This window comes from Lysobacter sp. Soil_C_15 (assembly GCF_057657315.1).
Genome location: NZ_JBDGIR010000002.1, coordinates 201,558 through 259,228 on the forward strand (window position 1 = coordinate 201,558; position 57,671 = coordinate 259,228).

The window sequence follows — 57,671 nt, forward strand, 5'->3', positions numbered from 1 at the left end:
CGCAAGCCCCGCCCTTTCGAGCCCCTCTCCTGCGTGCGGGAGAGGGGTTTAGGAGCGGCGTAAGCCGCAACATCCGCAGCGGTGCGCGAAAGCGGGCTCTCCGAAGCCCGGTCGATCAGCGGGGCCGCATCAACATCGCGATATTTTATCGCTGTCGCCCGTGTCGAACCCGGGCTGCGGCAACGACGCTTGCGTCCGTCGCTGCGGCTGTCGCGGCTTACGCCGCTCCTACAAGGCGATTCGTGGGCCGCTCGATACGGCGCGGTCGCGGCTTGCGCCGCTCCCACCCCTTCGAATCGCCGGCTTTTGCTAGGAGCGGCGTAAGCCGCGACTTCCGCAGCGGTGCGCGAAAGCGGGCTGTCCGAAGCCCGGTCGATCAGCAGGGCCGCATCAACATCGCGATCTTTTATCGCTGTCGCCCGTGTCGAACCCGGGCTGCGGCAACGACGCTTGCCTCCGTCGCTGCGGCTGTCGCGGCTTACGCCGCTCCTACAAGGCGATTCGTGGGCCGTTGGATGCGGCGCGGGCGCGGCTTGCGCCGCTCCCCCCCCGGCTCAGCCAGGTTCGCCTGTGGCCTCACCGCGCCGGCGAGGTCGGCACCAGGCCGTTGCCCGAGGCCCACTGGGCGATGTCGTCGCGGCGGATCGCCGCCGCCATCAAGCCCGGAAAGGCGTCGGGAGTACAGGCGAAGGACGGCACGCCGAGCGCGGCGAGCTTGGCCGCCAGCGCCTGGTCGTAGGCCGGGCGGCCTTCGTCGCTGAGCGCGAGCAGGACGATGAACTGCACCCCGGCCTCGACCAGTTCCTGCGCCCGCGCCAGCAGCCGCGTCTCCACCCCGCCCTCGTACAGGTCGGAGATCAGCACCAGGATGCTGTTGCGCGGTTCGCGGATCAGGCTCTGGCAATAGCTCACCGCGCCGTGGATGTCGGTGCCGCCGCCGAGCTGCACGCCGAACAGCAGGTCGACCGGGTCGTCCAGTTGCTCGGTCATGTCGACCACGGCGGTGTCGAACACCACCAGCCGGGTCGCCACCGCCGGCAGCGAGGCCATCACCGCGCCGAAGATGCTCGAGTACACCACCGACGCGGCCATCGAACCGCTCTGGTCGATGCACAGCGTCACCTCGCGCTGCGGCCGGCGCGACTTGCGGCCGTAGCCGATCAGCTGCTGCGGCACGATCGTGTTGTGACTGGCCTGCCAATGCTTGAGATTGGCGCGGATGGTGCGGTTCCAGTCGATCTCGGCATGGCGCGGCCGACGCGAACGGCGCGCCCGGTCCAGCGCGCCGGTCACCGCCGAACGCATCGGTTCTTCCAGCTTGCGCATCAGCTCTTCGACCACCTTGCGCACCACCAGGCGCGCGGTCTGCTTGGTTTCGGCCGGAATCACCCCCGACAGCGAGACCAGGTTGGCGACCATGTGCACGTCGGGCTGCAGGCCTTCGAGCATTTCCTTTTCCAGCAGCATCTGGCGCAAGTTCAGCCGCTGCAGCGCATCGCGCTGCATGACCTGGACCACGCTGGTCGGAAAGTACTTGCGGATGTCGCCGAGCCAGCGCGCCACGTTCGGCGCCGAGCCGCCGCGGCCGCCGCGCCGGCCCAAGCCGCCCGGACCGGCGGGTTCGTACAACGCCGCCAGCGCCGCCTCCATCGCCGCCAATCCGGCGCCGGGCGCGCCGCAGCTGTCCTGCGACTCGCTGCCCAGGATCATGCGCCAGCGCTCGGCGCGGCTGCTGGGCGCCGCCGCCTCGTCGCTGACCGCGGTCGCGGTCGCTACCGGGATTTGCAGGTCCGCGCTCGCCGGCGCGCTCGTCGGCGTGACCATCGACATGTTCATCGGATCTCCACGGCCTCCAGGCCGAACAGTTCGCGCAACACCGGCAACGCGCGCGCGGCGCGCTCGCCGTTCCAGGCCGGCGCCGGGGCGGTCGCCCGCGCCTGCCCCTGCGGCCGCTCGACCCGCTTGCCGAGATCGCGCCGGTCGGCGGCCTCGAAGCGGGCGAAGCTGCGCCGCAACAGCGGCACCACGCGCAGGAAGTGCTCGTGGCCGAGCCCGGACACCCAGGCGTCGATCAGCGACCAGACCGCGTCGTCGTGCAGCAGCACGGCGGCGTTGCGGTTGAGGAACCCGTCCAGCCACTGCGCCGCCTGCAAAGGCTCGGCGCCGAGCGACAGATTGAGCCCGAGTTCGTCCGCCACCGAAGCGCCGTCGAAGCCGCCGGCGTCGAACAGCAGCCGCGTGCACAGGCCGCGCAGCAAGGGCGCGGCGCTGTGCGAGCGCGCGACCAGGCCCAGGCTGCGTCGCCAGGCCTCGGTCTGCGCCGGGTCTTCGCGCAGTTCGACCGCGCGGTCGGCGCCCAGCACGACCTCGCGCGCGGCTTCGGCCGCCTCTTCGTCCAGGCCGCCCACCGCCAGGCCCAGGCCGATGCAGGCGCGGGCCAGGATGCCGTCGAACAGGCTGCGCACCTGGGCGGCGTCGGTGTTGCGCACGTTGCCGTAGCGCTGCACGTTGGCCAGCGGCGGCAGCGCCGCCAGCAGGGACAAGGGATCGCTGTCGGTGGCCGCGCGCGCCTGCAGTTGTTCGGCGACGGCTTCCACCGCCTGGGCCAGGTTCGCCAGCAGCACCCGGTCGATCAACGCCGACAAGGCCGGCAGGCGCTCGGCCTGGCGCGCCTGCTCGATCGCGCGCGCGGTCGCGGCCTGCTCGACGCTCTGGCCGTAGCGGCTGGCCACGACCAGGTCGATCTCGAACCCGGGTTGCCAGGCCAGTTCCCAGACTTCGCGGAAGCTGCCGCGCGAGGAGCGGCCGACGCCGCCGAGCCGGCCCCAGCCGATGTCGAGCAGCAGCAGGCGATGCAGCAACTGGCTGCGCTGCAGGTCGGTGTCGTTGCGCAGGTCCAGTTCCAGCGCCTTGCTCAGGGTCTCCGGCTTGAGCCGCAAGCGCTTGCGTTGCGCTTCCAGGTCGCGCTGCAACGGCACGGTCGGCACCGCCTCGGGCACCTGGCCCAGGCGTTCGCCGATCATCAGCGCCTGCCCGATCAGGCGCATCGGCGCGTCGTCGCCGTTGCACAGGATGCTCAGGCTGGCTTCGTTGAGCTCCTCCAGGCTCGGCGCCGGCCGCTCGCGCAAGGCCGCCAGGGTGTCGGCCAGGCGCGCGGCTTCGATCAGATGCGCCGAGGAACAGTCCAGCCCGTGTTCGCGCAGCACCCGCGCCACCCGCGCGAACCAGCCCGCCGCGCGCGGGCCGTCGCCGTGCAGCCACAGGTGTTCGTACCAGCCCGGCGCGTCGATGCCGGCGCCGTAGCCGCTGGCGCTGCTCAGGTGGCGATAGGTCCAGGGCACCCAGGTCGCCGCCGCCTTCAATTTCGGCAGCTCCTTGAGCAGGGCCTTGTCGGCCGCCGCCGAGGTCTTGGCGACCAGCGCCGGCACGTGCCAGGCGCCGCAGACCACGGCGATGCGCCGATGGCCCTGCTTGACCGCCTCGCGCACGCCGGCGCGCATGTGCGCCTCGCGCAAGGCTTCCTGGCGCGCGTCCAGGCCGGTGTCCAGCCCGGCCTGCTGGCGCAATTCGGTCATCGCCGCGCCGATCGCCTCGAACAGATCGGCGCCGTCGCCGCGCTCCTCGACCATATGGTTCCACCAGCTCTCGCCGTCGGCGTAGCCGGCGGCCTGGGCCAGCCAGTCCAGCGGATCGCGGTGCCGGGCCGGCGCGGCGGGCTCGGCGAGCGGCGCCGCGGCCGAACCGTCCGCGGCCGCGTCGACGGCCTCCTGCGCAGCCGCGGCCCGGGCCGCATCGTCGGCCGGAGCGGCCGGTGCCGGATCCGCCGCGGCTGGGTGGCCGGCGTCGTTCTCAGTGCCGCTGTGCGCCTCACCGCTCCCTTCGCCCGCCGCCGTGTCCGCCGCACCGCCGCGGCGCGCGCGCTCCTGCGCTTGCCAGGCCAGGCTGGCGCCGGCCGGCACGTCGATGAAACGCACCGGCACGGCGTGTTCGACCGCCCAGCGCATCGCCTGCCATTCCGGCGAGAACTCGGCGAAGGGGTGGAACACCGCCAGTTGCGGATCGTCGACGCCGTAGGACAGCAGCGCCACCGGCGGCTGCAGTTGCGGATCGCGCAGATGCTCGATCAAGGCTTCGCTGCCGGCCGGGCCTTCGATCAACACGCAGTCCGGCTGCAATGCGTCCAGGCTCCGGCGCAGACTGCGCGCGCAGCCCGGGCCGTGGTGGCGGATGCCGAAATAGCTGACCGGACCGCTCATGGCCGGCTCAAAGCTGTTCGCGGAAGGCGCGGTACAGGTCCTTCCAGTCCGAGCGCTCCTTGACCACCGTTTCCAGATACTCCGTCCACGCCACCTGGTCCTGCACCGGGTCCTTGATCACCGCGCCGATCATGCCCGCGGCCATGTCGGCCGGACGCAGCACACCGTCGCCGAAGTGCCCGGCCAGGGCCATGCCGTTGTTGATCACCGAGATCGCCTCGGCGGTGGACAGGGTCGAGCTGGGCGACTTGAGCTTGGACTTGCCGTCTTCGGTCTGGCCGTTGCGCAGTTCGCGGAAGATGCGCACGATCCGCGCCACTTCCTTCAGCGCCGGCGGCTCGGCCGGCAGTTCCAGGGCGCGGCCGAGTTCGTGCACCCGCTTGACCACGATCGAGATCTCCTCCTGCTCGCTGGACGGCACCGGCAGGATCACCGTGTTGAAGCGGCGCTTGAGCGCGCTGGACAGTTCGTTGACGCCCTTGTCGCGGTTGTTGGCGGTGGCGATCACGCTGAAGCCGCGGGTCGCCTGCACTTCGCTGCCCAGCTCGGGCACCGGCAGGGTCTTTTCCGAGAGCACGGTGATCAGGGTGTCCTGGACGTCGGCGGGGATGCGGGTGAGCTCCTCGACCCGGGCGATCTTGCCCAGCTTCATCGCGTTCATCAGCGGACTGGGCACCAGCGCGTTCTCGCTCGGGCCGTGAGCCAGCAACTGGGCGTAGTTCCAGCCGTAGCGGATCTGCTCTTCGCTGGTGCCGGCGGTGCCCTGGATCAGCATCGTCGAGTCGCCGCTGATCGCCGCGCTGAGGTGCTCGGAGACCCAGGACTTGGCCGTGCCCGGCACGCCGAACAGCAACAGAGCGCGGTCGGTGGCGACCGTCGCCACCGCGATTTCCATCAGCCGGCGGTTGCCGATGTACTTGGCGCTGATCTCGAAACCGTTGTCGAGCTTGCCGCCGATCAGATAGGTCACCACCGCCCACGGCGACAGTTTCCAGTTGGCCGGGCGCTGGCGGTCGTCGGCCTTGGCCAGTTGTTCGAGTTCTTCGGCGTATTGGTGCTCGGCATGTTGGCGCAGGACGGCGGTGCTCATCGGAACTCCCCAGAATTCGGTACGTGATGCGTAAGGAAGAAAGCGGCCCGACCCGGCGGGTTGGGCGTATCGGGCATATCGGACGTTCAGGCGTGAAGCAGGCGACGCAGCGCGACGGTGCGTTCGACCGCGAGCAGGCATTCGCTCATCGCCGCGGTCTCCTCGGCGCTGCGCGGCAGCGCGCGCCATTCGCGCAACGCCTGCGGATGCAGCACCTCGACCAGCGACTGGATCACCGGGCGCAGGTTCCAGTCGTGGCGCAGGCGGTCGCGCTCCACCGTCTCGTACAGGCCCTCGACGATCGCTCGCGAGTAATCGGCCGGCAGGCTCTGCCCCGGCGCGCAGGAATCGATCACCTCGTCGTGGCGGTTGTGCCGCCACAGCTGCTCGAAGCTGCGCGGCCAGTGGCGCACGCGCTCGGCCGCCGGCAGCATCGCCAGCAGGCGCGCGTGCTCGCCCTGGAACGCGCGCCCGGGCGCTTCGAGCATGGCCACGATCCAGTCCGGATCTTCGGCCCCTACCCGCTCCAGCCAGCCGCGCTGCAGCGCGGCCTTCCAGTCGCTTTTCTCGGCCCAGGCCAGACACTGCGCCGCGCTCATGCCGGTGTGCGCGCACCACCAGGCCAGCGGCGCCTGGCGGGCCAATTGGTACAGCCACCAGGCTCGTTCTCCCAGCGCGTCGTGCTGCGGGCGCGCGGTCTCGATCGCCGCGCCGGCCCAGTCCGGATCGGCCGTGTGTGGCGCCTCCACGACCCAGCGCTTGACCAGCAGGGCGCGCTCCTGGGTCACCAGCGGCGCCAGCCAGGCCAGCAGGCGTTGCGCATGCGCCGATTGCGGCAGCCGCGCCAGCAGGCCGGCGGCGATCCGCCGCACGTCGCGGCCGCGGTCCTTGAGCAGGCCGGCGAGCAAGGCTTCGTCGTCCGCCGACAGGCCGACCTCGAGCGCGGCGGCGAACTCGGCGCGTTCCTTCGCCGGCAATTCGCCGAGCTGTTGCTGCAGCATGCCGCGCGCGGCGCCGGGATCGGCCGCGCGCACCGCGCGCAACAGCTGCAGGCGCTGTTCGAAGCTGCCCTCCTGCCACAACCGCGCCGGGTCGTCGCCGTCCGCCGCCGCGGCATCGCCGCCGCCGGCATAGGCCCAATCCGGGTTCAGCCCGGCCAGCCAGCGGCCGCGTTCGCCGAGCACCGGCAGCAATGCGCCGCGCAGGCGGGTCGAGCGCTGCCCGGCGGCCAACGCCGTCGCCAGGGCGCTGGGCGGCAAGCGCCGGTCCAGCGCCTGCAAGCGCAGGCAGGCTTCGTGCTGCAGGCGCTCGCCGCCGTCGCGGAAAATCGCGCGCAGCGCTGCGGCCAGCGGCTGATCCTCGGCCAGCGCCGCGGCATCGTCGGCCGCGCCGGCCGGTAGCGGCGCCGCGGCCATGGTGTCCACCGCCGCGCGCCGGCACGCGGCCATCGCCGCCGCGCCGCGGGCGTAGCGCACCGCCGCGTCGTCGTCGGCGCAGGCCTGCAGCAACTCGTCGACCGGCGCGCCGAACGCGAACGGGCGGGCGCCGTCGACGCCGATCAGCGCCGGCTTGATCCATTGCCCGCTCATGCCGCCTCCGTCCAACCGGCGAGTTCGTCGCCGCACTCGCGCCAGGCGGCGAGCGGACGCAGCGCGCGGCCGTCCCACTCGCCCATCAATTTCAGGCCGCGGCCGCCGCTGTGCGCGAGCAACCGCCAACCGGCCGCATCGGCCAGAGCCAGGCGCAGGCCGCCGGCCGGCGTGTGCGCCTGCCAGCCGTCGCCATCGCGCACCGGCACCGCCGCGTCCAGGCTCATCGGCCAATAGCCCAGCCAGGGATTGGCGGCGAACGCCCGCGACGCGCGCTCGATCGCCTCGGCCGCGTTCTGCGACCAGCGCGGCGCGGCTTCGCCGGCGCCCTGCTCCAGCACCAGCGCGCGCAACGGCACGCTGCCCGGAAAGAAGCGCAGGGTCGCGGCGACCCGGCGGCCGTCCAGCCACTGGTGCTCCCAACCGCGGCCGCCGTAAGCGTAATCGTGCAGCAGCGCGTCGCGGCCGCTGGTTTCGCCGCGCAGCCAGACCCGGCGCTCGAACAGGCGGTCCTCGCGCTCTTCGATGCGCTGGCCCTGCACCTGCCAGCGGTCGGCGACGGTTTCGCCCAGGATGGCCAGGTCGTCCTTGTCGTAGACCCAGCCCAGCGCGGTGCGCACATCGGCCAGGCGCGCCGGCGCCAGACGCTGGCGCCGGCTCACCGCCTCGCCCAGCAGCCACAGCAGACCGAGGCGTTCGATCACCCCTTCGGCCGCTTCCAGGCCCTCTCCCATCGCCTCGGTCGCCGCCAGCAACTGGCCCGCCAGCGCCGGCGCCTGGGCGTCGACCATGCGCGCGGCCATCGCCTGCCATTCGCCGCGCTGGGCCGGGCCGAACGAGGCCAGGCCGCGGCGGAACTGATCGGCGATCCAGCGCTGCAACTCGGCGCCGCCCTGCTCGATGCGTTTCCAGCGCGCCGCCTCGCGTTTGGCCGCGCTCGCGGCGGCGGCTTCCGGGTCGGCGGCCTGGGCCGCGGCGGCCTTGGCGGCGGTCTGTTCTTTCTTGACCGCGCGGTCGCGGCGCGAAGCCAGCCATTCCTCGACCCAGCTCGGCCGCGGCTGCGCCGCCGGGATCGCGGCGCGCGCATGCATCAGCAACAGCGCCAGGGCGTGCTTGCACGGGAACTTGCGGCTAGGACAGGAGCAGCGGGTGACCAGCGCGGCCAGGTCGACCTGGGCCTGATAGGGCTTGGCGCCGCTGCCCTTGCATTCGCCCCACAGCGCTTCGGCGTCGCCGCCGAGGCTGGCCCATTGCGTCGCCGAAGCCAATCCGGTGGCGGCCTTCGCGGAAGATGCGTCGGGCGCGAGCGCGAGCGCCTGCTCCGCGGTCAAAGCTGATTCCATTCGATCCGGTCCCCGGCCGGCGATCGTCCTTGCGGTCGCGCAGAATAGCCGAGCGCGGTCTCACCCGGCGAGAGCGCGACGTCGCCGCGCAGGCCGGCCGACGGTCACAACCGCGGCTGCCACTGCGCCGAGGTCATGCGCCATTCGCCGGCCTGTTCGCGCCAGCCGGTCTTGACCGAATACCACTGCGCCGCCTCCGGCAAGGGCTGGCCGGCGCCGCCGCCGAGCGCGGCCTCGAACCGCACCCGCGCGTGGCCTTGCTGCAACTCGATGTCGACCTGGCCGATCTTGACCCAGGTGCGGCGATAGCGCAGGAAGCTTGCCGCCGCCAGGCGCCGCGCGCCGGTGCGGTCCATGCCCTCCGGGCCGACGAAATCGTCGGCGAGCTGGGTTTCGATCGCGCTGGCGTCGCGCGCGTCGATCGCCGCCTGCAGCCGCCCGATCGACTCGCGCAGGCGCTGTTCCGGGGACGCAGGCTCGGCGCAGCCGGCCAGCGCCGCCAGCGCCAGCAGCGCCGCCCCGCGCAGCAGCGCGCGCCGGCGCATCGACGCCGGTGCCGGCGGGGCTGGCGGAAACTCGGTCGTGCGGCTGGGGTGGCGGCTGCGCATGGCGGGGAAATCCGGCGTTCGGAGAATCGCACGACCGTTCGCCCGGCCGTATCCGACTACGATCCTGACAGGTCCGCGCTACCGCCGACAACGCCCGCGCGGACGCCGCGGCGGCGCCTTGCCAGGGGGTAGAGCCTATGCTCCAATCGATCAAACACCGTACGGCGGCGCACACAGCCGCCGGCGCCGCATCTAAGCGATTAAAGAGGGGATCGCGATGAGTTTGGAACGTCCGTGGCTTGCCCAGTATCCGCAAGGCGTGCCGGCACAGATCGATGTCGACGAGTTCCCGTCGATCGTCTCGGTGCTGCAGAACGCGATCGATAAATACCGGGACCGTCCGGCCTTCTCGAATTTCGGCAAGGTCCTCACTTACGGCGACATCGATCGGCTCAGCGCGCAATTCGCCGCGTACCTGCTCGGCGAGCTCAAGCTCAAGAAGGGCGATCGCGTCGCGATCATGATGCCCAACTGCCTGCAGTACCCGATCGCCACCTTCGGCGTGCTGCGCGCCGGCCTGAGCGTGGTCAACACCAATCCGATGTACACCCCGCGCGAGCTCAAGCACCAGCTCGACGACTCCGGCGCGTCGGTGATCTTCGTGCTCGACAACTTCGGCAAGACCGTGGCGGAGGTCGTCGCCGGCACCCAGGTCAAGCAGGTCATCACCACCGGCTTGGGCGACATGATCGGCGGGCTCAAGGGCCCGATCATGAACTTCGTGCTGAAGTACGTGAAGAAGATGGTGCCGGACTACGACATCCCCGGCGCCGTGCGTTTCCGCGACACCCTCACCCTGGGCCAGATGCACAAGCTGCCCGAGGTGGAGATCTCGCCCGACGACATCGCCTTCCTGCAGTACACCGGCGGCACCACCGGCGTGGCCAAGGGCGCGATGCTGACCCATCGCAACCTGGTCGCCAACATGCAGCAGGCCGCGGCCTGGGTCGGCGCCAACGTCAAGCTCGGCCAGGAAGTCATCATCACCGCACTGCCGCTGTACCACATCTTCGCGCTGACCGCGAACGGCCTGGTGTTCATGAAGTTCGGCGGCCTCAACCACATGATCACCAACCCGCGCGACATGGCGGGTTTCGTCAAGGAACTGAAGAACACCCCGTTCACCGCGATCACCGGCGTCAACACGCTGTTCAACGGCCTGCTCAACACGCCCGGTTTCGACCAGGTGGATTTCTCGCGCCTGCACCTGACCCTCGGCGGCGGCATGGCGGTGCAGCGTTCGGTCGCCGACCGCTGGAAGCAGGTCACCGGCGTGACCCTGGTCGAGGCCTACGGCCTGACCGAAACCTCGCCCGCGGCCTGCATCAATCCGATGGACCTGGCCGAGTACAACGGCGCGATCGGCCTGCCGATCTCCTCCACCGACGCCTGCGTCAAGGACGAGGAGGGCCGCATCCTGCCGGTCGGCGAAGTCGGCGAGCTGTGCATCAAGGGCCCGCAGGTGATGAAGGGCTATTGGCACCGGCCCGAGGACACCGCCCAGGTCATCGACCCCGACGGTTGGCTGCACACCGGCGACATGGCGCGGATGGACGAGCAGGGTTTCTTCTACGTCGTCGACCGCAAGAAGGACATGATCCTGGTGTCCGGCTTCAATGTGTATCCGAACGAAGTGGAGGACGTGATCGCGATGATGCCGGGCGTGCTGGAAGTGGCCGCGGTCGGCGTGCCCGACGAGAAGTCCGGCGAAGCGGTGAAGGTGGTGATCGTGAAGAAGGATCCCTCGCTCACCGCCGAGGAGGTCAAGGCCCACGCGCGCGCCAACCTCACCGGCTACAAGCACCCCAGGTTCGTCGAGTTCCGCACCGAGCTGCCCAAGACCAACGTCGGCAAGATCCTGCGCCGCGAGCTGCGCGACAACGCCAAGACGTGAGTTTCGGTGAGCCGGTCGCAGCGCCGCGCGCTACGACCGGCCATTGCCGTATTCAGGAGCCCCTGCCCGGCAGGGGCTTTTTTGTGCGCGCCAACGCAGGCAAAACGCGAACTCGGGCTTGTCTGAACACACTAGGAACGAGGTGTAGCATCGAATTGCGGGACTTTTTTCCCGCCACCGACCTCCAGGAGTCCGCCATGTCCATCTCCGCTCGTTTCCCCATCGCCGAAGCCGCTTCCGCCCGTTTCCCGGCCGCCGAAGCCAGCCTGTTCCGTCACGTGGCCGATGCCGCGGGCAGCGTGGATTGGGGCTACATGCACGCCCAGCCCGAACTCGTCCATGGAGCGGACGCGGTCTATTCGCCCTGCTTCTCGATCCGCCTGCTCGACGACATGAAGCGGGTGCAGGAACGCATCCGCCGCGAACTGGCCGCCGACACCGATCCGCGCGCCGGCATCCGCCATTTCGTCCTCGGCTCGGAAGCCGATGTGTTCAATCTCGGCGGCGATCTGGCCCTGTTCTCGCGCCTGATCCGCGAAAACGATCGCGAGCGCCTGCTCGACTATGCGCGCCTGTGCATCGAGGTCGCCTTCAACCTCTACCAGCTGCACGAAGACCGCGTTCACAGCATCGCGGTGATCCAGGGCGACGCGCTCGGCGGCGGCTTCGAGGCGGCGCTGTGCTGCCACACCATCATCGCCGAGGCCGGCACCGGCATGGGCTTCCCGGAGGTGCTGTTCGACCTGTTCCCGGGGATGGGCGCCTACACCTTCCTGACCCGTCGCGTCTCGCCGGCCCAGGCCGAGCACATGATGCTCAACGCCCGCGTGTATCCGGTCGAAGAGCTGCTGCGGATGGGCGTGGTCGACCAGGTGGTGCCGCGCGGCTGCGGTCTGCAGGCGGCGCACGACACGATCAAGCGCAACCAGCGCATGGGCAATGCGCTGCGGGCGATGAACACAGTGCGCCAGGCCTGCCGTCCGGTCAGCCTGCAGGAGCTGCTGTCGGTCACCACCGAATGGGTCGACGCGGCGATGCGCCTGAGCGACCGCGGGCTCAAGACCATGGACCGTCTGGTGCGGGCGCAGCAGCGCCGGGCCGGCTCGGCCGCGCTGAACCTGGCGCTGGCATGATCGTCTTGCAGGGGGGAGCCTGCCACGCGTCCTGCGTGGCAGGATGCAAACTCAGGAAACGTCGGGAACGTCCTTGCCGCGCCCGCCACGGCTGAGCCGCGCCACTTCCTGACGGCTGAGGTCGGCGACCGCCGCCAACTGCCCGGCGAGTTCGCTGACGAGTTTGCCGTGCTCGCGCGCCAGCGCATCGTCGCCGGCCCGCATGATCTGCGAGCAACGCTCGGCGATGGAGTGGGCGCCCAGGTTTTCGCAGACGCCCTTGTAGGCGTGGGCGACCTCGCGGAACTCGTCCCAATGCTGGGCCTGGCCGGCCGCGCCGAGATTGGTCTGGCACGCCGCGGCGTCCTTGAGGCACTGCTCGACGAAGTCGCGCAGGAACTGATCGCCCAAGCCCATTTCCGCCAGCTCGGCGAGCACCGCCGGATTGGTCAGCGGACGGCTGACGTCGCTGATCGCGCGCACCGCCGGCAGGCGCTGGGTATCGACCACGTCGGCGATGGTTTCCAGCAAGCGCCCGACCACGATCGGCTTGGTCAAAAAGGCCATGGCGCCGGCTTCGCTGGCCGCCTCGGAGGCCTGCAGGGTCGCATCCGCGCTGAGGATGATGGTCGGCGTGCGGCGGCTGTTGCCGGCCTGCATGAAGCGCAGCTGGCGGATCACGTCCAGGCCGCTCAGGCCGGGCATGTGCATGTCCAGGATCGCCAGTTCGAACTGGCCGGTTTCCAGCTGGTCCAGCGCTTCTTCGCCGTCGTTGACCGCCTGCACCCGGTGGCCGGCGCGCTCCAGGATCCGGGTCAGCACGGTGCGGTTGGCCGACTGGTCGTCGGCGATCAGCACCTTGAGGCTGCGCACCCGGGTCTTGTGGCGGATGAAGGGGTCTTCGAACGAGACCACCTTGCCGCTGTCCGTCGGCGCGGCCTCGTGCGCCGCCGGCGCCGCGTCTTCCAGGCGCAGCGGCAGCTCGATCCAGAAATGGCTGCCGCCGCCGGGGTTGGTCTCCAGGCCGATCTGGCCGCCGAGCAACTGAGTCAGGGTCTTGGCGATGGTGGTGCCCAGGCCGGTGCCGCCGAAACGCCGGGTCGGGCCGTTGTCGACCTGCTCGAAGGCCTGGAAGATCCGTTCCTGGTCGGCGCTGGGGATACCGATGCCGGTGTCGCGCACCGAGAAGCGCAGCCGCGCCTGGCGCCCGCCGCCGGCCACCGCGACCGGCGCGCCGCCGTCGGCGATCCGGGTCACCAGCGACACCCCGCCCTTCTCGGTGAACTTGACCGCGTTGTGCAGCAGGTTCAGCAGCACCTGGGTCAGCAGCGCGCTGTCGCCGTTCAGGCGCAGCGGCACGTCCTGCTCGACGTCGATCTTGAGGGTCAAGCCCTTGGCCGCGGCCAGCGGCTGCAGCATCTTCTGCAGGCGCTTCATCACTTCCTGCAGGTTGAAGTCGACGTCGCGGCGCTGCAGCTTGCCGGCCTCGATCGCCGAGATGTCGAGCACGTCGTTGACCAGCAACAGCAGCGACTGGGCCGAGGTGTGGATGACGTCGGCGTACTCGCGCTGTTCCGGCGCCAGGCGGGTGCCGTGCATCAGCTCGGCCATGCCGATGATGCCGTTCAGCGGCGTGCGCAGCTCGTGGCTCATATTGGCCAGGAAGCGGCTCTTGGCCTCATTGGCCCGGCGCGCGTCCTCGGTCGCCTTCTGCAGGCTGCGCAGCAGCGACGACAGGTAGGCCGGGATCGCCACCAGGCCCAGCCACAGGCCGACCGCCAGGTAGGGCTGGCCGCGCCAGTACGGGTTGGCCAGGATCACCGCCAGGAACGAGGCCCCGGCCAGGCTGGCGGAGGTGTACAGGTAGGTGGTGCCGTAGCGCAGGCCGTTGCCGATGGTCACCCACAGCACGATCACGTACAGCGGCGCCAGCGAGGGCGCGTCCAGCGACATCAGCGCCGCCAGGGTCGAGTAATCGGCGATCATGCCGATCCAGCGCCGCAGGTGCGAGACCCCGGGCCAGCGCACGATCCCGGCCAGCAGCCCCAGGCCCACCACCGACTCGGCCGACATCACCCAGAGCATGGTCTGGGTCGCCCGGTTGTCCTGCTGGAAGGCTTGCAGGCCCAGCAGGTAGGCCACGATCAGACAAGCGATGATCAGGCGGACCAAGGCCTGCCCGTGCTCGCTGTCCGGGCGGTTGGACAGGCGCTCCTTCAACAAGCGCAGGATGGAAGCCATCGGCTACTCCAAGCCGGGACGAGGAAAGCTGGCCGAGTATCTGTCGCAAATTTCGTCGAGACGGGCGCGGCTGCGGATCAGCGCATCCACGCACCGCGGGTCGAACAGGCGGCCCCGCTGGGCGTACATATACTCCAAAGCCTCTTCCACGTCCCAGGCTTTCTTGTAAGGACGGGGCGAAATCAGCGCGTCGAACACGTCGGCCACGGCCACGATCCGGGCCTCCAGCGGGATCTGCTCGCCGACCAGCCCGTCCGGGTAGCCGCTGCCGTCGTAGCGCTCGTGGTGGCGCAGGGCGATCAGGGCGCCGGCCTGGATGAAGCGGTTCTGGCTGCCGCTGAGCAGCTCGTAGCCGATCTTGGGGTGGCGGCGCATGACCGCCGTCTCCTCCTCGGTCAGCGGGCCGGGCTTCATCAGCACCGAGTCGGGGATGGCGATCTTGCCGATGTCGTGCAACGGCGCGGCCATCTCGATGACCCGGATCTCGTCCTCGAACATGCCCAACTGCTCGGCGATCAGCCCGGCGATATGCGACATCCGCTCCAGGTAGGCGCTGGTGCCGGCGTCCCGGTACTCGATCGCGCGCGCCAGCCGCGACAGGGTCTCGCGCTCGCGTTCCTCGACCTCGTGCATGCTCGACAGCAGGCGCTGCTCCAGCGACAAAGCGCGCTGCTTGACGTTCTCGGACTGCTGGCGCAATTGCAGCAGGTTGCGGCAACGCGCGCGCAGCTCGCGCGGACGCACCGGCTTGACCAGGAAGTCGATCACCCCCGCTTCCAGCGCGGCCTGGCGCACCGGCTCGTCGCCGACCACGGTGACCAGGATGATCGGGATGTCGCGGTGCATCGGCAGGCGGCGGAAACGGCGCGCGAATTCCAGGCCGTCGATCCCGGGCATGCGGTAATCCAGCAGCAACAGGTCGGGCTGGTGCGTTTCGCACCAGGCGAGCGCGGCCTCGGGTTCGCCGAAATCGTGCACCGACAACTCGGGCGCTATGTCCTCGATGATGTGGCGCAGCATGGTCCGCGCGGACGTTTGGTCATCGACGATAACGACGTTCACACCGGTATCCGTAGTAGGGCCGCCCCCTGTGGCGGCCGATCCGCGAGCATACTCCGACGCGTTGCCCGTGACAGCCGTCTAAGGTCCCAAGTGGCAAACCTGGAACACCTCATTAGAAACCGCCGCGAGCCTGCGGCGCGCAGTCCGCAGTCGCAATGCGCGCGGTTCATCACGTTTTCTACGCAAGCCCACAACGAAAACGGCCAGCGAATGCCGGCCGTTTTCGGTTGCGCCTTGCGTTGGCCGCCGGCTCAGCCGCCGGCTTCCGGGCGCATGTAGGGGAACAGCAGCACGTCGCGGATCGAGGAGCTGCCGGTCAGCATCATCACCAGGCGATCGATGCCGATGCCCAGGCCGCCGGTCGGCGGCAGGCCGACTTCCAGCGCGCGGATGTAGTCGGCGTCGTAGTGCATGGCCTCGTCGTCGCCGCCCTCCTTCTGGTCGACCTGGGCCTGGAAGCGCGCGGCCTGGTCTTCCGGATCGTTGAGCTCGGAGAAGCCGTTGGCCAGCTCCTTGCCGCCGATGAACAGCTCGAAGCGGTCGGTCAGCTCCGGGTCCAGGTCGTTGGCGCGCGCCAGCGGGCTGACCTCGACCGGGTGGTCGGTGATGAAGGTCGGCTGGATCAGAGTGTGCTCGACGGTCTTCTCGAAGATCTCCAGCAGCAGCTTGCCCCAGCCGTAGGACGGCTTGACCCCGATCTTCAGTCGCGCGCAGTGAGCGCGCATGGCGGCGAGGTCGCGCAGTTCCTCACGCTTGATCTCCGGGTTGTGCTCGAGCACGGCCTCGGTCATCGACCAGCGGCGGAAGCCCGGGCCCAGGTCGATGGCGTGGCCGTCCCACTCGACCTGGGCGGTGCCGAGCACGTCCTGCGCGCAGTGGCGGATCACCGCTTCGGTCAGGTCCATGATCTGCGTGTAGGTGGCGTAGGCCTCGTACAGCTCGAGCATGGTGAACTCGGGATTGTGCCGGGTCGACACGCCCTCGTTGCGGAAGTTGCGGTTGATTTCGTAGACCCGCTCCAGGCCGCCGACCACCAGCCGCTTGAGGTACAGCTCCGGCGCGACCCGCAGGTACAGCTCCAGGTCGAGCGCGTTGTGGTGGGTGACGAAGGGCTTGGCCGCGGCGCCGCCGGGGATGTAATGCATCATCGGCGTTTCCACTTCCAGGAAGCGGCGCGCGTCGAGCCAGGCGCGCATCGCGCGGATGATCTTGGAGCGCTTGACGAACACCTCGCGCGCGTCCGGCGAGACGATCAGGTCGACGTAGCGCTGGCGGTAGCGCTGCTCGACGTCGCTGAGGCCGTGGAACTTGTCCGGCAGCGGGCGCAGGGCCTTGGTCAGCAGGCGCAGCGACTCGGCCTTGACCGACAGCTCGCCGGTCTTGGTCCGGGTCAGCGGACCTTCGGCGGCGACGATGTCGCCCACGTCCCAGGTCTTGAACTTGTCGTAGGTCTGGCCGAGCGCGTTGGCCTGCAGGAACAACTGGATGCGGCCGGACTCGTCCTGGATCTGGACGAAGCTGGCCTTGCCCATGACCCGCTTGAGCAAGATCCGGCCGGCGACCGCGACGCGCTGGCCGCGGGCGTCCAGCGCCTCCTGGGACCAGGCTTCGGCGTCGACGAACTGCGCCTGCAGGTCGCCGACATAGTCGCCGCGGCGGAAATCGTTCGGGAACGCGATCCCCTCCTCGCGCAGCGCCTTGAGTTTGCCGCGGCGCTCGGCGATCAGGTGGTTCTCGTCGATGGGCGGCAGTTGGGTCTCGTCGGTCATTTTTGCGGGATTCGGGATTCGGGATTGGGGATTCGAAGCAGGGATTCCGGGAGCGGGCGGGATCGGCTTTGGCCAAAATCCCTAATCCCCGATCCCGAATTCCCGAGGCGGCAGCCGCCTCAGACGGCGTCGGAACGTTTCGAGCCGACTTCCAGGCCGGACTTCAGGCTGGCTTCGACGAATTCGTCGAGATCGCCGTCGAGCACCTTCTGGGTATCGCTGCGCTCGATGCCGGTGCGCAGGTCCTTGATCCGGCTCTGGTCGAGCACGTAGTTGCGGATCTGGCTGCCCCAGCCGATGTCGGACTTGGTCGCTTCGACCGCGTCGCGCTCGGCGTTGCGCTTCTGCATTTCCAGCTCGTACAACTTCGCCGCGAGCATCTTCATCGCCCGGTCGCGGTTGGCGTGCTGGCTGCGCTCGGTCTGGCAGGCCACCACTATCCCGCTGGGGACGTGGGTGATGCGCACCGCCGACTCGGTCTTGTTGACGTGCTGGCCGCCCGCGCCGGAAGACCGGTACACGTCGGTCTTGAGGTCGGCCGGATTGATCTCGATGTCGATCTTGTCGTCGACTTCCGGCGACACGAACACCGAGGTGAAGCTGGTGTGGCGGCGGTTGTCGGAGTCGAACGGCGACTTGCGCACCAGCCGGTGCACGCCGGTCTCGGTCTTCAGCCAGCCGTAGGCGAAGTCGCCCTCGACCCGGAAGGTGGCCGACTTGATCCCGGCGACGTCGCCGCCGCTGACTTCCATCAGCTCGGCCTTCCAGCCGCGCGATTCGGCCCAGCGCAGGTACATGCGCAGCAGGATTTCGGCCCAGTCCTGGGCCTCGGTGCCGCCGGCGCCGGCCTGGATGTCGACGAAGGCGTTGGTGGAATCCATCTGGCCGGAGAACATGCGCTGGAATTCCAGCTTCTCGACCTGCTTGCTGTAGCGCTCGACGTCGTCGACCACGGCCAGGGCGGTGGACTCGTCGTCCTCCATCTCGGCCAGTTCCAGCAGCTCCAGGCCGCCGACCAGGCCGTCGGTGAGGCTGCGGATGCCGGTCACCACCTTGTCCAGCGAGGCGCGCTCGCGGCCCAGGCCCTGGGCGCGCTCGGCGTCGTTCCAGACGTCGGGGCTTTCCAGCTCGCGGTTTACTTCTTCCAGACGTTCGACTTTGCTGTCGTAGTCAAAGATACCCCCTCAGCGCATCCAGCCGACCCTTGAGGTCGGCGATGCGCTGGCGGACGGGATTGAGTTCGATCATGTCCGAGTGGTCTTGATGCGGATGAACCGGCGATTCTAGCAGCCCGGCGGCCGCCCCGCCCTGCCCTACGGCCCGCGCCGCCGCGTTCCGGGCCGGGCGGGCGCCGCGGCGCCCGCCCGGCTGCGGCGGTTCAGCGGACCTCGAACTCGCCGACCAGGATCTGCTCCTTGGCGTCGTTCAGCCGCAGGGTGACCTGGCGGTCCTGCTGGCCGGGGCCGCCGAAGCCGGTGCTCAGGCGCAGGCTCAGGGTGGTCGCCCCGGTCACCAGTTGCTGGCGGTCGCCGTAGAACTGGGCCTCGACCTTGTACTTGCCGGGCTTGGCCCGGCGCAGGGCGAACTCCTCGGGGCCGTAGCCGCCGGTGAAATCGTCGGTGATGCGCCCGCCCTGGTAGGTCAGCGGATTGCCGTAATAGCACTTCTCCCCGTTCGGGTCGGTGACCCACAGGTCCATGTCGCTGTCGTCGCTGTCCCAGCTCAGCACCGCGCGTAAGGCCAGCGGCAGGTTGCGACGCAGGCGCGGGTCGACCCGGCCCAGGTCGACCCGGTCCGGGTGGGCGGCGGCGATCGCGTTGAGTTCGGCCAGGGCGATTTCCTCGACGCCGTCGAAGCGGCCGTCCCAGCTGCGCAGGACGACCTCGTACAACTGGTCGACCGCATCCTGGGCCCGGCCGGCGGCGGCGTAGGCCAGGCCCAGGTCGCGGAAGCTCTGCGGCTCCTCCTCGGCCATCCGCTGCACCCGTTCCAGCACCTGCGCGGCCAGCGCCGGCTGCCCGGCCTGCATCAGCCGGTAGCCGAGCACGCGCAGGACATGGCGGTTTTCCAGGTCGAGTTCGGCCAGATTGGACAGCACCCGCAGCGCCAGTTCCGGCCGGCCCTTCTCGAACAGCACGTCGGCGGCGTCGAGGTAGAACGCGGTGCTGCCGGCCTGCGAATCGCGTTCGTCGAGGTAGATCGCGTAGGCGCTGCCTGCATCGGCCTTGCGCAGGCGACGGGCATAGGGCGAATCCGGCTGCCAGGCCTGCAGGGCGATGCGGGCCGGGCGCTGGGCGGCGGCCGATCCCGCCTCGTCCCGCTCCAGGCGACTGCCGGTGACCTCGATCCGATCCATCATCGCGTCGGCCGCGACGGCTTCCGCGGGCATCGGCGGCAGCGCCGCCGCCGGTGCCGGCGCCGACGCATCCACGGAGGGCGATTCGGCCACGGCCGGCATCGGTTCCGGCATCGGCGGCACCGAAAGGACCCGATGCTGGCTGCGGGCAATGCGCTGCGGCGCGCCCTTGGGGAAATCGCGCTGCCACCAGTCGATGCGCTGCTGGTAGCTGCCCGCGACCAGGTCGAGGTGGATGCGGCGCTCGCCGGCGACCTGGGCCTCCTGCTCCGACAGCAGGCGCCGGTATTCCTCGCGCAAAGGCGCCGGCGGCTCGATCCGGTAGCGCGCGTAGTCGGCCACGTCTTCCAGCACGATCAGCGAGGTTTCGGCGTTGACCAGGCCGAAGCGCTGGCCGAGCCGGGCGATCTGCGCCCGATGGCGTTCGGGGTCGGCCTGCAGCGCGCGGATCGAGTACTGCGCCCACAGCGCCGCCGGGAAGCGGCTGTTCGGGAACGCCGCCTCGTCGGCGCCGATCGGCAGCTCCAGCTCGCGCTCGCCGGCGGCGTCGCGCAAGCGCAGGCGCAGCGTCGCCGGCGCGTCGCGCAGGCGGCCGGCGACGCGCAGCAGGCCGGCGTCGGCGAAGCTCGACTCGGCCACCGCATCGGCGATGCCGGCGCCGCCCACCGACAACAGCTGCGGCGCCAGTTCGAGCAGCTCGCGCGCCGCGCGCTCGATCTCGCCGGCGCGGCTCCAGGCGATCAGGCGTCCACCGTGGGCCTGCGCGAGCGCGCGCAAGCGGTCGTTGTCGCCGTCGGCGCCAGCGGCGTTGAGCGCGTACAGACGCTGCTGCGGGCCCAGTGCGGGCAGGCGCTGCTCACCGTAATTGAACAAGCCGTCGCTGAAAAGCAGGTATTCGCCGACCTCGGCCTGCGCGGTCCAGCCGCCCGGGTCGGTGGCGCCGTCGTAGACGGTGCCGGCCAGTTCGCGGCGCAGCGCCGACCAGTCGCCGCCGCGGACCTCGAAGGTCTGCGCCGCTTCGGCAACGTCGCGCAGGCGGATCAGGCGCACCTGCACGTTGCCGGCGGCGCGGAAATAGCGGTCGAGCAAGTCCAGCTCGCCGGCGTGGTCGCGCTTGCGGCCGGAGGCCGAGGCGTCCCACAGCAGGCCCACGGTTCGCGGCAGCGTGCGCGGCGCCGAGGCGCCGCTCAGCGGCACTTCGGCCAGGAAGTAGCGTTCGCCGGCGAGGTCCTGCACGTAGCTGCGCGCCTGCGCGGCGCGCGGCAGGCGCAGGCTCAGCGCTTCGCCCGGCGGACGCTCGGTCAGGGTCAAGCGGTAGCCGCGGCCGTCCTTGCGCGGCTTCAGCCCGCGGGCCAGGCCCAGCGCCTCGGGCTTGGCCGCCGTGCGCAGCTCGCCGGCGAAGCGGCCGGCGCCTTCGGCGAAGCGCAGCGGCAGTTGATACAGCCAGCCCTCGCCGTCCAGGCGCAGCGATTCGACCAGGTCCAGCCGTACCCGGCGCGTACCGCCGGCCGGGATCGGATACACCCGCAACTTGAATTGGTTGCCGGCGGTCTGTTCGAGCAGGCCGGGGTCGATGCCTCGACGTTCGATCGCCTCGAACACCTGCCGGCCCTGCGCCTTCGGCACCGGTACCGCGTCGCGCATCGCGCCGCCGATATCCAGGGCGAAGCCGGCGACCTGCTGGCCGGGCTGCAGGGGAAATTGCAGCTCGCCTTCCAGCACCCGCGAGTTGGGATTGCGGAACACCAGCTCGATCGAGGTTCGCGCCAGCCCGCCGACGATCTCGCCGTCGACCTGCGCTGATGCCAGTTCGATCGGCCGTTCGACCGGAGTTCCGGCGATGCGCAGCAGCGGCGGCAACGGTGGAGCGGTCGGATCGGCGGGCGTCTGCGCGTCGGCCAGGCCGACCAGGCCCAGAGGCAAGCTGAGCAGCAGGCCGGCGAGCACGGCGGGGGCAAAGGGGAATTTCACCGGAGGCGCTTCCTTGTGGCAGGGTCGAACCCCTTAACGCGCGAACCGCGCGGACGGGGTGAGGCTTCCTTGCCGGCGGGCGATGCCGCAGCGGCGGGGCCAGCTTCGATGATGCCGGCGGGGATGGCAAGCGCAGCGGATCGGGCTACACACGCGTACCGCCTTGCGCGGCATTCCGGTCGCGGCTCACGCCGCTCCTACACAAGCAGGGCGCCGACAGTCATGCGAGGTCTCTGCGGTTCGTCCCTTTGGAAAAGCGGGGCCAGGGGGATTTGCTCTTGCTCTTGCTCTTGCTCTTGCTCTTGCTTTCGCCGCCAACCGCAAGCGCGCGGTCGCGGCTTGCGCCGCTCCTACCCCGGGACGCCGTGACGGTTGGCAGGCGCGGCGATGGGCCGTGTGCGCGGCTTCTCCAGTCGCGGCTTACGCCGCTCCTACACAAGCAGGGCGCCGACAGTCATGCGAGGTCCCTGCGGTTCGCTCCTTTGGAAAAGCGGGGCCAGGGGGATTTGCTGTTGCTCTTGCTCTTGCTCTTGCTCTTGCTCTTGCTCTTGCTCTTGCTCTTGCTTTTGCTCTTGCTTTTGCTCTTGCTGTTGCTGTTGCTCTTGCTTTCGCCGCCCCCCGCAAGCGCGCGGTCGCGGCTTGTGACCAGAGGAAATCCCCTGGGACGCCGCTCCTACCCTCGCAGCCTGCGGCTCAGGGGCGATGCAAGGAGCGCAATTGCAGCGCTTGGCGCAGTTCGTCCAGGCCGGCCGGGGAGGTCAACGCGATCTCGACGGTCTCGCCCGGCAGCAAGGTCAGGGCGTTGTCGGCCAGGGTCGCGTCGCGATCGCCGAAGTCGATCCACACCGCGCGTGCGAGGGCAGCGGCGTGCAGGCGCAGCACGTAGCCCGCGCCCTCGCGACGCAACTCGGCGCGCAGCTTGGGATCCGGCCAGGCCAGGGTCTTGGCTTCGCCGAAGTAGACCGCGCGCCGCGACACGCTGCGGCCGTCGACGATCAGGTCGAACACCGCCGCGGTGCGCTTGGGATCGGCGCCGCGCAGCAATTCCTGGTCGCTCCAGGCGCCGGCCGCGGTGGACGCCGCCGCGGCCAGGTTCGCCGGGTGGCGCTCGTCGCGATGGACCTTGCCGTCGAAGTCGATCACCCGCAGGCGCCATTGCGCCGGCACGGCCGCCTGCCGGTCGGAGATCAGGCTCAGTTCGGTGCGCGCCTGGGCCGGGCGCCGCAACGGCGCGACGGTCAGTTCGGCGAAGAAGCGCTTGGCGTGGAAATGCAGCGGCTTCCAGCGGCCGAAATAATCCAGGCTGGCCCAGGAGGCGCCCGGCCAGACGTCGTTCAACTGCCAGTACAGCGAGCCCATGGTGCGCGGCCGCGAGGCGCGGTGGTGCAGTGCGGCCAGTTCGATGCCCTCGGCCTGGACCTGCTGGCTCAGGTAGACGAAGTCGGCGAAGTCGCGCGGCTCGCCGTATTCGCCGCGGATGTACTTGAGCAGGCGGGTATTGCCGTCGCCGGCGAGGAATTTCTGGTGGGCGCGGATCACCGGCGTCTCGACGCCCTGCTCTTCCGGTTTGGCGAACGCGCCGATGGTGCGCAGCGAGGGCCAGCCCTGCAGGCCGTACTCGGACATGAAGCGCGGGGTCTCGTCGAGGTAGGCGGTGGCCGGCAGCGCCGGCCCGCCCCACACGTCCCAGTAATGCTTGTCGCCGTTGTTGGAGTCGTTGGCTTTCTCGGCCAGGTCGTTGCTGGGCGAACTGGACCAGTACGGCACGCCGGCGCCCTCCTCGGCCACGACCTGGCGCAGGTCCTTGCCGAACAACGCGACATAGCCGTCCCACACGGTCTGGGCGAAGGCCGGGTCGGCCTCTTTCAGCTTCTTGCCGTGGCCCCAGTCCTTCCAGGCGGTCTCTTCTTCGTTGTTGCCGCACCACAACACGATGCTGGGATGGTTGCGCAGCCGGCGCACGTTGTCGCGCGCCTCGGCGACCACGTTGGCGCGGAACGCGGCGTCGTAGCCGGGCGGCATGCCGCCGCCGAACATGAAGTCCTGCCACACCATCAGGCCGAGTTCGTCGGCGATGTCGAAGAAGTCGTCCGACTCGTAATAGCCGCCGCCCCAGTTGCGGATCATGTTCATGTTGGCGTCGCGCGCCGACTGCAGGTCGCGGCGCATGCGCTCGCGGCTCACTCGCGCCGGGAACGCGTCGAACGGAATCGCGTTGGCGCCCTTGGCGAACACTTCCACGCCGTTGACGACGAAGGCGAAGCCCTGGCCGTGCGCGTCCTTTTCGCGCTTGATCTGCACCGTGCGCAGGCCGGTGCGGCGGCCGGCCTGGGCCAGCACTTCATCGCCGTCGCGCACGGTGGCGCGGAACGCATACAGCGGCTGCGCGCCGTAGCCGACCGGGTACCACAGCTGCGGCCGCTCGATCCGCACCGGCATCGAGACCCGGTTCTGGCCGAGCTTGAGCTCGGCTTGGTGGCGCAGCACCTGCCTGGCGCCGTCCGGCGCGGCGTACTCCAGTTCGACGGTCGCGGCGCCGGCGCGCGCGACGAGGATCTCCAACTCGGCCGACAGCTCGGCCGCGTCGCGGCCGATCCGTTGCGGGTTCAGATGCAGGTCGGCCAGGCGCAGGCGGTCCCAGCTTTCCAGGCGCACTCCGCGCCAGATGCCGGCGCTGACGTAGCGCGGGCCCCAGTCCCAGCCGTAGTGATAACCCGGCTTGCGGGCGAAGTTGCCGGTCATCGCATCCTTGGGCTCGTCGCCGTAGGGCGAGGGATAGTTGCCGGCGATCTTGTTCGGCATCGCCTGCACCTGCGGCAGCAGCTTGCGGATCGGCGAGGCGAAAACGATGCGCAGCTCGTTGCCGCGTTCGCGCAGGCGGCCGTCGACCGGCGCGCGCCAGGTGCGGAAAGTGTTGTCGGCGCGCAGCAGTTCGCGGCCGTTGAGATAGACGGTGGCGAACGTGTCCAGACCGTCGAACACCAGTTCGTTGCGCGCGCGCGCCAACGTCGCCCGGTCCAGATCGAAACGGGTCCGGTACTCCCAGCCGGCCAGGCCGATCCACTGCAACTGTGCCTCCGGCGCGCCGATATAGGGATCGACGATCAGTCCGGCGGCGAGCAGGTCGGTGTGGACGTGGCCGGGCACCCGCGCGGCATGCCAATCGGTGGCGTCGCGGTGCGCGGCCGCCTCGGGGTCGCCGGGCAGCAGGCGGAACTGCCAGCCGGCGTGCAGTTCGCGGCTGGCCAACGGCGCCGCCTGCGCCGTCCAGGCGGCGGCGACCGCCAGCAGCATCAGGGCGATGGCGGCGAGCGTGCGCCAGGAGGACGAAGGCCTTGCGGTCTGGGGCATGGTTCACCTGTCGGAGAAGAAGCGCGCCGGCGCAGGCCGGTCCGCGCGCGAATTCGGGGCCGTGCCGGCGCGGCGACGGAGGCGGCCGTGGCGGCGACCGGACGAAGACGCCCCGGAAAAAAACGGGAGCGCGCATTCCCGCGCTCCCGTTCCGAGGTCCGGACAAGACCTCGCAGCACGCTTTCCGAGGGTGGCCGCGAGGGGGTACACCGCCTTGCCCGGGAGGTCCGCCGTCGTTGCGCAGCGCCACTGGAGAGGGACGCCGCGGCCCGCCGGCGGGGTTACCGCCGCACGCAGGGGCCCGGGCGGCCCCTGCATCCGATTCTTGAACCGCATCGCGATCAGTCGAACTTGTAAACGAATTCGGCCGAGATTTCACGGCCCACGCGCGGGAACACGCGCTCGTTGGCGTAGGCGAAGAACATCTTGTACGGATCCTTGTAGTCGGCCTCGTCGAACAGGTTGTCGATGTACAGGTTGACCCGGGCCTGCTCGGTCAGCTGGTAGCCGGCGGTCAGGTTGAAGAACACCGGCGCCTTGAGCTTGCCGACCATCCGGCAGGAGGTGTCGGTCTGGCCGGGCAGGATCGGCGCGCAGCGGTTGTAGTTGTCGCCGTTGACGTGGCCGACCCGGTTGGCGAACAAGGTCGCGTTCCAGGGACCGCGGCTCCAGCTGGCGCTGGCGCGGGCGAAGGTGCGCACGTCGTTGTCGCGGTTCTCCTGCATCGGCGCGCCGGGATCGCGCTGCTCGTTGTTCTTGAGCTGGTTGGTGTAGTTGAGCTGGAAGCTGAAATCGCCCCAGCGGGTGGCCGGCAGCTTGTAGCGCGCGGACACGTCGACGCCGGCCACCTCGCGGTAGGCGATGTTGATCGGGCCGCTGCTGACCGACAGCACCTGGCCGAGCGGATAGTTCGGGTCGGCGACGCCGGCGGCGTTGGTGCCCGGCGCGCTGCGGGTCACCCGCGACTGGATGCTGGCGCAGGTCGACGAGCCCGGGTTGACCTGCATGCGGTCTTCCGGACGCCGCGGCTTGCCGTTGATGCACTGGCTTTCCAGTTCCAGGATGTCGGCGATGTTGAAATCGCGGACCTGGTTGTCGATGGTCATGCGCCAGTAGTCGGCGCTGAACGACAGATTGTCGGTCGCGTCCCAGACCAGGCCGGCGCTCCACGACTTGCCGGTCTCGCTGTCGAGCTGGAGGTTGCCGGTGCGGCTGATGTTGTGGCGGTAGTACAGCGCCTGCGAGCCGCAGTTCGGGCCCAGGCCGCGGGCGATGCAGGTGGCGACGTCGGCGTCCTCCTGGGTGCCGGTGCCGCTGGTCGCGAACAGGTAGTGCATGTCCGGCGCGCGGAAGGTGGTGTTGTAGGCGCCGCGCACCAGCAGGCTGTCGATCGGCCGCCATTCCAGGCCGGCGTTCCAGGTGAAGTTGCTTTCCTTGCGGCTGTCGTCGTCGTAGCGGTCGAAGCGGCCGGCGGTGGTCAGGTCCAGGGTCGAGAACAGCGGCAGCTTGAATTCCACCCCGGCCGCGTAGCGCTTGCGGTCGCCGCCGCCGAGGTTGGTGCCGCCGGGCTGGTCGTACTGCTTGTTCGGGCCGTAGGTCAGCGGGTCGGGATTGAGCCGATAACCCTGCGAACCGGCTTCGAGCACCGCGGCGAAACCGACCGGGCCGGCCGGCAGGTCGAACAGCTCGCCGCTGAGCGAGAACTGGGCCTGGTTCATCCACGACTTGGCGCGGCTGTGGCCGTGGGTGGTCAGCTTCTGGAAGGTGGCGATGTCCATCGGGTTCCAGAACCGGTTCATGTCCAACCGGTAGGCCGTCAAGCCGCCGTTGGTTCCCAGTTGCGGGCCGAGGAAGTATTCGTCCACCGCGCTCTGCACCACCGCGGGGAAACTGAAGTCGACTTCGTACTCGGTGCGGCCGACGGTGACGTCCCAGTTGAAGCGTTCGCCGAAGCGGCCGCGCACGCCGCCGGCCAGGTCCCAGGAACGCTCGTTGGTGTAGAACAGGAACGGGTCGCGGCCGCCGGCCTCCGGCACGGTGAAGGCGCGGCGCGCCTGGTAGCTGCGGCCGGTGTTCTGGTCGTAGAACGCGCCGCCGCGGTTGAGTTCGAAGCGCAGCGCCTCGTCCTGGCGCGACTCGCCTTCGCTGTCCCAGACCGAACCGCTGGCCCACAGCTGCATGCCGTTGTCGAGGTCGTAGCTGAAGTTGCCGAACGCCGACAGGTTGTTGGAACCGTTGCGCAGGCTCCACAGCGCGTTGCCGCGCGCCTGGGTGCAGCTGTAGCCGGGGAACTCGGGCGGGTTGCCCTCGTTGCCGAGGAAGTTGTGCAGCGGCAGGTCTTCGAAGCGGTCGCAGGCCCCGGCCGGCGGGGTCACCCGGCGCTTGGCCGCGCTGTCGATCAACTCCACGCCCCAGACCCAGGGCCAGGGATCGTTGACCAGCGGCTTGACCGTGGCCGCCGGCTCCAGGTCGGAGGCGAGGAAGCCGCGCTGGCCGGCGAAGATGGTCTCGCGCCCGCTCCACTGCGCGCCGTAGGTCGCGCTCCACTTCTCGCCGGTGCGGCCGCCGGTCCAGGACAGGTCGAACGAGTCGCCGCCGCCGCGGCTGGTGGTGCCGCCCTTGATCCGGACCTCATCGCCATTGAAGTTCTTCTTCATGATGATGTTGATCACGCCGGCCATCGCGTCGGAGCCGTAGATCGCCGAGCCGCCGCTGGCCAGCACTTCGATCCGCTCGACCGCGGACATCGGGATGTTGTTGAAGTTGGCGAAGTTGCCGCGGCCCTCGTAGGGCAGCGGATAGTCGGCGACGCGGCGGCCGTCGATCAGCAGCAGGGTGCGGCCGGGGCCGAGGTTGCGCAGGTTGAGCGGGCTGGCGTTGGGGGTCGGGCCCTTGTTGACGTCGGCCTGGACCGAACCGGTGACTTCGGTCAGGGTGCTCAGCGCCTCGTACACGGTGGCGAAGCCTTCGCGCTTGATCTGGTCGGAACTGATCACGGTCACCGGCGCCGGGCCTTCGATCTCGGCGCGCTTGATGCGCGAACCGGTCACGGTGATCTTGTCGATCGACTTGACCTCCTCGCCCGCGGCGGCCGCCTCCTGCGCGGCGGCGAGGCCGGGCAGGTACAGCGCGGCGAGCATCGCCGCGGTCAAGGCATGGCGGCGCGCGCGGCGCGGTCGGGCGCCCACGGCGCGCTGTGCAAAAGCCGGCTGCTCGAAATTGGACTGCTTGCTCTGGTTCACCTGCGTACCCCTCCCAAATCGCGGCCGGGCTCCGGCCAAGGTTGCGTTCGTGTGGTCTGTTGCGGTGTGCAGTTGCGGTTCGTGGCGTGTCGGTCCCGGTTCTGTCGCCGGCGGGTTATTTTGGATCGATCTAAACTTTTATCGAAAAAAAAACCGGAATCAGTGCCGCGCGGCTTGCGGATCGAGATCGCGCAGCGCAGCGCCCGGCGCGGCCCACTGCAGGCGCAGGCTGCGCCCGCCGTCGCGCTGGTACCAATCCAGGCGCAGGCGATGCCAGCCGCGCTTCAGCGGCACTTCGCCGATCAGGGTCTGGTCGTAGCTGTCGTTGCGGATCACCGGTTCTCCATCCACGTACAAGACCGAGCGGTCGTCGCCCTGCAGGGCGAAGCGGTACACCCCGTCCGCCGGCGCTTCGACATAGCCATCGAAGCTCAGGCCGTAGCGGCGTTGCAGACCGTAGCCGTCGACGTCCAGCGAGTTCGCCGCGCCCTGCTTCGCCGGCGCGCCGGCGCGGGCGAATTCGTCCAGCGAGGCGTAGCTGCCCTGGTACAGCCGATACGCCAGCCCCGCGCGCGCGGCCGGCGGCAGCGGCGACGCCGGCAGATACCCCCGATAACGCAATGTCGCCTCATGCACCCCACTGCGGCGGCCGTCGGCGAGCTCGGTGACGGTGCGCAGGGTGCGGCTGCGACCGAGCGCGACCGCGACCTCGAGCGGCCCGTCGATCAGCGCCGATCGCGCGCCCGGCTCGCTGCCGTCGAGGGTGTAGCGGATCTTCGCCCCCGGCACCGCCGGAGTCAGTTCGAAACGGTGCCGGTACTCCTCGCCCTCGCCCGCCGCCTGCACCCGCATCACATCGGCCAGGCCCTGCGGCGCCGGAATCCGATAGCCGACGCCCTGCCGGTCCAGATGCGGAAACTGGCCGCGCAGCCGGCGTTCGAAATCGGCGTAGTCGCGGCCGGCCTGCGGGGTCCAGCCGACTTCGGCCAGGGCCAGCAGGCGCGGGAACACCATGTACTCGACCATCGCCTCGGTCTTGAGGTGTTCGGTCCAGACATTGCCCTGCACGCCCAGCACGTGCCGGGCCTGCGCCGCGTTCAACGCCGCCGGCACCGGGTCGTAGCCGTAGACCTTGGCCAGGGTCAGCTCGCCGCCGAGGTTCCATTGCTCGTACTTCGCCGGCCCCTGGCCGTAGTCGAAATAACAGCACTGGGTCGGGCTCATGATCACGTCGTGGCCCTGCTGCGCGGCCGCGATGCCGCCGGCCTCGCCGCGCCAGGACATCACCGTCGCGTCCGGCGCCAGGCCGCCTTCGAGGATCTCGTCCCAGCCGATGATGCGCTTGCCGCGGGTGTGCAGGAACTTCTCCATCCGGCGGATGAAATAGCTCTGCAGCTCGTGTTCGTCCTTAAGGCCTTCGCGGCGCATCACCGCCTGCGCAACTTCGCTGGCCTGCCAGCGGGTCTTCGGCGCCTCGTCGCCGCCGATGTGCAGGTACGGCGCCGGAAACAGCGCGACCACTTCGTCGAGCACGTTCTCCAGGAACTTGAAGGTTTCTTCCTTGGGACAGTAGATGTCGTCGTACACGCCCCAGTTGGTGCCGACCTCGAACGGGCCCGGCGTGCAGGCCAGTTCCGGATACGCCGCCAAAGCCGCCAGCGAATGCCCGGGCATTTCGATTTCCGGGATCACCACGATATGGCGTTCGCGCGCGTAGGCCACGACCTCGCGCACCTGGTCCTGGGTGTAGAAACCGCCGTAGGGCTTGCCGTCGCCGACGTAGGGGTCGATGTTGCGGCCGAGCACGGTTTCCTTGCGCTGGGCGCCGACTGCGGTCAGCTTGGGATAGCGTTTGATCTCGATCCGCCAGCCCTGGTCTTCGGTCAGGTGCCAGTGGAAGGTATTGAGCTTGTACTGCGCCATCAGGTCGAGGTAGCGCTTGAGGAAGGCGACCGGGTACAGATGCCGGCCGACGTCCAGGTGCATGCCGCGATAGACGAAGCGCGGCGCATCCTCGATGCTCAGCGAGCGCAGGCGCAACGGCGCGCTGGCGCGCGCGGCCGGCAACAGCTGGCGCAGGGTCTGGTAGCCGTAGAACAGGCCCGCCGGCGGACCGGCCAGACGGATGCCTCGCTCGCTGACGTCGAGTCGATAGCGTTCGTCGGCGCGCGCATCGCCGCCGCCGGCCGCGGGCTCGGCGACCAACTGCACATAGGCCGACGCTTCGACCTCGCCTTTGCGCCGCTTGGGCGCGCCGTCGCGCAGGGTCAGGGTCAGGCCTTGGCGCAATGCGAGTTCGTCGCGCAACAAACGCGCGACGGCGCGGGCTTCGGCGTTGTTGGCGTAGATCGTGGTATCCGCATCGAGCGCGAACTCGCCCTCGCCCGCTCGCACCTGCGCCGGACGCGGCACCAGCTCCGGCGCCTGCGGCGCGGCGCTATCGGCGGCGCTTGCGACCGGAGCGGCGGCGGCGCCGATCAGGCCGAACAGCAGCCAGGACAGGCGGGCGCGGGGCAGTTTCGCCAGGATGCGCTTCATGGACGAGTCTCGGACGATGCAAATAGGTCGCAGTGAAGCCCAGGATTCGCGTTTGCGCGGCAATGACGGCATGTAAACCGGTCCCGACGTTTGAAGACGTTCCCGGCGTCATCCCAGCAAGAGCGGGCATCCGGGGACTGCAGCGCCTGCGCGAGATCGACTCGACCGCAACCGTCCGCCCTGCCCCGCTCGCTCGTCGAACAGCAAAGCGACATGGCGGCGGCCGCCCGAGACCTCATCGCAGGCGCCTCAGTTCGGTGCCGCGCAGGCCGAGGCCGGCAGCGCCGTGGCCTGGGTGCCCCAGGCCGGCGCCGGCTGGGTGCCCAGATCGAAACGCAGGGTGCCGCCGCCGCGCAACGCGCTCCAGTCCAGCCAGACCTTGTCCTGGGCCTGGCCATCGAGCTTGGCGCCTCGCACGTACTGCACGCTGCGGCCGTCGGCGCCCGGCGCTTCGATGCGCAAGGTCTTGCCCTTGCCCAGGTCGAGTTCGACCTGCTCGAAGCGCGGCGTGTGCAACAGCAGTTCGCCGGTGCCCGGCACCGCCGGGTACAGGCCGATCGCGCTGAACAGGTACCAGGCCGACATGGTGCCGAGGTCGTCGTTGCCGGTCACTCCGTTGGGCGCGTTGGTGAACAAAGCCTGGGCCGAACGCAGCACGGTCGCGGTCTTCCACGGCTGGCCGATCAGGGTGTACATCCACGGGCTGTGCAGGTCGGGCTCGTTGTTGGGGTTGTAGCGGTACTGGTTGTAGTAGCTGTACGGCCCGACCACCCATTGCTTGCGCGCCGCATTGAGCGGATCGGCCTGCAATTGGTCGTAAGCGAAGAACGCGTCCAGGCGCTTGCCGGTCTGCTCGGCGCCGCCCATGGCCTCGACCAGGCCGCTGACGTCCTGCTGCGCCAGCCACTGGTACTGCCAGGCGGTGCCTTCGTGGAAACCGTGGTGCGAGCGCGGGCTGTAGCCGCCGTCGGCTTCGACGTAGAACCGGCCGTCGTCCAGGCGCGGACGCGGGAAGCCGCGGAAGCCCAGCTCCGGGTCGGCCGCGTCGGCGTCCCAGACCTTGCGCCAGTTGCGGCCGCGTTCGCGCAGCACGGCCGCGTCGTCGCTCTTGCCCAGCGCCTGCGCCATCTGCGCCAGCGAGCAGTCGGCCAGGGCGTACTCCAGGGTCGCCGAGCCGCCGTGGTGCGGATCCACGTCCATGCTCTTGGCCGGGAACGCGCGGTCGTACTGGACGAAACCGCGGCTGAGATAGCTCGGATTGCCGGCCCGGCCCTGGCTGCGCACCAAGGCCGGCGGCGTGCGCCAGGCGTTCTGGCGCAGCGCCGCATAGGCCTGCTGCTCGCGGCCTTCGAGCGCGCCGAAGCGCCACAGGTCGACCAGGAACGGCGTCGCCGGGTCGCCGGTCATGACGTTGCTGTCGTAATTGGCGTAGCCCCAGCGCGGCAACCAGCCGTTCTGCTCGTGGATCTTCAACACCGACTGGGCGATGTCGCGCGCGCGTTGCGGGCGCAGCATCGCCAGCAGCTGGTTCTGCGAGCGATAGGTGTCCCAGAGCGAGAAATACTCGTAGTAGGTCCAGCCCTCGGCCTTGTGGACCTCGGTGTCGTAGCCACGGTAGCGGCCGTCGCTGTCGCTGCCGGTCAGCGGCTGCAGCAGCGAGTGGTACAGCGCGGTATAGAACACGGTGCGGTCGTCGCCGCTGCCGCCCTTGACCCGCACCGAATTCAGTTCCTGGCGCCAGGCGTCCTGGGCCTGCTTGCGCATCGCCTCGAAGCTCAGCGGCTTGCCGCCGCGGCTGGCTTCGTCGCGCAGGTTGCGGCGCGCGCCTTCGAGATCGACGTGCGAGATCGCGCTCAGCGCGGTCACCGACTTGCCCTTGGCGGTGTCGAAGGTGAACCAGGCGCCGTGCGGACGGGTGTCGCCCTGCATGCTGACCCGGCCGCCGGGATGGCCGCCGGTTTCGTCCCACACGCCATGGCTGGCGAAGGGCCGGTCGAACTCCATCCGGAACCAGGTGGTGTACTGCTGGCCGCCGCAGAAGCTCTTGGTGACGATCTTGCCTTCGATGGCGCGGTCGCCGACCACTTCGATATTGCTGCCGACCACCAGATGGCGTTCGTTGGCCTGGCCGGTGTTGACCAGGATCGTGCCCTGCGCGGCGCCGGCCGGGAAGGTGTAGCGCTCGGCCGCGGCGCGGGTCAGCGCGGTGGCTTCGGCCTCGATCGGGCCGGCCGCCTCGCCGGTCAGGCGCACCTTGTAGTAGCCGGCCTGGCCGACTTCGCCGTCGTGGGTATAGGCCGAGGCATAGGCCTTGTGATCGAAAGCCTTGGGGTTCTTGGTGTCGAAACGCTGGCCGGGGCCGATCTGGCCGGTGGTCGGCAGCACCGACAGCTGGCCGCCCTGCTCCCAGCAACCGGCGCCGGACAGGAAGGAATGGCCGAAGCCGCGGATCTTGGGATCGTCGTAGCGCCAGCCGCTGTAGTGGTCGCCGATCGGGCTGACCTGGATCAGGCCGAACGGCGCCGAGGCGCCGGGGAAGGTGTTGCCGTCGTCCTTGCTGCCGATGAAGGTGTTGACCTCGGCCGCCGGATCGCTCGCCGGCGCGGCCGCGCCGGCCAGGGCGCTGGCCAGGGCCAGCGACAGGGCGGTCGCGCCGGTCAGCCAGGCCTTGCCGTTTCCGCCCCTGCGCCGCGTCGCCGCGCCGTCGCCGAAAACCGAAGCCTGCCCTTGCCTCACCGGAGTACGAGTCATCGTGGTTGCGCCCTGCCGTCGCTTGGAAACATCGGTTGGAAAATAGGAGGAATCCGCCGCGACGGCCCCGCAGGGCCGCCGCGGCGGGGATTACCGCATCAGTTGAAGTCCAGCACGTACTCGATCGCGAACTCGCGGCCGACCGGGCTGAAGATGCGGTCGGCGATGAAGGCGAAGTCCTTCTTGTACGGGTCCTTGTCTTCGTTGACCCGGTCGAACAGATTGCTGACGTAGACGTTGACCCGCGCCTTTTCGGTCAGCTGGTAACCCGCGCTGACGTTCCAGGTGATCGCCGGTCCGACCCGGCCGTAGTACTTCTTGGTGCTCTGGCCGTAGGTCGGGCTGGCGGCGTCGTTGTCCAGGCAGTTGTCCGAGCTGGGCACGTAGCCGTCGGCGAACGGCAGGCAGCCGTTGAAGCGCACGCTCGGCACGCTGCCGACGCGGTCGGCGTAGACGGTCGCGTTCCACTTGTCGCGCTGCCAGTTGACGCTGCCGCGGAACTTGCTGCGCGGTTCGTCGTTGCGCTTGTCCTGCATCTCCTCGCTGGCGTCGGTGCGGGTCTCGAGCTTGAGCAGGTTGGTGTAGTTCAGGCCGAAGGTGAAATCGCCCCAGCGCTGGGTCGGCAGGCGGTACTTCAACGAGGCGTCGACGCCTTCGACGTTGCGCGCGGCGCGGTTGATCGGGCCGGTGCGGATCTCGGTCACCTGGCCGAGCAGCGGGCCGGCGCCGTCCGGATCGGCGGCGCGGGTCACCCGGCCGATCTGCAGCTTGCAGCGGTCGCCGCTGGGCGGGCTGACGCGCGGCTCGCCGCTCGGGGTCTTGCCGGTCAGGCAGTAGGCCTCGTCGAGCAGCACGTCGTTGGCGCCGACGTCGTCGATTTCGTCCTCCAGCTCGATCCGCCAGTAGTCGGTCGACACCGACAGGCCCTCGGCGATGTCCCAGACGAAGCCGGCGGTCCACGAGTTGCCGGTTTCGTACTTCAGGTCGGGCGTGCCCTGGCGCGAGATTTCGGCGTCTTCGACCTTGAAGCCGGCGTCCCAGGTGCAGTTGCCCTGCTGGCCCGCGCGCAGGCAGTTCAGATAGTCGGTCTGGTCGGACACCGAAGTGCTTGGGGTCGCGTAGACGAAGTGCATGTCCGGGGCGCGGAAGCTGGTGGCGTAGGTGCCGCGCACCAGCAGGTTGCTGAACGGACGCCATTCCAGGCCGGCGTTGTAGGTCGTGGCGGCATCGCCGGAGACCGCGTCGTATTTGTCGTAGCGCGCGGCCAGCGAAGCGGTCAGCGACTCCAGCAGCGGGATCTTGAACTCGACGCCGGCCGCGTAGTGGTTGCGCGAGCCCGAGCCCAGGTCGATGTTGGCGGTCTGGTCGTACTTCGGATTGGCGCCCAGCGTGTTCGGGTCCGGCGCCAGGCGATAGCCCTGCTTGGCCGCTTCCAACTGCGCGGCGAAGCCGATCGGGCCGGCCCAGCCTTCGAACAGGTCGCCGCTGACGATGAAGTTGGCCGAGGTCAGCCAGGACTCGGCGCGGTTCTTGCCGCGGGTCGAGATCGAGGCGTAGTCCTGCGGCGAGATCGGGTTCCAGAACCGGCCCTGGTCGAGGCGGTCGCGGTTCGGACCGAGGAAGTAGCGGTCGGCGTCGGCGTAGACGATCGCCGGGAACTTCTCGTCGACACGGTATTCGGCGCGGCCGATGCTGAAATCCCAGTCGAAACGATCGCCGAGCTGGCCGCGCAGGCCGGCCGACACGTCCCAGGACAATTCGTCGGAATGGGTGTAGCCGCCCTCGGCGCCGCCGATTTCCTGCGGGGTGAAACGCTTGAACAGATCGAGGTCGGCATTGAGGCCGACGTCGCGGTAGGTGCCGTTGGAGCTCCAACCGGGCATGAAAGTCATGTTCTCGCCGCGCGAGCTCCACACGCCGATGCTGGCCCAGCCCTGCAGGCCGTTTTCGAAGTCGTAATTGCCGTAGACGTAGCCCGACTTGTCGTCGCTGCCGTTGCGCAGGGTCCAGTGCTGGTAGGCCGCGTTCTGGCCGCACTGCCAGCCGGTGTTGCTGATGGTGTTGGCGTTGCGGTTGTAGGTGCGGCGGTTCTGCAGGAAGAATTCGCCGTTGTACTGATCGCAGGCGCCGGCCGGCGGCATCATGCGCTGGCCGGTGCCGGCGTTGAACATGCGGATGCCGACCGAGGGCAGGATGCCGACCTTGCGGTCCTGCGGGTTCAGCGACTGCGGCGGCGCGTCGAAGTCCGAATCCATGAACGGACGCTCGCCCGCCGGCAGCGCCTCGCGGTGGAACCACTGCAGCGAGTAGGTCACGTTCCAGTTGTCGCCGCTGCGGCCGCCGGCCCAGGACAGGTCCATCTGGTCGCGGCCGCCGCGGGTCGAGGTGCCGCCGCGCAGCTTGACCTGGTCGCCCTGGAATTCCTTCTTCAGGATCACGTTGATCACGCCCGCGACCGCGTCGGAGCCGTAGATCGCCGAAGCGCCGCTGGCCAGCACTTCGATCCGCTCGACGATCGCGGTCGGTATGTTGTTGTAGTTGGCGAAGTTGCTCTTGCCCTGGTACGGCAGCGGGTAGTCGACCACGCGGCGGCCGTTGATCAGCAGCAGGCTGCGGCCCGGGCCCATGTTGCGCAGGTTGAGCGGGCTGGCGTTGACGGTGTGCTGGCCCCAGGCGATGTCGGACTCGACCGTGCCCATCGCTTCGGTCAGCGTGGTCAGCGCGTCGTAGACGGTGGTGAAACCTTCCTTTTCGATCTGCGCGGCGGTGATGGTGAACACCGGCGCCGGGCCTTCGATCTCGGCGCGCTTGATGCGCGAGCCGGTCACGGTGACCTTGTCGATTTCGGTAGGCTTGCTCGTTTGCGCGCCGGCATCGGCGGCTTCGCCCGTCTGGGCTTGCGCGAGGACGGGCGCGAACAGGATCGACAGCAAAGCGCCGGTCAGCGCGCTGCGTCGCAAGGTGGAATGGCTCATACGCGGTGCTCCCCAAGAGAGAAAGTGGACTGCAAAGGCGACCGTCCCTGGCCCCGACTGCTTTTCTATCGATCTAAATTCCGGCCTCTACGGGTACAGGAATCCGGAGCGCACCCGAAGCGGCAGACCCAACCCCCAAATTGGATCGATCTAAATTAACCACAACCGACTCGGACCTTGCATGACGCGGCGCAGCAATACCGGTGTGCTAGGTCTCGGTCCGGAACGACGAGTTCCGACAAACCCTTGTTTTGCCGGACTTGGCCGCAAGCCGATATCTCCAGCCGCGTGTGCCGGCCGGCACACGGTCATCCAGCGGTAACCGTTTACTCGCGCGAATCCGCCCCCTGCGCTGTCCGTACCGGGCCGCATCGTCGACAATGAAATCCCGCCCTCGCCTCCGGTACGACGATGAGCGCACTGAGCCCTACTCCGACCGACCAGCTCGGCCGGCTGCTGGACGCGATCGCTGCGCGCAAGGACGATGGCAGCCGTTTCCACTGCCTGGATCTGCGTCCGCAGGCGCCCGACCGGCTGGGCGAGGTCTGCGCCCTGTTGCGGTTGAGCCCGCGCGACTGCGCGCTGGCCCCGGCGCAGCCGAAGGCGCCGGACGATCTGCGCCGCTGGCTGCTCAAGCCGATGCGCGGCGCGGCGACCCAGTCCTGGCTCAACGGCGCGCTGTTCGACGAGTTCGTCGCCCGGTTGGATACGCTGGCCGGCGCAGCGCCGCGCTGGCGGCGCCTGTCGCGCGATATCCACGCGCCGCTGCGCCCGGCCCTGGGCGCAGTCTGGGACGCCTTCGTCGCCGATGCCGGCGACGAAGGCGCCTGGTTGATCCTGTGCACCTGGGAGGGCGCGGCGGATCCGTTTTGCGCCTGAAGGCTAGGAGTGAGCGGAGAGGAGTGAGTAGCGAGAAACAGCGCTTCCACTCGCTTCTCGCTCCTCTTCGCTCACTCTTCGCTCTCCGCGCCCTCGCGCAGCGCCCGCACCAGCGCCCGCACCCGGGCTTCGTCGCTCTGCACCCAATCCGGCGACAGGCCGGGCAGATCGTCGTTGCGATAGCGCATCGCCGAGCGTCGCGTCGCCTTGGCCGAGGCGTGCACTTGTTCGACGCCGCAACGCTGCGCCGTGGCGACGATGTTGTCGGCGGTGAGGCCGGCACCGGCCATCAGCGCGATTCGCCCGGCCGCCTGCGCGACCAGCGCGGCGACGCGCTCGGCGCCGGCGACCGCATCGGCGGCGCCGCCCGAGGTCAGGATGCGTTCGCAACCCAGCGCGACCGCCGCTTCCAATGCGCGGCTCTGATCGGCCGCCGCATCGAAGGCGCGGTGGAAGGTGACGCCGAGCGGGCCGGCGGCGGCGATCAACTCGGCGCACACCGCGGTATCCACTTCGCCGTCGGCGTCGAGCGCGCCGATCACCACTCCGTCGCACCCCAGCCGTACGCAGGCTTCCACGTCGGCGCGCATCGCCGCGCGCTCATCGGCGGAGTAGAGAAAATCGCCACCGCGCGGGCGGATCAGCACGTACAGCGGAATCCGCAGGCGATCGCGCGCGATCGCGATCGCGCCGTAGGACGGCGTGGTGCCGCCTTCGCCGAGGTTCTCGCACAGTTCGACCCGATCCGCGCCGCCGGCCTGCGCGGCCAACGCGGAGGCCAGCGAATTGGCCGAAATTTCCAGCAGCCTGGCGCCCATGCCGGCCTCAGGTCTGTTCGGTCGTGTAGACCGAGCGCGCGTCCAGCAGCGCGTCGCGCTTGCCCGCATCGCAGACCGCGTAGACGAAGCCGCGATGCAAGGCGTGCGCGCCGACCTCGCCGTGCTTGTTGATCGCCAGGAAGCAGACCTGCAGGGTCTTGCTGGCCTGCGGGCGCTTGCGCACCACCCGCTCGATCGCCTCGCGGCAGGCCTCGTCCGGGCTGCGCCCCTGGCGCATCAGTTCGACCACCAGGAAGCTGGCGGCGTTGCGCAGCATTTCCTCGCCGACGCCGGAGGCGGTGGCCGCGCCGACTTCGTTGTCCACATACAGGCCGGCGCCGACGATCGGGCTGTCGCCGACCCGGCCGCGCAGCTTCCAGGCCATGCCGCTGGTGGTGCAGGCGCCGGCCAGCTTGCCTTGGCGGTCGATGGCCAGGATCCCCAGGGTGTCGTGATTGCTCTTGTCGCCGGGCTTGGCGCTGTCCAGCCGTTCGGCGTTGATCGCCGGCTGGTACCTGGAGGTCTTGCGCCATTCGTTCCAGGCCGCGCGCGCCTTGTCGGTCAGCAGGGCTTGTTTCGGGAAGCCTTGCTCGAGCGCGAACTGCTGCGCGCCGGCGCCGACCAGCAGCACGTGCGGGGTACGCTCCATCACCCGCCGCGCCACGCTGACCGGGTGGGCGATGTCTTCCAGCGCCGCGACCGCGCCGCAGCGGCCGTCGCCGTCCATGATGCTGGCGTCCAGGGTCAGCACGCCGTCGCGATCGGGATTGCCGCAGCGCCCGACGGTGCTGTTGCACAGGTCGGCCTCGGCCCAGCGCGCGCCGGCCTCGACCGCATCGAGCGCGCCCCCCCCGGCCGCGAGCACCGGCCAGGCGGCCTGGTTGGCGCCGACACCGAAGTCCCAGGTCGAAACCACCCGCGCGCCGTCGCCCGGCGCGGCCTGGCTGCCGGAAGGCGTCGACGCAGCCGCCGGCAAGGCGGTCGCAGCGGCGGCAAGCAAGGACTGTTGCAGGAAACGGCGGCGTGAGGTCATGAGAGCGATCGGGCGAAAGCGCATAGCGCGGGCCGCCGCCACGCTAGCGGCCGCCGCACGCCCGCGCAAGCGCACGCGCTCCCGCGCCGCCGCCGTTCGCAGCGGCGGCGTGTGCCGGGCCTGCACTTCCTGCAAGCGCGAGTTCGACGATTTTCGACGCCGTTACGCATCGTCCCGTCGCTGCGGCGCGCCGCCGTTGCGGCTCGCGCCGGCAGCCGGCGCCTCATTGGCAACGACGTCGCCGACGGGCGCAACCGGCCAGCGCCGCGCCGTCCGCCGCAATGCGGCGGCCCGGCGGCCCAGCGGCCCGGCGGTATCGCAACATGCCCGGCTTGGCCGCCGCGCGTCATCGCCTGCGTTCGCTAGCAGGTGACCGCTCCCGGTCCGCTCCCCCGCTTCGGCGCCGCCTGCCATCGCCGTCGACCCTGCGACAAGGAAGATGTCCCCATGCCACGGACTTCCGCGACGAAGCCGGCAGGACCGGATACGCCGATGATCGGCGACTCCGAGCCGATCCAGGCGATCCGGCGCCTGCTGCGTCGCTACGCCGGCTGCAACGCGCCGATCCTGATCGAAGGCGAGACCGGCACCGGCAAGGAGCTGGCTGCGCGCGAGGTCCATTACGCCAGCGCGCGCCACCTCGGGCCGTTCGTGCCGATCAACTGCGGCGCCCTGCCCGATGCCTTGCTGGAATCGGAACTGTTCGGCCACCGCCGCGGCGCCTTCACCGATGCGCGCACCAGCGAGCCGGGCCTGGTCGAGTACGCGCGCGGCGGCACCCTGTTCCTGGACGAGATCGACTCGCTGTCGGCGCGCGCCCAGACCATCCTGCTGCGCCTGTTGCAGAACGGCGAATTCCGCGCGCTCGGCGAACGGCCCTTGCGTTCGGCCGACGTGCGCATCGTCGCCGCAACCAACGCCTCGCTGCCCGCGGCGGTCGAGGCCGGCCGGTTCCGCAGCGATCTGCTGTACCGCCTGGACGCCCTGCATGTAGCGCTGCCGCCATTGCGCGAGCGCGGCGAAGACTTGGTCCTGCTCGCCCGGCATCTGTTGCAGCGGACCCTGCGCGAGCACGACATGCCGGCGCGCGAATGGAGCGCGCCGGCCCTGCAGGCGCTGGCCCGGCATTCCTGGCCCGGCAACGTGCGCGAACTGGAGAACGTGATCCTGCGCGCCTGCCTGCGCTCGGACCGGCCGCAGATCGGCGCCGACGAACTCGGGCTGGCCGCGGCGGCGGCCGACGGCGACGCCTCGAGCGCGCCGGCCGCGCCCGGCATCGACGACGGCCGCGACCTCGGCTACGCCGGCGCCAAGCGCCGCGCGATCCTGGCCTTCGAACGCAGCTATCTGATCGGCCTCATGCAACAGGCCAACGGCAACATCAGCCACGCCGCGGAAATCTCCCGCACCGAGCGCCGTCACCTGGGCAAGCTGCTCAAGCGCCACGGCCTGCACGCCGACCGCGCCCGCACCGCCTGAGCGGTTCGCCCGTTCTCCCGCCCCAGCGCCCCGCTCGCGCCGCGCGCAAGCGCGCTGTCCGTCTTCGTATTTCCTAACCGCTATCTCCCGCTTCCCGCAGTCGTTCCTCCGCACTCGTTGCTGTCCGCTGTTTCCTCTCCACTAGCCTGCACCGCACCCACCCGCCGGGTGCGTCCGCACCCGCACGGCGTCACAGCGCGCGTCGCCGGCCGCTGCGACGCCCATCCGGCGCAGGCGCAATTCCCCATCGATTCACCCACTTGCGGCCGCACCCGGATGGCCCGCGCCGGCGCGACGACGTTGGCACGGCGATTGCTTTCTTTATCTGCGTCGGGGCCGACCCGGTCGAGGCAGGGAGCCGCACAGATGACCACGCCGAAGCGCTCGCTAGACGGCGATGCCGAGATCCAGGCCGCGGTGCTCGGCTACATCGGCGCCCACCCCAACGCCGCCGACACGCTCGACGGCATCGCCCGTTGGTGGCTGCCGCAGCAGCGCTACGTCACCGCGCAAGCGCGCATCCAGGCCGCACTGGAACGGTTGGTGGCCGACGGCAGCCTGCAACTGCGCCGCCTGCCCGACGGCACCGCCTTGTATTCGCTCGGCCGCGCACCGGCGCCGCCCGCCCCCTGATTCCACGAACCAGCAAGGAGAATGGTCATGCCAGCTGCGCTCACCTACCCGGGCGTCTACGTCGAGGAGATTCCCAGCGGCGTCCGCACCATCACCGGGGTCGCGACCTCGATCACCGCCTTCGTCGGCCGCGCCCTGCGCGGGCCGGTCGACCGGGCCGTGGTGATCAACGGCTTCGGCGACTTCGAGCGGCGTTTCGGCGGGCTGTGGCTGCAAAGCCAGCTCGGCTATGCGGTGCGCGATTTCTTCCTCAACGGCGGCAGCCAGGCGATCATCGTGCGCCTGTACGGCTCCAGCTTCGCCAGCCCGGAAGCCGAGGCCGCGGCCAACGCGGTCGCCGACGCCACCGACGGCAGCGACGCCGCCGATGCGGCGGCCAAGGCCAAGACCAAGGCCGACAGCTACGCCAACGAACCGGAGAAAAGCGCCGCCGCCGCGGTCGCCGCGGCGGCCAAGGCCGCCTCGCTGCTGCCGAACGCGACGCCGCTGTCGGTGCACAAGGCGGCCAAGGCCGCAGTGGTGCCGGCGCGCGCGCCGCTGACGATCGGGGAACTGCAACTGGAGGCCGCCTACGAAGGCGCCTGGGGCGGCAAGCTGCGCGGCCGGACCGAGGCCTCGGCCAATGCCGAGGTGGCCCAGGCCTTCGGCGTGCAGCCCTCGGACCTGTTCAACCTGACCGTGCGCGACGCCCGCCCCGGCGGCGCCAGCGAGACCTATCTCAATGTCACCGTGGTCGAGAGCCCGCGCCGCATCGACCGCGTGCTGCAGGCCGAATCGGCCCTGGTCCGGGTCCAGGGCGATCTGCCGCCGTCGGTCGGCGCCGGCACCGACGCGGTCACCGCCGCGGAAGACGAAGTCGCAACGGCCAAGGCGGCGCTCGACGCCAAGATCAAGGCCGGCGCTTCCGAGCAGGAGATCGCCGCCGCGCGCGACGTTTGGAACGCCAAGCGCGACGCCCTGGCGGCCAAGTACGCCGAAGCCGACAAGGCCGCTTCCGACGGCCGCCATCTGCGCGCGCTGGACTTCCTGCCCGACCAGGGCCTGGAGCAGAAGAAGGGCCTGTACGCGCTGGAGCAGGCGGACCTGTTCAACCTGCTGTGCATCCCGCCGTACAAGAGCGACGACGGCGCCCACTTCGACGCCGAGCCGATCGTGCTCTCGGCCGCGACCGCCTATTGCGAACGTCGTCGCGCCTTCCATCTGATCGATCCGCCCAGCGCCTGGACCAGCAAGGAAGCCGCGATCGCCGGCCTGGACGCGGTCGCCGACCCGAAGAGCCGCAACGCGGCGATCTTCTTCCCGCGCCTGCGCCAGCCCAACCTGCTGCGCGACAACAGCCTGGAGAGCTTCGCTCCCTGCGGCGCGGTCGCCGGCATCTTCGCCCGCACCGATGCCGCGCGCGGCGTGTGGAAGGCGCCGGCCGGACTGGATGCGTCGCTGGTCGGCGTCCCGCAGCTGTCGGTGCCGTTGACCGACGCCGAGAACGGCGAGCTCAACCCGCTCGGCATCAACTGCCTGCGCGCGATGCCGGTCAGCGGCCGGGTGGTGTGGGGCGCGCGCACCCTGCGCGGCGCCGACCAACTCGCCGACGAATACAAGTACACCCCGGTGCGGCGCACCGCCTTGTTCATCGAGGAAAGCCTGTTCCGCGGCCTGAAGTGGGTGGTGTTCGAGCCCAACGACGAACCGCTGTGGGCGCAGATCCGCCTCAACGTCGGCGCGTTCATGAACAACCTGTTCCGCCAGGGTGCGTTCCAGGGCAGCTCCGCGCGCGACGCCTACTTCGTCCGCTGCGACAAGGACACCACCACCCAGAACGACATCAATCTCGGTGTGGTCAACGTCGTGGTCGGCTTCGCGCCGCTGAAACCGGCCGAGTTCGTGGTCCTGCGCATCCAGCAGATCGCCGGCCAGATCGACGTCTGAGTCTTCTCATCCACGCCTCAGGAGCATCCCATGGCCCAGTTCACCGTCAATGCGCAGCGCTTCGACCCGTACAAGAACTTCAAGTTCCGGGTCAAGTGGGACAACAAATACGTCGCCGGCATCAGCAAGGTCAGCGCGCTCAAGCGCACCACCGAAGTGGTCGAGCATCGCGAGGGCGGCGATCCCAGCACCGGGCGCAAATCGCCGGGCCGGACCAAGTACGAGGCGATCACGCTCGAGCGCGGCGTGACCCACGACAAGGAGTTCGAGCAGTGGGCCAACAAGCTGTGGAACTACGGCTCCGGCCTCGGCTCGGAATCCTCGCTGAAGGACTTCCGCAAGGACCTGATCATCGAGGTATACAACGAAGCCGGACAGTTGGCGATCTCCTATCGGGTCTATCGTTGCTGGGTGTCGGAGTTCCAGGCGTTGCCGGATCTGGACGCCAACGCCAACGCGGTGGCGATCCAGCACATCAAGCTCGAGAACGAGGGCTGGGAGCGCGATCTCGACGTGGTCGAGCCGGCCGAACCCAGCTTCACCGAGCCGGCGTGAGCCTGTCGATGAACCCGGCGGCCGCAGACCAGAGCGCGATCCAGGGCACGCTGCTGCGGGCCTGGGAGGAACTGTACGGCGCCGCCGATCAGGAACGCGCCGCCGGACTGCTGCAAGCGGTCTGGCCGCGTACCGACGTCGACGGATGGCATCGGGAGAGCCTCGGCGAACGCGACGCCTGCCTGCTGCGTTTGCAATCGGCCCTGTTCGGTCCGGCGCTGCAGGTGCACGCCCGCTGCCCGCATTGCGGCGAACGAGCCGAAGCGACCCTGGACGCGCGCGCGTTCGCCGAATCCGCGCCGGTCGCGGCGCAGGAACGCACAGCGATGGAACTGGACGAGGGCGGCTACCGCGTGCGCTACCGCCTGCCCTGCGGCGAAGACCTGCAACTGCTGGCAGCGTCCCGCCCGGGTCCCGACGACGGAATCGATTCGGCGGTCGCCGCCTTGTTGTCGCGTTGCGTGCTCGACGCGCGCTGCGACGGCCGCGCGATCGGCGTCGCGGAACTGCCGGGCGCGTTGGTACAGCGGATCGGCGAACGCATGGCCGAGCAGGATCCGCTCGCCGACCTGCGCCTGGACTTGGCCTGCCCGGCCTGCGGCGATGCCTGGACCGCCGCCTTGGACATCGGCGCTTATCTGTGGAGCGAGTTGGACGATTGGGCGCAGGAGTTGCTCGGCGAAGTCGACACGCTGGCCCGCCACTACGGTTGGAGCGAACCGCAAGTGCTGGCGCTGAGCCCGGTCCGCCGGCGTTTCTACCTCGATCTGGTGCGCTCATGAGCTCGTATCTGCATCGCTTGGTGGAACGCGCGCGCGGACAATCGCTGCGCGTCGAACGTCGCCGCCCGGGCCTGTTCGAACCGGTCGGCTGGACCGATGCCCAGCCGGAGCCGGAGCCGCCCCCGCCGTCGCCCGCACCGCCGGCAGCCGCGCCGATGCAGCCACGGGCCGCGGGCGCGTTGCCGCGGTCGGACGCATCGCCGCCGCCGGCGCCGGCCCCCGCCGTGCCGGCGCGCCCGAACATCGCCGATCCGGCACCATCCGCGCCGCGTGTTGCATGGGCCGAACCCGATCCGTCGCCGGCCCGGACCGAGTCCTTCGCGACACCGCGTCCGCTGCCGGCCTCGGCGTCGATATCGCCCAAGCCGACGCCGGCGCCGCCGTCGGCGCGCCGCGCCGACGCGCGCGCACCGGTCCGCGATGCGTCCACGCCGCGGAACGTCGTCCCCGCTCTCCGGCCGGCACCGCCCGTACCGGACCGCGCGGAGCCGCTCAGTCCCGCCCGGCAAATCGTCGCAGCGGCGGCGCCAGGATCGTCGCCGCGTCCCGTCGCCACGATCCTGGCGACCGCGCCGCAACGCCTGCATCGGACGCCGGTCGCCGCCGTCGCCCAGCCCGCGCGGCGCAGCGCGGCCCAGGGTTCGACGGCGCCCGCGGCGCCTCCCCTCGCCCCGGTACAGGTCAGCATCGGCTGCGTGGAGATCCGCGCGGTCGCCGAGACGCGACCGACCGCTCCACGCGCGCCGGCGCGCGCGCCCGGGCCGAGCCTGGAGGCCTACTTGACCGAACGCCATGGAGACTCGCGATGAGCAACGCACTTGCGATCGCTGCGGTCACCGCCTCGCTCAAGGATCTGATCAGCGACAGCCTGAACGGCCTGGATCTGTCTTCGATCGGCAGCGTCGGCGTCAGCGCGCTGCCGCCGGATCGCATTGCGACCGGCGAAAACGAGCCCAACCAGCTCAACCTGTTCCTGTACCAGGTCAGCGCCAATATCGGTTGGCGCAATCATGGCCTGGCCTCGCGCGATGGCGCCGGCCAGCGCAGCGGCAACCCGCCGCTGGCGCTGGACCTGCACTATCTGCTGAGCGCTTACGGCGGGCAGGACCTCAGCGGCGACGCCCTGCTCGGGCTGGGCATGCAGGCCCTGCACGAAACTCCGGGATTGGACCGCGCCCGGCTGCGCGCGGTGCTGGGTCCGCCGACCCCGCCGTTCGGCGATTTTTCCGCCTTGAGCCTGGCCGACCAGATCGAATCGCTGAAGATCACCCCCCAGTTCCTCAGCACCGAAGAGCTGTCCAAGCTGTGGACCGCAGCGCAGGCGCGCTATCGCCCGTCCATGGGCTATCAGGTATCGGTGGTGCTGATCCAGTCCGAGGCCGCGGCGCGTTCGGCGCCTCCAGTGCTGCGCCGCGGCGCGGCAGACCGCGGTCCGGTCGCGGTGGCCGACACCGGCCCGCAATTGCGCGCGCTCGACAACCTCGCCTCCGAACTGTTGCGAGCGGCGCGACTGGGCGACGCCTTGCGCCTCAGCGGTGCCGGGCTGGACGCGCAAACCTGCGAGGCGGCGTTCGCCAACGCCCGCACCGGCGTGCTGCAGATCCTGCCGACCTTCGCCTCCGGCGACGCCGGCCGCGTGCGCGTGCAACTGCCCGACGACCAGGCCGCGCTCGCGGCATGGACGCCCGGGCTCTACACCGTGCGCGTGCGCTGCGCCCGCCCCGGCCTGCCGGTCATGAGCACCGCGCCGTTGCCGCTGATGCTCGCACCGAGGCTGAGCGTGACGCCGTTGGCGGCGCCGATCGACGCCGAGGTCGAGCTCACCCTGCGCTGCCGTCCGCGCCTGCACGCCCTGCAAGCCGCGTCGGTGCGGGTGCTGGTGGGCGGACACGAACTCCCGCCCGAAAGCGTCGACACGCCGGCCGACCCGACCCAACCGACCACGGTCGTGGCGACTTTGCCGGCCGCCCAGGCCAAAGCCGGCGACTATCCCGTCGTCCTGCGGGTGGACGGCATCGACAGCATTCCGGCCATACCCACCGACCAAGGCTTCGCATTCGACCCGCAACAGACGCTGGTACTGAGCTGAGCCGATCCCATGAACGATTCCGCTTTCGACTACGCAAGCTGGACCGAAGCCAACAACCGCTACCTGGCCGCGTCGTTGCGTTGGCTGCGCCTACGGCTGCAGGCGTTGGCCGAGATCCCGGAGCCGGCGCAGGCCAAGCCTGGCGCGGCTTCCGCGCTGGCCGGCCTGTGGCGCTCGCCGGCGCCGACCGCCTTGCCGACGCCGTTGTCGCAGCAAATCGCCGCCGCTGCGGACGAACGCGAACGGGCCGCGCGGATCGACCCGGCACCGGCCTTGCCGGCGCTGGCCGCGCGGATGGGCCTGAGCGATTTCGAAACCGACGTGTTGCTGCTGTGCGTGGCCTGCGAGCTCGACCCCTACCTGCTGCGCCCGCTCGCTGCCGCCCAATCCGATCCGGCCGCGGCCTACCCGAGCTTCGGCCTGGCCTTGCGCCTGTTCGACGATCCGCGCTGGGACGCGTTGTCGCCGCAGCGCCCATTGCGGTATCTGCGCCTGCTGGAAGCCCATCAGCCCGCATCGACGCCGCTCACCGCGGCCGTGCTCCGCGCCGACGAGCGCATCGTCAACGCGGTCAAGGGCTTGGACCTGCTCGACGAGCGCTTGTCGGAGTTGCTCGGGCCGCCGCTGTCGCCGCGCCCGGTTTCGGCCAGCCAGCGCGAGCGCGTGGCGCGCGTCCTGGCCGACCTCGGCGCCGATCCGGCCGCCGCGCCCGTTCCGGTCGTGCAACTGCTCGGCCGCGACCGCGGCAGCCGCCTGGCCATCGCCAGCCAGGTCTGCGCCGGTCTCGGCCGCCATCTGTACGTACTCCCCGTGCAAGCGCTGCCGGTGCAGCGTAGCGAGTTGGAAATCTTCGCCCGGTTGTGGCAACGCGAATGCCTGTTGCTGCCGGTGGCGCTGTACATCGAAGCCGACGAAGCGGAGGCCGGCGAACACGCCGTAGCGCTGGCCGCCTTGTTGCGCCGCCCGCTCGGGCTGGTGTTCGTCGGCGCGCGCGAGACCGGCTTCGACTTCGGCGGCCACCAACGCAAGGTGGAGGCGCCGCAGCCCACGGTCGAAGAACAGTTCCACGCCTGGCGAGCTGCCTTGCCGCCGGCGCTGGACGAAACCGAACGCGAATCGCAGGCGGGGCAATTGTGCAGCCAGTTCCGCTTCGACCTGGGCCGTATCGCCGACGCCGCCGACTCCTCGCGCCGGCTCGGTAGCGACGCCTGGGACGTCTGTCGCGACCTGGCCGCGGAACGGCTCGACGCCCTGGCGCAGAAGCTGGAACCCAAGGCGTGCTGGCAGGACCTGGTGCTGGCCGAAGAATCGCTGGAGTTGCTGCGCCGGATCGTCGCCCAGGTGCGCGAGCGCCATCGGGTCTATCAGCAATGGGGCTATGCCCGGCGCATGAACCGCGGACTGGGAATCAGCGCGCTGTTCAGCGGCGAAAGCGGAACCGGCAAGACCATGGCCGCCGAAGTCGTCGCCAACGAGTTGCGCCTGCATCTGTTCCGCATCGACCTGTCCTCGGTGGTCAGCAAGTACATAGGCGAGACCGAGAAGAATCTCCGCCGCCTGTTCGATGCCGCCGAACAGGGCGGCGCGATCCTGTTCTTCGACGAAGCCGATGCATTGTTCGGGAAACGCAGCGAGGTCAAGGACAGCCACGACCGCTACGCCAACATCGAGATCAACTACCTGCTGCAGCGGATGGAATCCTTCTCCGGACTGGCGATCCTGGCGACCAACATGAAGTCCTCGCTGGACGGGGCTTTCCTGCGCCGATTGCGTTTCGTGGTCAATTTCGCCTTTCCGGGGCCCGCCGAACGCAAGCGCATCTGGCAGAACGCGTTGCCCCAGGACGTGCCCAGCGAAGGCATGGACGCGGATCGGCTCGCCCGCTTCAACCTGTCCGGGGGCAACATCCACGCCGTCGCGCTCAACGCGGCGTTCGCAGCCGCCTCCGACCGCGCCGCCGTCGACATGCAGCGGGTGCTGGCGGCGGTGCGCACCGAGCTGCGCAAGCTCGGAAAACCGGTCAACGAGAGCGAGTTCCGATGAGCGCCGCGCTGCCGCTGCCGCTGCGCATCGCATCGCCGCGCTCGGTGGCCGGCCCGCGCGCGCGCCCGTTGCCGGCGCGCGGCGCGGCACAGGCCGTGCAGCCCGGTACCGTGCCGGGTCCGGCGCCGCTGCTGGTCTCGATCCGGCGCGTGCGCCTGGTCGGCCTGGACCTGGCCCCAAGCCAGCGCGCGCAGCTGAGCCGATCCCTGCAGGACGAACTGGTCCGCCTGCTGCGCCTGCGCCGCGACGCGCTGGATCCGCGCGAAGCCCCCTGGTTGCGCGGCCCCGACCTGGGCGCAGCGTCCGGCGCGAGAACGCGCTGCGCCGACCTGGCGGCCGGGGTCGCGGACAGCCTGTCGCGCAGCCTGGCCGGCGAACGCGGAGAACGCCGATGAAAGTGCGCGCGGCCGCGGCGGCGACGCAGACGGCGCATCGCGCACCGCGCCAGCGCATCGCGCCGGTTGCGATCCCGATGCCGGCCTCGCTCGCGGGCGCCATGGCGTCGAGCGCCGGTCTGGAGCACGAAGCGCACGCCGCCGCCGAGCGGGCCACGGGCCTGGCGACACGGTCTTCGATCGCAACGCCGTGGAACCGCCTGACCGCCGGACTGGTGCCGCGCATCGCCGCTCGCGGCGTCGCCTCACCCGGACGCGGCCTGGAACCGGCCCTGCGCCAGGCCATGCAAACCGAACTGAACGCAGACTTCAGTTCGGTTCGGGTGCACACCGATCCGATCGCCGAGCGCGCCGCTCATGCTCTGTCCGCGCGCGCCTTCGCCTTCGGCCCGCACCTGGCGTTCGGTGCGGGCCAGTATGCTCCGCATCGTCCGGAAGGACGCCGCCTGATCGCCCACGAATTGGCCCATTGCCGCCAACGCCAAGGCGCATCCGAGCAGTTGGTGCTGCGCGACTCGGTCGACGACGTACGCGAGAAACTGTCCTATCGGTTCAACGACTGGGCGATCCGCGACGGCGAAGCGATCGACTCGCTGAATCTGCTCGCGGCGCTGGGCGACGAGGAGCTCAAGGCCGGTCTGAATCGCCTCGGCGCCAAGTACATCGACCGTCTGCTCGACAACCTGCCCGACTCGGCCAAGACCGGACCGGGCTACCAGCGCGTGCTCGCGGCGATCGGCCAGGCGCGCGCGCTCGGCTACGCCACCGACCTGCTCGAGTACGGCGTCTTCGACTGGGCGATCACCGACGCCGACGCCGGTCGGGTGCTCAACGTCTTCGCCAATCTTCCCGAAGCCGAGCGCGAAGCCTTTCTGCTAGGCCTGGAACGAGCCGGACGACTGGGGCGCCTGTTCGACAACGCCACCGCCGAACACTACGCCCAGCACATCCTGCCTTGGGTCCGCGGCCTGACCCGCGGCGGACTGAGCGGCGACCAACGCGACATCCTGCGCCGCCTGGTCGAGAACGCGCCGGACGATCCGATCGAGATTCTCCAGACCGCCACCGAAATCCGCTACGACGTCGCGGTCGGCCCATCGACCATCCCGGACCGCGCTCCCGCGCCGTGGAACGCGGAGAAACTGCGCGCCACCTATCTGGCCCTGAACGAGCTTCCCGACGCGCATGTCGCCCACAACCGCGAACTGACCCGCTTCGGCCAGTTCAGCATCGGTCAGAGCAGCGGCACCGGCGCCAACAGCAACAGTCTCGTCATCGTCTCCGGCACCTACGACAGCAGCGTCAGGGAACTGGGCGTCAACGCTCAGGACTTCGTCTTGCCGGCGCAGCGCGGACCGGACGGGCAGATGCGTCCGCCGGTCAAGGTCGAAAGCGACCTCACCGGCACCCTCATCCACGAGACCGCGCACGCCGTCGACGCCGAAATGGGCTGGAGCACGGGGCCCGAACCGGCCAAACCGGCGCGCGGCGGCTGGAAAAGCTATCCCGACCACACCACCTGCGCGACCGAAATGATCGCCGATGCGGGCGACGCCATCGCCAACCAGTTGGATGGGCCGCAACGCACCGCGGTGATCGCCAACATGACCGCATCGATGGGACGCGGCCACGTCTCCAGTCTGGAAGGCGAGATCCGCGCCAACGCCTGGTTCCCCGGCCTGGACGAAAGCAAGCGCAAGGCGGTGCTCGCCGACCCCGCGTTGGACGCGTTGCGCATCGGCATCGCCAGCGGCGCCGACGCGCCCTGGTTCGCGGCCAAGGACGGCGGCAGGCACCTCGGGCCGCACGTCTATCAACAGAGCTACGCGCCCGATTGGGTGCGCTACCGCCACGAGGCGCGCAGCCGCATGGTCAGCGACAGCGGCTACCAGTTCCGCGACCCTGCCGAATGGTTCGCCGAATGCTACGCCGCCTACTACCGGCCCGATCCGCGCGGCAGGGGCGCCAAGCTCGCGGCCAAGGATCCGGACACCAAGCTGTACTTCGACCAGCACGTCCATACCCGACCCAACAGCCGCTGACAACCCGATGACCGACCGCCACGACCGCCAGGGCATCCGCAGATCCGCATCGCAGGCGAGCGCCGAGCGCGAAGCGGCGCGGGCGGCCGCGCGGTTCGACGAACACGCGCCGAGGGTCGGCCCGGTCGCGTCGGAAGCGGCCAAGCCCGCACTGCCGGCCGGCGCGTTGCCAGCGGGCGTGGGCGACGTCGCGCGGCGCCCCGGCAGGCCGTTGCAGCCGCAGTTGCGCGCGCGCATGGAGCGAGGCTTCGGCGCCGACTTCAGCCAGGTGCGGGTGCATACCGACGAACCGGCGCAGCGTTCGGCACGCGATCTCGGCGCCAAGGCCTACACCGTCGGTCATCACATCGCGTTCGGCCGCGACCATTACGCACCGGATTTCCACAGCGGACAACGCCTGCTGGCGCACGAGCTGGGCCATATGCTGCAGCAGTCGCCGGCCGCCGCCGGCGGCGCAGGACTCGGCCTGCGGCCGGCGCCGGCAGGCGTCTACTGCGACGAACTGCCGCCCGCCGAGGCGGCCAGGGCTGAGGCGGAAAAGGCCGCCGAAAAGAAGCCGACCGAGGGCAAGAAAGACGACAAGAAAGAAGAAAAGAAGCCCGAACCGCCGGCGGAGCCGGCCTTCGCCGACACCCTCGACTACGGCGCGATCGCCAAGGATCTGTTCGCGGCGATGGACATCGTCGGCACCGACGAGGAAGCCGTGTACTTCGCTCTCAACCGCTTGCATCGGGATCAGGCGGCCATCGACAAGCTGAAGAAGCGCTACAAGGACGATTACAAGACCGAACTGATCGACGAAATCCGCGACGAGTTCAGCGGGTCCGAACTCCAGTACGCCCTGCAACTGATCAACGAAGGCGACCCCGACTCGCCGCAGGCGATCGCCGCGTTTCCGAGCACCGGTTCGCAGTGGCGGGACGCGGCGCTGCGGCTCAAGGCGGCGTTCTTCGACGACTTCGGCACCGACGAGGAGGCGGTGTTCGCCGTACTCAACGCGTTCGGCCGCCGGGTCGACGAACTGGTCAAGCTGCGCGCGATCTATCGCGCCGCAGCCGGCAACGACCTGCGCGCGGACGTGCTGGACGAGATGAGCGGCAGCGAACGCGATTACGCGCTCTGGCTGCTCGGCGAGCAACCGATCCACCGCGAAGAGTCCAAGGCGGTGTCCGCGGCGCGCGAGATTCTCGAATTCGTCCAGGCCCAGGCCGCGCAGCGTGCCAAGACGCCTCCGGTCGTCGACGAGAACAGCCCGTTCGTGAAGGTGCTCAAATCGCGCTATCTGAGCGATTACTTCAAGAGCCCCAGCGCGGAAGCCGGAGCCAAGGTGGTCGACCAGGGCATCGGCCGGCAAATGGAAGGACGCGCCAGCGGTTCGGGCCGGGTCCAGATCCGCCCGCCCGGCCGTCGCTGGCGCGCCGCCGCCAACGAGTGGGAAATGATGGGCGTGGGCTGGCTCAACCATCAACAGCTGCCGTCGCAGATCAAGGACATGAAGGACATGCCCTTGCTCAAGAATCTGCAGGCGCTGCCGCGCGAGCTCGGCGCCGCCACCGACATCCTGCGCAAGGAGAACACCGCCGAGCTGCCGAACATCGACATCCCCGCCCTGCTCGGCAAAGCCAACCTGGACATCACCGACATCAACGCCGACGTCCGCGGCGGCGGACGCAACATCTCCCAGCTCATGCATTGGGCGACCGGGGTGAAATACGCACGGCAGAAGCCCGAGGCCTTGCGCGAGCTGTTTCTGGCGTACGAGCTGTGGCACCTGGAAGGCTGGGACGTGTTCGGCCAGGACGCGCTCAACGACATGATCGTGGAGAACCAGGGCCGCATGCTCGGCGCCGAACTGCTCAAGGGCGCCGGCGGCGCGCTCAAGACCGAGGCCGACCTGGTGCCCTATCTCAGCCGTACCTTCGCCGAATCGCGCGCCTGGGTCGGCAGCCTGCTGCGAATGCGCCGCTCGGCGCTCGACGAATGGATCCTGGCCAAGGAGCAGAAGCCGGCATCCATCCACTGGATGGACGATACCCAGATCTGGCCTTCGCTGACCGTCTACCAGTTGCTGGCCGACGGCGCATCGGTGGCGGAAGTGAAGAAGTCCTTCATGGTCGAATCGGCGATCGAGATCTACACCCTGATCTTCGAAGCCGACGAGTGGGACAAGGCGCACGGCGCGATCAAACTGACGCCGCTGGAAAAGGCGTTGGTGCGGGGGGAACTCGACAAGATCCTGGCGGTGATGGCCAAGGCCGAAGTCGGAAAGGCTTCGCTGGGCGATCTGGTCGTCGCCAAGAGCGCCATCGACGGCCTCAAGGGGGGCGAATGAACGCGCGTTCCGATGCTGGCGCCGATTACAGCTGGGGTCCGCCGGGGCCGCTGCAGGTCGGGCTGTTGGTGGATACGGCGCGAGTGCGCCTGGCGCGGCCGTTCGCCTGGCGTTGGGCGCTGCGTTCGGGCGACGGCCAGGCGCACCAGGTCACGCTCCGCCATATCGACGACCCGCGCTTCCGTTGCCTGCTGCAGTTGTACCGGCAGGGCGGCGGCGAACCGTTGTGGGAGTTCCCGCCGGATCTGCCGCCGCCTGCGCTGCGCAGCGGCGGCGACAGCGCGATCGTGACCGCGGACGCCGTCCTGCTCGACGGCGGCAGCGCGGCGATCGAGCCTGAGTGGGGCCCGGGACAGTACCTCGCCCGGATCGTATTCGGCGGCGGACCGTTCCGGTTCGAATACCGCAGCGGCGACGTCCGCATCGCCATCGGCGAAGGAGCCGGCCATGCCTCTTGAACGCGCTCCGCGCCCGATCCGCGGCGGCCTGGTCCTGCTCAACCCGTTCACCGGCGAGACGATCCGGGTCGTCCCGTTGCAGTACAACCCCGACTCGTTGTCGCGCACCCTGCAGGTGCGCAGCATCGCCGAAGATCCGGGCGACCGCGGCGAGTCGTTGCGGCTCAAGGGACCGGCGATCGAGACGATCAAAATGGAAGCCGAGATCGACGCCTCCGACGATCTGGAACGCGGAACCGAGCCGACGGTGTCGCTGGGGCTGCATCCCAAGCTGGCGGCGCTGGAGTCGCTGGTGCAACCGCACAGCGAGCAACTGATCTTCAGCGGCCTGCTGGCGGGCTCCGGCACGCTGGAGATCGCGCCGATGCAGGCGCCGGTGACCGTATTCGTGTTCGGTCCGCAACGCATCGTCCCGGTACGGGTCACCGAACTGAGCATCACCGAAGAGGCGTTCGACAACCGGCTCAACCCGATCAGGGCCAAGGTCAACCTGAGCCTGCGCGTACTCAGCGTCGACGACTTCAAGTCCTTCAGCCTCGGCGGAAGCCTGTTCATGAGCTATCTGCAAGCGCGCGAGCAACTGCCCGACAAGGCCCCGGGCTTCGGCCTGGGCGCGCTCGGCATCGACAAGATCCTGTGAGGCGGACCATGGCGAACTACGACTTCCCCCCCAGCAGCCGCTACTACGACATCGCCGTCGCGACGCTGACGCTGGCCGACGGCACCGTCGTGCCCTATCTGCAGCGGCGCTTTCTCCCCGCGCTCGACCGCTTCGTCATCCTGCACGAGCGCCGGGTCAGCGAAGGCGAACGCCCCGACCACCTCGCCGCACGCGAGCTCGGCGACCCGGAGGCGTTCTGGCGCCTGTGCGACGCGAACGGCTCGATGCACCCCGACGAGCTGACCGACGAAATCGGCGAAACCGTGCGCATCGCCCTGCCCGACGGCATGCCGCCGCCGGGGAGGGAGTGATTCATGGTCCCCGGCATTCACCTGACCCTGATGATCGGCCCCGGCATGCCGGTGCCGGCGCCGCGCGCGGTCGTGGACGCGCTGCAGAGCGTGGAAGTCACCAGCGGCAAGGATAAGACCGGGTTCCAGATCGAATTCGCCACCAGCAAGGACTCGCCGTTGTTGAACGCCTTGCTGACCGCCGGCTACTTCGACCCGATCGGCACCCGGATCATCCTCACCGTGACCCTCGGCGGCCTGCCGCACGTACTGATCGACGGTGTCGTGACCCGGCAACAGCTGGCGCCCAGCAACGAGCCCGGGCAATCCACCCTCACCGTCACCGGCGAAGACCTCAGCGTGCTGATGGATCTGGTCGAGATCAAATGCCCGTTCCCGGCGATGAACGACACCGTCCAGGCCTATGCGGTACTCGCGCGCTACGCCGCTTTCGGCATCGCGCCGATCGTGATCCCGGCGTTCATCGACGAAATGGACTCGCCTAGCCGCAAGCACAAGAGCCAGACCGGGACCGACCTGGAGCACCTCAAACGCCTCGCGTCCAAGAACGGCTTCGTGTTCTACGTCGAACCCGGCCCGCTGCCGGGCCAGAGCATCGCCTACCTGGGTCCGAACATCCGCATCCCGGTGCCGCAGCCTGCGCTCAACATCAACATGGACGCGCACACCAACGTCGAATCGATGAGCTTCGCCCTGGACGGGCTGGCCAAGGAGCTGATGATCGTGACCGTGCAGGATCCGGTCACCGGCAAGATTCCGCTGCCGCTGCCGATTCCGTCGATCAGCATCTTCCAGCCGCCGCTGGGCGCACGGCCCACGCCTCCGGCCAAGATCACCTTCAGCAGCGACTCCGGCGGCGATTCGGTACAGCACACCCTAAAGAAAGCGCTGGGCAAGCTGATGAAGGGCTCGGCCAACGCCATCAGCGTGTCCGGGAGCCTCGACGTGCTGCGCTACGGCCACGTCCTGCGCTCCAAGCTGATGGTCGGCGTGCGCGGCGCCGGCGTCGCCTACGACGGCCTGTACTACGTCGACAGCGTCACCCACAAGATCAAGCGCGGCGAATACAAGCAGAGCTTCAAGCTCAGCCGCGACGGACTGATCTCGCTGACACCGAGGGTACCGGTATGAGCCAGGGAACGTATTCCGGACTGTATCGCGGAACCGTCGCGGTCAACGTCGACCCGGAAATGCGCGGCCGACTGCAGTTGTTGATTCCGGACGTGCTCAGCTTCGTGCCCTCGACCTGGGCCGAACCCTGCACCCCGCTGTCCGGTCCCACCGGTCCCGGCATGGGCGTGTACATGGTGCCTCCGCCCGGCGCGGCGGTCTGGGTGATGTTCGAGCACGGCGAGGTCGACAAACCGGTCTGGATGGGATGCCGCTTCGACATCGCCAGCGACGTCCCGGCGATGGCCAAGCTCGGCAACCCGGCCGACCCGAGCATCGTCATCGCCTCGCTGCTGCAGAACCAACTGATCATCAGCGACTTGCCGCCGACGCCGAAGACCGGCGGCATCGTGCTGCAAAGCACTACCGGCGCGACGCTGGTGGTCAACGACAGCGGCATCTACATCGATAACGGCAAGGGCGCGTCGATCGACATGGTCGGCCCGCTCATGACGTTCAACAAAGGCGCGATGACGATCAAGTAAGGAAGCGCAACCATGCCCGGATACCTGTTGCCCGTCACCACGCCCGTCACCTGCCAGCATGCGGCCGGCCAGGCCACGCTCGCGCCGACCCAGTCGCGGGTGCTGGTGATGGGCCAGCCGGCGGCGACGATCCCGCCCGGCGCGCCGACTGCCACGGTGGCCGGCTGCCCCTTCACCCTGCCCGGCGGCAAGCCGCAACCCTGCGTGACCGTGCGCTGGACCATGCCGAGTTCGCGGGTGCTGATCATGGGCTTGCCGGCGGCGCTGGTGCCGACCCCGGGGCCGGCGCCCGGCATCTGCCAAAGCGCCGAGCAGGCCCCGCAGGGCGCGCCGATCGTCAGCGCCCTGCAAACGCGCGTACTCGCCATGTAGCCGCCGCACGAGCCGGAGAACCGCCATGTACCTGGACTTCCCTTTCCATGTCGACGGCCGCGGCCGCAGCGCGCAGACCGATCACGCCGGCCATGTGCGCGACCTGATCGAGCAACTGGTGTTCACCCACCCCGGCGAACGGGTCAACCGGCCCGATTTCGGCAGCGGATTGATGCAGTTGGTGTTCGCCGGCAACAGCCCGGAACTGGCCGCGACCGTGCAGTTCACCCTGCAGGCCGCGCTGCAGCGCTGGATGCAGGACCTGATCGAAGTGCGCGCGCTGCGGGTGACGGCGCAGGACGCGGCGCTGGTCGTCGAGCTCAGCTACTTGCTGCTGCCCACCCGCGAAGAACAAACCGCGCGCTTCGTCCGCGCGACCTGAAGCCAGGAGCCGCCATGAGCCTCTCGTGCTGCAACGACCCGCGCCGCCAGGACGTCCGCGCCTTCCACGGCCGGGTCGGCCTGGACTTCGTCGAGGTCTCCGCCGACCAGTCGAGCCTGCATGTGTATTTCCTCGGCAAGCTGCCGCCCGAATTCGCCGAGGACGGCCCGGGCCTGCTGCGCCATCTGCGCATCGAAGGCGGCGCCCGTGTAAGCGGGATCGAGATCGTCGACGTCGACCCGCATGCCAGCGAGGAGGCCGACGTCGACGACTGGCTGGTGCTGCGCCTGGACCGGCGCGGCGACCATTCGCGCTACCGGCTGCGCCTGCTCGACATCCAGGGCCTGGACCCGATGTACGCCAGCGCCGAGTTCTCGTTCAAGGCCGGTTGCCCCTCCGACCTGGACTGCGCACCGGCGCAGGCCTGCGTCGAAGCGCCGCCGCCGGAGCCGGCGCTGTCCTATCTGGCCAAGGACTACGCCAGCTTCCGCCGTCTGATCCAGGACCGGCTGGCGCTGCTGTCGCCGCACTGGCAGCCCGGGCACGTGCCCGACCTGGGCCTGACACTGATCGAAGTGCTCGCCTATGCCGGCGACTACCTGAGCTATTACCAGGACGCGGTCGCCACCGAGGCCTATCTGGACACCGCCCGCCAGCGCATTTCGGTGCGCCGCCACG

Annotated in this window: 40 protein-coding genes (1 of these 40 only partly in view); 22 read left to right on the top strand and 18 right to left on the bottom strand. The window is 69.7% G+C overall.

The window, feature by feature from the left end:
* Positions 1–576 precede the first annotated feature (576 nt).
* The 6 genes from AC3A57_RS04925 to AC3A57_RS04950 all read right to left on the bottom strand — a co-directional run bounded on the left by AC3A57_RS04925 (position 577) and on the right by AC3A57_RS04950 (position 8,886).
* A complete protein-coding gene (locus tag AC3A57_RS04925; protein WP_487577874.1) occupies positions 577–1,836 on the bottom strand; it encodes a VWA domain-containing protein in 1,260 nt (419 codons plus the stop codon).
* Positions 1,833–4,256, bottom strand: a complete 2,424-nt coding sequence (locus AC3A57_RS04930; RefSeq protein WP_487577875.1) for a DUF5682 family protein — start codon at positions 4,254–4,256, stop codon at positions 1,833–1,835. Before AC3A57_RS04930 ends, AC3A57_RS04925 begins: the two co-directional genes overlap by 4 nt.
* Before the next feature lie 7 nt (positions 4,257–4,263).
* Positions 4,264–5,346, bottom strand: coding sequence for an ATP-binding protein (locus AC3A57_RS04935; protein WP_487577876.1), 1,083 nt, complete (start codon positions 5,344–5,346; stop codon positions 4,264–4,266).
* An 86-nt stretch (positions 5,347–5,432) separates the two neighbouring features.
* A complete protein-coding gene (locus AC3A57_RS04940) occupies positions 5,433–6,935 on the bottom strand; it encodes a DUF5691 domain-containing protein (RefSeq protein WP_487577877.1) in 1,503 nt (500 codons plus the stop codon).
* Positions 6,932–8,278 (bottom strand): SWIM zinc finger family protein, encoded by a 1,347-nt coding sequence (locus AC3A57_RS04945; RefSeq protein ID WP_487577878.1) that lies wholly within the window; start codon positions 8,276–8,278, stop codon positions 6,932–6,934. The genes AC3A57_RS04940 and AC3A57_RS04945 overlap by 4 nt, the downstream gene beginning before the upstream one ends.
* Before the next feature lie 104 nt (positions 8,279–8,382).
* Positions 8,383–8,886 carry a nuclear transport factor 2 family protein gene (locus AC3A57_RS04950; protein ID WP_487577879.1) on the bottom strand — a complete coding sequence of 168 codons (504 nt, stop codon included), beginning with the start codon at positions 8,884–8,886 and terminating at the stop codon, positions 8,383–8,385.
* A gap of 217 nt (positions 8,887–9,103) precedes the next feature.
* On the opposite strand from AC3A57_RS04950, the gene AC3A57_RS04955 reads away from it, so the two are divergent.
* Positions 9,104–10,780, top strand: coding sequence for a long-chain fatty acid--CoA ligase (locus tag AC3A57_RS04955; protein WP_487577880.1), 1,677 nt, complete (start codon positions 9,104–9,106; stop codon positions 10,778–10,780).
* Positions 10,781–10,977: 197 nt separating this feature from the next.
* Positions 10,978–11,913 (top strand): crotonase/enoyl-CoA hydratase family protein, encoded by a 936-nt coding sequence (locus tag AC3A57_RS04960; protein ID WP_487577881.1) that lies wholly within the window; start codon positions 10,978–10,980, stop codon positions 11,911–11,913.
* Positions 11,914–11,964: 51 nt separating this feature from the next.
* On the opposite strand, the gene AC3A57_RS04965 is transcribed toward AC3A57_RS04960, so the two are convergent.
* From AC3A57_RS04965 to AC3A57_RS05010, 10 genes are all read right to left on the bottom strand, one after another.
* Entirely contained in the window at positions 11,965–14,133 is a 2,169-nt protein-coding gene (locus tag AC3A57_RS04965; RefSeq protein WP_487577882.1) for an ATP-binding protein, read from the bottom strand.
* 3 nt (positions 14,134–14,136) lie between these two features.
* A complete protein-coding gene (gene rpfG, locus AC3A57_RS04970) occupies positions 14,137–15,195 on the bottom strand; it encodes a cyclic di-GMP phosphodiesterase response regulator RpfG (RefSeq protein WP_087960666.1) in 1,059 nt (352 codons plus the stop codon).
* A 251-nt stretch (positions 15,196–15,446) separates the two neighbouring features.
* Entirely contained in the window at positions 15,447–16,964 is a 1,518-nt protein-coding gene (gene lysS / locus AC3A57_RS04975) for a lysine--tRNA ligase (protein ID WP_487577883.1), read from the bottom strand.
* Positions 16,965–17,083: 119 nt separating this feature from the next.
* Positions 17,084–18,212, bottom strand: a protein-coding gene (gene prfB / locus AC3A57_RS04980) for a peptide chain release factor 2 (RefSeq protein WP_221672595.1) whose coding sequence is annotated in 2 segments (ribosomal slippage) — positions 17,084–18,136 and positions 18,138–18,212 — 1,128 coding nt in all. Because the reading frame shifts where the segments join, the coding sequence is not laid out codon by codon here.
* A gap of 130 nt (positions 18,213–18,342) precedes the next feature.
* Positions 18,343–21,291 (bottom strand): DUF2135 domain-containing protein, encoded by a 2,949-nt coding sequence (locus AC3A57_RS04985; protein WP_487577884.1) that lies wholly within the window; start codon positions 21,289–21,291, stop codon positions 18,343–18,345.
* Positions 21,292–21,984: 693 nt separating this feature from the next.
* Positions 21,985–24,642, bottom strand: a complete 2,658-nt coding sequence (locus tag AC3A57_RS04990) for a beta-mannosidase (protein WP_487577885.1) — start codon at positions 24,640–24,642, stop codon at positions 21,985–21,987.
* 341 nt (positions 24,643–24,983) lie between these two features.
* Positions 24,984–27,884: a TonB-dependent receptor plug domain-containing protein gene (locus tag AC3A57_RS04995; protein WP_487577886.1), complete on the bottom strand. Its 2,901-nt coding sequence runs from the start codon at positions 27,882–27,884 to the stop codon at positions 24,984–24,986.
* A gap of 159 nt (positions 27,885–28,043) precedes the next feature.
* Positions 28,044–30,422 (bottom strand): family 20 glycosylhydrolase, encoded by a 2,379-nt coding sequence (locus AC3A57_RS05000; protein WP_487577887.1) that lies wholly within the window; start codon positions 30,420–30,422, stop codon positions 28,044–28,046.
* A gap of 249 nt (positions 30,423–30,671) precedes the next feature.
* Positions 30,672–33,173 carry a GH92 family glycosyl hydrolase gene (locus AC3A57_RS05005; protein WP_487577888.1) on the bottom strand — a complete coding sequence of 834 codons (2,502 nt, stop codon included), beginning with the start codon at positions 33,171–33,173 and terminating at the stop codon, positions 30,672–30,674.
* Positions 33,174–33,271: 98 nt separating this feature from the next.
* Positions 33,272–36,148 carry a TonB-dependent receptor plug domain-containing protein gene (locus AC3A57_RS05010; protein WP_487577889.1) on the bottom strand — a complete coding sequence of 959 codons (2,877 nt, stop codon included), beginning with the start codon at positions 36,146–36,148 and terminating at the stop codon, positions 33,272–33,274.
* Positions 36,149–36,559: 411 nt separating this feature from the next.
* Here AC3A57_RS05010 and AC3A57_RS05015 point away from each other — a divergent pair, with 411 nt between their 5' ends.
* Positions 36,560–37,027 carry a hypothetical protein gene (locus AC3A57_RS05015; protein WP_487577890.1) on the top strand — a complete coding sequence of 156 codons (468 nt, stop codon included), beginning with the start codon at positions 36,560–36,562 and terminating at the stop codon, positions 37,025–37,027.
* Positions 37,028–37,098: 71 nt separating this feature from the next.
* On the opposite strand, the gene AC3A57_RS05020 is transcribed toward AC3A57_RS05015, so the two are convergent.
* Entirely contained in the window at positions 37,099–37,845 is a 747-nt protein-coding gene (locus AC3A57_RS05020) for a copper homeostasis protein CutC (RefSeq protein ID WP_487577891.1), read from the bottom strand.
* Between the two features lie 7 nt (positions 37,846–37,852).
* Complete coding sequence (locus tag AC3A57_RS05025) at positions 37,853–38,878, bottom strand: glycosylasparaginase (RefSeq protein ID WP_487577892.1); 1,026 nt, start codon at positions 38,876–38,878, stop codon at positions 37,853–37,855.
* 492 nt (positions 38,879–39,370) lie between these two features.
* Between AC3A57_RS05025 and AC3A57_RS05030 the strand changes: the two genes are divergently transcribed.
* From AC3A57_RS05030 to AC3A57_RS05120, 19 genes are all read left to right on the top strand, one after another.
* The gene (locus AC3A57_RS05030; protein WP_487577893.1) at positions 39,371–40,357 is read left to right on the top strand and encodes a sigma 54-interacting transcriptional regulator; all 987 of its coding nucleotides are present in this window, start codon (positions 39,371–39,373) and stop codon (positions 40,355–40,357) included.
* Between the two features lie 366 nt (positions 40,358–40,723).
* Positions 40,724–40,990 (top strand): hypothetical protein, encoded by a 267-nt coding sequence (locus AC3A57_RS05035; RefSeq protein ID WP_487577894.1) that lies wholly within the window; start codon positions 40,724–40,726, stop codon positions 40,988–40,990.
* Between the two features lie 27 nt (positions 40,991–41,017).
* Positions 41,018–42,916: a phage tail sheath family protein gene (locus AC3A57_RS05040; protein WP_487577895.1), complete on the top strand. Its 1,899-nt coding sequence runs from the start codon at positions 41,018–41,020 to the stop codon at positions 42,914–42,916.
* A 30-nt stretch (positions 42,917–42,946) separates the two neighbouring features.
* Positions 42,947–43,471, top strand: coding sequence for a phage tail protein (locus AC3A57_RS05045; protein ID WP_487577896.1), 525 nt, complete (start codon positions 42,947–42,949; stop codon positions 43,469–43,471).
* The gene (locus AC3A57_RS05050) at positions 43,468–44,253 is read left to right on the top strand and encodes a hypothetical protein (RefSeq protein WP_487577897.1); all 786 of its coding nucleotides are present in this window, start codon (positions 43,468–43,470) and stop codon (positions 44,251–44,253) included. The genes AC3A57_RS05045 and AC3A57_RS05050 overlap by 4 nt, the downstream gene beginning before the upstream one ends.
* A complete protein-coding gene (locus AC3A57_RS05055; RefSeq protein ID WP_487577898.1) occupies positions 44,250–45,062 on the top strand; it encodes a hypothetical protein in 813 nt (270 codons plus the stop codon). Before AC3A57_RS05050 ends, AC3A57_RS05055 begins: the two co-directional genes overlap by 4 nt.
* Positions 45,059–46,342, top strand: a complete 1,284-nt coding sequence (locus AC3A57_RS05060; RefSeq protein ID WP_487577899.1) for a Pvc16 family protein — start codon at positions 45,059–45,061, stop codon at positions 46,340–46,342. Before AC3A57_RS05055 ends, AC3A57_RS05060 begins: the two co-directional genes overlap by 4 nt.
* 9 nt (positions 46,343–46,351) lie before the next feature.
* Complete coding sequence (locus AC3A57_RS05065; RefSeq protein WP_487577900.1) at positions 46,352–48,385, top strand: ATP-binding protein; 2,034 nt, start codon at positions 46,352–46,354, stop codon at positions 48,383–48,385.
* Entirely contained in the window at positions 48,382–48,780 is a 399-nt protein-coding gene (locus AC3A57_RS05070; RefSeq protein WP_487577901.1) for a hypothetical protein, read from the top strand. The genes AC3A57_RS05065 and AC3A57_RS05070 overlap by 4 nt, the downstream gene beginning before the upstream one ends.
* Positions 48,777–50,822 (top strand): eCIS core domain-containing protein, encoded by a 2,046-nt coding sequence (locus tag AC3A57_RS05075; protein ID WP_487577902.1) that lies wholly within the window; start codon positions 48,777–48,779, stop codon positions 50,820–50,822. The genes AC3A57_RS05070 and AC3A57_RS05075 overlap by 4 nt, the downstream gene beginning before the upstream one ends.
* Before the next feature lie 7 nt (positions 50,823–50,829).
* Entirely contained in the window at positions 50,830–53,154 is a 2,325-nt protein-coding gene (locus AC3A57_RS05080; protein ID WP_487577903.1) for an eCIS core domain-containing protein, read from the top strand.
* Positions 53,151–53,612 carry a hypothetical protein gene (locus AC3A57_RS05085; protein ID WP_487577904.1) on the top strand — a complete coding sequence of 154 codons (462 nt, stop codon included), beginning with the start codon at positions 53,151–53,153 and terminating at the stop codon, positions 53,610–53,612. The genes AC3A57_RS05080 and AC3A57_RS05085 overlap by 4 nt, the downstream gene beginning before the upstream one ends.
* Positions 53,602–54,252, top strand: coding sequence for a hypothetical protein (locus AC3A57_RS05090; protein ID WP_487577905.1), 651 nt, complete (start codon positions 53,602–53,604; stop codon positions 54,250–54,252). The genes AC3A57_RS05085 and AC3A57_RS05090 overlap by 11 nt, the downstream gene beginning before the upstream one ends.
* A gap of 8 nt (positions 54,253–54,260) precedes the next feature.
* Positions 54,261–54,584: a LysM domain-containing protein gene (locus AC3A57_RS05095; RefSeq protein WP_487577906.1), complete on the top strand. Its 324-nt coding sequence runs from the start codon at positions 54,261–54,263 to the stop codon at positions 54,582–54,584.
* Positions 54,585–54,587: 3 nt separating this feature from the next.
* On the top strand, positions 54,588–55,715 hold the full coding sequence (locus AC3A57_RS05100; protein WP_487577907.1) for a hypothetical protein: 1,128 nt from the start codon (positions 54,588–54,590) through the stop codon (positions 55,713–55,715).
* Positions 55,712–56,239 carry a phage baseplate assembly protein V gene (locus AC3A57_RS05105; RefSeq protein ID WP_487577908.1) on the top strand — a complete coding sequence of 176 codons (528 nt, stop codon included), beginning with the start codon at positions 55,712–55,714 and terminating at the stop codon, positions 56,237–56,239. Before AC3A57_RS05100 ends, AC3A57_RS05105 begins: the two co-directional genes overlap by 4 nt.
* Positions 56,240–56,251: 12 nt before the next feature.
* A complete protein-coding gene (locus AC3A57_RS05110; protein WP_487577909.1) occupies positions 56,252–56,611 on the top strand; it encodes a hypothetical protein in 360 nt (119 codons plus the stop codon).
* Positions 56,612–56,636: 25 nt separating this feature from the next.
* On the top strand, positions 56,637–56,993 hold the full coding sequence (locus AC3A57_RS05115) for a GPW/gp25 family protein (protein WP_487577910.1): 357 nt from the start codon (positions 56,637–56,639) through the stop codon (positions 56,991–56,993).
* A 14-nt stretch (positions 56,994–57,007) separates the two neighbouring features.
* On the top strand, positions 57,008–57,671 hold the 5' end (the start) of the coding sequence (locus tag AC3A57_RS05120; RefSeq protein WP_487577911.1) for a putative baseplate assembly protein. It continues 1,841 nt past the right edge of the window; 664 of the gene's 2,505 nt are visible here — the first part of the coding sequence; the start codon lies at positions 57,008–57,010; the stop codon falls past the right edge of the window.

Bases quoted from the DNA above. Each gene is read 5' to 3' on its own strand.
- AC3A57_RS04925 (WP_487577874.1), bottom strand. From the start codon at position 1,836: ATGAACATGTCGATGGTCACGCCGACGAGCGCGCCGGCGAGCGCGGAC.
- AC3A57_RS04930 (WP_487577875.1), bottom strand. From the start codon at position 4,256: ATGAGCGGTCCGGTCAGCTATTTCGGCATCCGCCACCACGGCCCGGGC.
- AC3A57_RS04935 (WP_487577876.1), bottom strand. From the start codon at position 5,346: ATGAGCACCGCCGTCCTGCGCCAACATGCCGAGCACCAATACGCCGAA.
- AC3A57_RS04940 (WP_487577877.1), bottom strand. From the start codon at position 6,935: ATGAGCGGGCAATGGATCAAGCCGGCGCTGATCGGCGTCGACGGCGCC.
- AC3A57_RS04945 (WP_487577878.1), bottom strand. From the start codon at position 8,278: ATGGAATCAGCTTTGACCGCGGAGCAGGCGCTCGCGCTCGCGCCCGAC.
- AC3A57_RS04950 (WP_487577879.1), bottom strand. From the start codon at position 8,886: ATGCGCAGCCGCCACCCCAGCCGCACGACCGAGTTTCCGCCAGCCCCG.
- AC3A57_RS04955 (WP_487577880.1), top strand. From the start codon at position 9,104: ATGAGTTTGGAACGTCCGTGGCTTGCCCAGTATCCGCAAGGCGTGCCG.
- AC3A57_RS04960 (WP_487577881.1), top strand. From the start codon at position 10,978: ATGTCCATCTCCGCTCGTTTCCCCATCGCCGAAGCCGCTTCCGCCCGT.
- AC3A57_RS04965 (WP_487577882.1), bottom strand. From the start codon at position 14,133: ATGGCTTCCATCCTGCGCTTGTTGAAGGAGCGCCTGTCCAACCGCCCG.
- lysS (WP_487577883.1), bottom strand. From the start codon at position 16,964: ATGACCGACGAGACCCAACTGCCGCCCATCGACGAGAACCACCTGATC.
- AC3A57_RS04990 (WP_487577885.1), bottom strand. From the start codon at position 24,642: ATGCCCCAGACCGCAAGGCCTTCGTCCTCCTGGCGCACGCTCGCCGCC.
- AC3A57_RS05000 (WP_487577887.1), bottom strand. From the start codon at position 30,422: ATGAAGCGCATCCTGGCGAAACTGCCCCGCGCCCGCCTGTCCTGGCTG.
- AC3A57_RS05005 (WP_487577888.1), bottom strand. From the start codon at position 33,173: ATGACTCGTACTCCGGTGAGGCAAGGGCAGGCTTCGGTTTTCGGCGAC.
- AC3A57_RS05010 (WP_487577889.1), bottom strand. From the start codon at position 36,148: ATGAGCCATTCCACCTTGCGACGCAGCGCGCTGACCGGCGCTTTGCTG.
- AC3A57_RS05015 (WP_487577890.1), top strand. From the start codon at position 36,560: ATGAGCGCACTGAGCCCTACTCCGACCGACCAGCTCGGCCGGCTGCTG.
- AC3A57_RS05020 (WP_487577891.1), bottom strand. From the start codon at position 37,845: ATGGGCGCCAGGCTGCTGGAAATTTCGGCCAATTCGCTGGCCTCCGCG.
- AC3A57_RS05025 (WP_487577892.1), bottom strand. From the start codon at position 38,878: ATGACCTCACGCCGCCGTTTCCTGCAACAGTCCTTGCTTGCCGCCGCT.
- AC3A57_RS05030 (WP_487577893.1), top strand. From the start codon at position 39,371: ATGATCGGCGACTCCGAGCCGATCCAGGCGATCCGGCGCCTGCTGCGT.
- AC3A57_RS05035 (WP_487577894.1), top strand. From the start codon at position 40,724: ATGACCACGCCGAAGCGCTCGCTAGACGGCGATGCCGAGATCCAGGCC.
- AC3A57_RS05040 (WP_487577895.1), top strand. From the start codon at position 41,018: ATGCCAGCTGCGCTCACCTACCCGGGCGTCTACGTCGAGGAGATTCCC.
- AC3A57_RS05045 (WP_487577896.1), top strand. From the start codon at position 42,947: ATGGCCCAGTTCACCGTCAATGCGCAGCGCTTCGACCCGTACAAGAAC.
- AC3A57_RS05055 (WP_487577898.1), top strand. From the start codon at position 44,250: ATGAGCTCGTATCTGCATCGCTTGGTGGAACGCGCGCGCGGACAATCG.
- AC3A57_RS05060 (WP_487577899.1), top strand. From the start codon at position 45,059: ATGAGCAACGCACTTGCGATCGCTGCGGTCACCGCCTCGCTCAAGGAT.
- AC3A57_RS05065 (WP_487577900.1), top strand. From the start codon at position 46,352: ATGAACGATTCCGCTTTCGACTACGCAAGCTGGACCGAAGCCAACAAC.
- AC3A57_RS05070 (WP_487577901.1), top strand. From the start codon at position 48,382: ATGAGCGCCGCGCTGCCGCTGCCGCTGCGCATCGCATCGCCGCGCTCG.
- AC3A57_RS05075 (WP_487577902.1), top strand. From the start codon at position 48,777: ATGAAAGTGCGCGCGGCCGCGGCGGCGACGCAGACGGCGCATCGCGCA.
- AC3A57_RS05080 (WP_487577903.1), top strand. From the start codon at position 50,830: ATGACCGACCGCCACGACCGCCAGGGCATCCGCAGATCCGCATCGCAG.
- AC3A57_RS05085 (WP_487577904.1), top strand. From the start codon at position 53,151: ATGAACGCGCGTTCCGATGCTGGCGCCGATTACAGCTGGGGTCCGCCG.
- AC3A57_RS05090 (WP_487577905.1), top strand. From the start codon at position 53,602: ATGCCTCTTGAACGCGCTCCGCGCCCGATCCGCGGCGGCCTGGTCCTG.
- AC3A57_RS05095 (WP_487577906.1), top strand. From the start codon at position 54,261: ATGGCGAACTACGACTTCCCCCCCAGCAGCCGCTACTACGACATCGCC.
- AC3A57_RS05100 (WP_487577907.1), top strand. From the start codon at position 54,588: ATGGTCCCCGGCATTCACCTGACCCTGATGATCGGCCCCGGCATGCCG.
- AC3A57_RS05105 (WP_487577908.1), top strand. From the start codon at position 55,712: ATGAGCCAGGGAACGTATTCCGGACTGTATCGCGGAACCGTCGCGGTC.
- AC3A57_RS05110 (WP_487577909.1), top strand. From the start codon at position 56,252: ATGCCCGGATACCTGTTGCCCGTCACCACGCCCGTCACCTGCCAGCAT.
- AC3A57_RS05115 (WP_487577910.1), top strand. From the start codon at position 56,637: ATGTACCTGGACTTCCCTTTCCATGTCGACGGCCGCGGCCGCAGCGCG.